Annotated in this window: 49 protein-coding genes and 1 pseudogene (2 of these 50 cut by a window edge); 21 read left to right on the top strand and 29 right to left on the bottom strand. The window is 70.7% G+C overall.

Going from position 1 to position 56,698, the window contains the following annotated elements; translation table 11 throughout:
• The 5 genes from AB0F88_RS26120 to AB0F88_RS26100 form a co-directional block, all read right to left on the bottom strand.
• Positions 1–66: the beginning of a glycoside hydrolase family 78 protein gene (locus tag AB0F88_RS26120; protein ID WP_362689178.1), read on the bottom strand. 2,523 nt of this gene lie to the left of the window's left edge; the window shows 66 of its 2,589 coding nt (coding positions 1–66); it begins with the start codon at positions 64–66; its stop codon lies beyond the left edge, outside the window.
• 1 nt (position 67) lies between these two features.
• The gene (locus AB0F88_RS26115) at positions 68–895 is read right to left on the bottom strand and encodes a carbohydrate ABC transporter permease (protein WP_362689175.1); all 828 of its coding nucleotides are present in this window, start codon (positions 893–895) and stop codon (positions 68–70) included.
• A 5-nt stretch (positions 896–900) separates the two neighbouring features.
• Entirely contained in the window at positions 901–1,836 is a 936-nt protein-coding gene (locus tag AB0F88_RS26110; protein ID WP_362689172.1) for a sugar ABC transporter permease, read from the bottom strand.
• Complete coding sequence (locus AB0F88_RS26105) at positions 1,833–3,134, bottom strand: extracellular solute-binding protein (protein WP_362689169.1); 1,302 nt, start codon at positions 3,132–3,134, stop codon at positions 1,833–1,835. The genes AB0F88_RS26110 and AB0F88_RS26105 overlap by 4 nt, the downstream gene beginning before the upstream one ends.
• A gap of 241 nt (positions 3,135–3,375) precedes the next feature.
• Positions 3,376–3,597, bottom strand: a complete 222-nt coding sequence (locus AB0F88_RS26100) for a DUF1707 domain-containing protein (RefSeq protein WP_362689580.1) — start codon at positions 3,595–3,597, stop codon at positions 3,376–3,378.
• A gap of 133 nt (positions 3,598–3,730) precedes the next feature.
• On the opposite strand from AB0F88_RS26100, the gene AB0F88_RS26095 reads away from it, so the two are divergent.
• Positions 3,731–4,144 (top strand): hypothetical protein, encoded by a 414-nt coding sequence (locus tag AB0F88_RS26095; RefSeq protein WP_362689577.1) that lies wholly within the window; start codon positions 3,731–3,733, stop codon positions 4,142–4,144.
• Here the strand turns inward: AB0F88_RS26095 and AB0F88_RS26090 are convergent.
• The gene (locus AB0F88_RS26090; RefSeq protein ID WP_362689166.1) at positions 4,041–4,724 is read right to left on the bottom strand and encodes a hypothetical protein; all 684 of its coding nucleotides are present in this window, start codon (positions 4,722–4,724) and stop codon (positions 4,041–4,043) included. The genes AB0F88_RS26095 and AB0F88_RS26090 overlap by 104 nt on opposite strands.
• A 276-nt stretch (positions 4,725–5,000) precedes the next feature.
• Between AB0F88_RS26090 and AB0F88_RS26085 the strand changes: the two genes are divergently transcribed.
• The 4 genes from AB0F88_RS26085 to AB0F88_RS26070 all read left to right on the top strand — a co-directional run bounded on the left by AB0F88_RS26085 (position 5,001) and on the right by AB0F88_RS26070 (position 8,435).
• The gene (locus AB0F88_RS26085; RefSeq protein WP_362689163.1) at positions 5,001–5,972 is read left to right on the top strand and encodes an ABC transporter substrate-binding protein; all 972 of its coding nucleotides are present in this window, start codon (positions 5,001–5,003) and stop codon (positions 5,970–5,972) included.
• A gap of 290 nt (positions 5,973–6,262) precedes the next feature.
• Entirely contained in the window at positions 6,263–6,418 is a 156-nt protein-coding gene (locus AB0F88_RS26080) for a hypothetical protein (RefSeq protein ID WP_362689160.1), read from the top strand.
• A gap of 74 nt (positions 6,419–6,492) precedes the next feature.
• Positions 6,493–7,617, top strand: a complete 1,125-nt coding sequence (locus tag AB0F88_RS26075) for an iron chelate uptake ABC transporter family permease subunit (RefSeq protein WP_362689157.1) — start codon at positions 6,493–6,495, stop codon at positions 7,615–7,617.
• The gene (locus AB0F88_RS26070; RefSeq protein ID WP_362689154.1) at positions 7,614–8,435 is read left to right on the top strand and encodes an ABC transporter ATP-binding protein; all 822 of its coding nucleotides are present in this window, start codon (positions 7,614–7,616) and stop codon (positions 8,433–8,435) included. Before AB0F88_RS26075 ends, AB0F88_RS26070 begins: the two co-directional genes overlap by 4 nt.
• Positions 8,436–8,438: 3 nt before the next feature.
• Here the strand turns inward: AB0F88_RS26070 and AB0F88_RS26065 are convergent, their stop codons facing one another.
• The 4 genes from AB0F88_RS26065 to AB0F88_RS26050 form a co-directional block, all read right to left on the bottom strand.
• Complete coding sequence (locus AB0F88_RS26065; protein ID WP_362689151.1) at positions 8,439–8,594, bottom strand: hypothetical protein; 156 nt, start codon at positions 8,592–8,594, stop codon at positions 8,439–8,441.
• 116 nt (positions 8,595–8,710) lie between these two features.
• Entirely contained in the window at positions 8,711–9,769 is a 1,059-nt protein-coding gene (locus AB0F88_RS26060) for a methyltransferase (protein ID WP_362689147.1), read from the bottom strand.
• 263 nt (positions 9,770–10,032) lie between these two features.
• A complete protein-coding gene (locus AB0F88_RS26055; protein ID WP_362689144.1) occupies positions 10,033–10,587 on the bottom strand; it encodes a hypothetical protein in 555 nt (184 codons plus the stop codon).
• 107 nt (positions 10,588–10,694) lie between these two features.
• Positions 10,695–17,543, bottom strand: a complete 6,849-nt coding sequence (locus tag AB0F88_RS26050) for a DNRLRE domain-containing protein (RefSeq protein ID WP_362689142.1) — start codon at positions 17,541–17,543, stop codon at positions 10,695–10,697.
• Between the two features lie 1,287 nt (positions 17,544–18,830).
• On the opposite strand from AB0F88_RS26050, the gene AB0F88_RS26045 reads away from it, so the two are divergent.
• A complete protein-coding gene (locus AB0F88_RS26045; protein WP_362689139.1) occupies positions 18,831–19,703 on the top strand; it encodes a bile acid:sodium symporter family protein in 873 nt (290 codons plus the stop codon).
• 273 nt (positions 19,704–19,976) lie between these two features.
• Positions 19,977–22,043, top strand: coding sequence for a beta-galactosidase (locus AB0F88_RS26040; RefSeq protein ID WP_362689136.1), 2,067 nt, complete (start codon positions 19,977–19,979; stop codon positions 22,041–22,043).
• 84 nt (positions 22,044–22,127) lie between these two features.
• Here the strand turns inward: AB0F88_RS26040 and AB0F88_RS26035 are convergent, their stop codons facing one another.
• From AB0F88_RS26035 to AB0F88_RS26025, 3 genes are read right to left on the bottom strand one after another with little or no spacing between them, the layout of a single operon-like run.
• A complete protein-coding gene (locus AB0F88_RS26035) occupies positions 22,128–23,483 on the bottom strand; it encodes a sugar ABC transporter substrate-binding protein (RefSeq protein WP_362689133.1) in 1,356 nt (451 codons plus the stop codon).
• Between the two features lie 50 nt (positions 23,484–23,533).
• A complete protein-coding gene (locus tag AB0F88_RS26030) occupies positions 23,534–24,481 on the bottom strand; it encodes a carbohydrate ABC transporter permease (protein ID WP_362689130.1) in 948 nt (315 codons plus the stop codon).
• Positions 24,478–25,401, bottom strand: a complete 924-nt coding sequence (locus tag AB0F88_RS26025) for a sugar ABC transporter permease (protein WP_362689127.1) — start codon at positions 25,399–25,401, stop codon at positions 24,478–24,480. Before AB0F88_RS26025 ends, AB0F88_RS26030 begins: the two co-directional genes overlap by 4 nt.
• Before the next feature lie 206 nt (positions 25,402–25,607).
• On the opposite strand from AB0F88_RS26025, the gene AB0F88_RS26020 reads away from it, so the two are divergent.
• Complete coding sequence (locus AB0F88_RS26020; RefSeq protein ID WP_362689124.1) at positions 25,608–26,699, top strand: LacI family DNA-binding transcriptional regulator; 1,092 nt, start codon at positions 25,608–25,610, stop codon at positions 26,697–26,699.
• Between the two features lie 46 nt (positions 26,700–26,745).
• Here the strand turns inward: AB0F88_RS26020 and AB0F88_RS26015 are convergent, their stop codons facing one another.
• On the bottom strand, positions 26,746–28,842 hold the full coding sequence (locus AB0F88_RS26015; protein WP_362689121.1) for a PQQ-dependent sugar dehydrogenase: 2,097 nt from the start codon (positions 28,840–28,842) through the stop codon (positions 26,746–26,748).
• Between the two features lie 229 nt (positions 28,843–29,071).
• Positions 29,072–30,523, bottom strand: a complete 1,452-nt coding sequence (locus AB0F88_RS26010) for a glycoside hydrolase family 43 protein (RefSeq protein ID WP_362689119.1) — start codon at positions 30,521–30,523, stop codon at positions 29,072–29,074.
• Between the two features lie 785 nt (positions 30,524–31,308).
• Between AB0F88_RS26010 and AB0F88_RS26005 the strand changes: the two genes are divergently transcribed.
• Positions 31,309–31,623 (top strand): AbfB domain-containing protein, encoded by a 315-nt coding sequence (locus AB0F88_RS26005; RefSeq protein WP_362689116.1) that lies wholly within the window; start codon positions 31,309–31,311, stop codon positions 31,621–31,623.
• 179 nt (positions 31,624–31,802) lie between these two features.
• Here AB0F88_RS26005 and AB0F88_RS26000 read toward each other — a convergent pair whose 3' ends face one another.
• Entirely contained in the window at positions 31,803–32,834 is a 1,032-nt protein-coding gene (locus tag AB0F88_RS26000; protein WP_362689113.1) for a LacI family DNA-binding transcriptional regulator, read from the bottom strand.
• A gap of 216 nt (positions 32,835–33,050) precedes the next feature.
• Positions 33,051–33,710, bottom strand: coding sequence for an L-threonylcarbamoyladenylate synthase (locus AB0F88_RS25995; RefSeq protein WP_362689110.1), 660 nt, complete (start codon positions 33,708–33,710; stop codon positions 33,051–33,053).
• A 580-nt stretch (positions 33,711–34,290) separates the two neighbouring features.
• Between AB0F88_RS25995 and AB0F88_RS25990 the strand changes: the two genes are divergently transcribed.
• Positions 34,291–34,773: a GNAT family N-acetyltransferase gene (locus AB0F88_RS25990; RefSeq protein ID WP_362689107.1), complete on the top strand. Its 483-nt coding sequence runs from the start codon at positions 34,291–34,293 to the stop codon at positions 34,771–34,773.
• A gap of 85 nt (positions 34,774–34,858) precedes the next feature.
• Here the strand turns inward: AB0F88_RS25990 and AB0F88_RS25985 are convergent, their stop codons facing one another.
• The 4 genes from AB0F88_RS25985 to AB0F88_RS25970 all read right to left on the bottom strand — a co-directional run bounded on the left by AB0F88_RS25985 (position 34,859) and on the right by AB0F88_RS25970 (position 38,102).
• Positions 34,859–35,623 (bottom strand): methyltransferase domain-containing protein, encoded by a 765-nt coding sequence (locus AB0F88_RS25985; protein WP_362689104.1) that lies wholly within the window; start codon positions 35,621–35,623, stop codon positions 34,859–34,861.
• Between the two features lie 96 nt (positions 35,624–35,719).
• Positions 35,720–36,343 (bottom strand): TetR/AcrR family transcriptional regulator, encoded by a 624-nt coding sequence (locus tag AB0F88_RS25980; RefSeq protein WP_362689102.1) that lies wholly within the window; start codon positions 36,341–36,343, stop codon positions 35,720–35,722.
• Between the two features lie 200 nt (positions 36,344–36,543).
• Entirely contained in the window at positions 36,544–37,593 is a 1,050-nt protein-coding gene (locus AB0F88_RS25975; protein WP_362689099.1) for a CU044_5270 family protein, read from the bottom strand.
• A complete protein-coding gene (locus AB0F88_RS25970) occupies positions 37,590–38,102 on the bottom strand; it encodes an RNA polymerase sigma factor (protein WP_362689096.1) in 513 nt (170 codons plus the stop codon). Before AB0F88_RS25970 ends, AB0F88_RS25975 begins: the two co-directional genes overlap by 4 nt.
• A 308-nt stretch (positions 38,103–38,410) precedes the next feature.
• Between AB0F88_RS25970 and AB0F88_RS25965 the strand changes: the two genes are divergently transcribed.
• A complete protein-coding gene (locus tag AB0F88_RS25965) occupies positions 38,411–38,878 on the top strand; it encodes a nuclear transport factor 2 family protein (protein WP_362689093.1) in 468 nt (155 codons plus the stop codon).
• 91 nt (positions 38,879–38,969) lie between these two features.
• Here the strand turns inward: AB0F88_RS25965 and AB0F88_RS25960 are convergent, their stop codons facing one another.
• The 5 genes and pseudogenes from AB0F88_RS25960 to AB0F88_RS25940 all read right to left on the bottom strand — a co-directional run.
• Positions 38,970–39,158 carry a hypothetical protein gene (locus tag AB0F88_RS25960; protein WP_362689090.1) on the bottom strand — a complete coding sequence of 63 codons (189 nt, stop codon included), beginning with the start codon at positions 39,156–39,158 and terminating at the stop codon, positions 38,970–38,972.
• Positions 39,159–39,362: 204 nt separating this feature from the next.
• The gene (locus AB0F88_RS25955) at positions 39,363–39,794 is read right to left on the bottom strand and encodes a GNAT family N-acetyltransferase (protein WP_362689087.1); all 432 of its coding nucleotides are present in this window, start codon (positions 39,792–39,794) and stop codon (positions 39,363–39,365) included.
• Positions 39,795–40,070: 276 nt separating this feature from the next.
• Entirely contained in the window at positions 40,071–40,586 is a 516-nt protein-coding gene (locus AB0F88_RS25950) for a hypothetical protein (protein ID WP_362689084.1), read from the bottom strand.
• On the bottom strand, positions 40,576–40,737 hold the full coding sequence (locus AB0F88_RS25945) for a hypothetical protein (protein ID WP_362689606.1): 162 nt from the start codon (positions 40,735–40,737) through the stop codon (positions 40,576–40,578). Before AB0F88_RS25945 ends, AB0F88_RS25950 begins: the two co-directional genes overlap by 11 nt.
• Before the next feature lie 33 nt (positions 40,738–40,770).
• A pseudogene (locus AB0F88_RS25940) lies at positions 40,771–41,004 on the bottom strand (helix-turn-helix domain-containing protein); the annotation flags it as partial.
• A 342-nt stretch (positions 41,005–41,346) separates the two neighbouring features.
• Here AB0F88_RS25940 and AB0F88_RS25935 point away from each other — a divergent pair.
• Both AB0F88_RS25935 and AB0F88_RS25930 read left to right on the top strand, forming a co-directional pair.
• Positions 41,347–41,499, top strand: a complete 153-nt coding sequence (locus AB0F88_RS25935) for a hypothetical protein (protein WP_362689081.1) — start codon at positions 41,347–41,349, stop codon at positions 41,497–41,499.
• Positions 41,500–41,991: 492 nt separating this feature from the next.
• Complete coding sequence (locus AB0F88_RS25930; protein WP_362689078.1) at positions 41,992–43,011, top strand: LacI family DNA-binding transcriptional regulator; 1,020 nt, start codon at positions 41,992–41,994, stop codon at positions 43,009–43,011.
• A gap of 42 nt (positions 43,012–43,053) precedes the next feature.
• On the opposite strand, the gene AB0F88_RS25925 is transcribed toward AB0F88_RS25930, so the two are convergent.
• Positions 43,054–43,467 (bottom strand): SgcJ/EcaC family oxidoreductase, encoded by a 414-nt coding sequence (locus AB0F88_RS25925; protein WP_362689075.1) that lies wholly within the window; start codon positions 43,465–43,467, stop codon positions 43,054–43,056.
• Positions 43,468–43,683: 216 nt separating this feature from the next.
• Here AB0F88_RS25925 and AB0F88_RS25920 point away from each other — a divergent pair, with 216 nt between their 5' ends.
• From AB0F88_RS25920 to AB0F88_RS25895, 6 genes are all read left to right on the top strand, one after another.
• The gene (locus AB0F88_RS25920) at positions 43,684–43,920 is read left to right on the top strand and encodes a hypothetical protein (protein WP_362689072.1); all 237 of its coding nucleotides are present in this window, start codon (positions 43,684–43,686) and stop codon (positions 43,918–43,920) included.
• Positions 43,917–44,402 (top strand): Clp protease N-terminal domain-containing protein, encoded by a 486-nt coding sequence (locus tag AB0F88_RS25915; protein ID WP_362689069.1) that lies wholly within the window; start codon positions 43,917–43,919, stop codon positions 44,400–44,402. The genes AB0F88_RS25920 and AB0F88_RS25915 overlap by 4 nt, the downstream gene beginning before the upstream one ends.
• A gap of 101 nt (positions 44,403–44,503) precedes the next feature.
• Complete coding sequence (locus AB0F88_RS25910) at positions 44,504–45,622, top strand: serine hydrolase domain-containing protein (protein ID WP_362689066.1); 1,119 nt, start codon at positions 44,504–44,506, stop codon at positions 45,620–45,622.
• A gap of 146 nt (positions 45,623–45,768) precedes the next feature.
• Positions 45,769–46,065 (top strand): hypothetical protein, encoded by a 297-nt coding sequence (locus AB0F88_RS25905; protein WP_362689063.1) that lies wholly within the window; start codon positions 45,769–45,771, stop codon positions 46,063–46,065.
• Between the two features lie 41 nt (positions 46,066–46,106).
• Complete coding sequence (locus AB0F88_RS25900; protein ID WP_362689061.1) at positions 46,107–47,831, top strand: ABC transporter ATP-binding protein; 1,725 nt, start codon at positions 46,107–46,109, stop codon at positions 47,829–47,831.
• Positions 47,828–49,585, top strand: coding sequence for an ABC transporter ATP-binding protein (locus tag AB0F88_RS25895; protein WP_362689058.1), 1,758 nt, complete (start codon positions 47,828–47,830; stop codon positions 49,583–49,585). The genes AB0F88_RS25900 and AB0F88_RS25895 overlap by 4 nt, the downstream gene beginning before the upstream one ends.
• A gap of 220 nt (positions 49,586–49,805) precedes the next feature.
• On the opposite strand, the gene AB0F88_RS25890 is transcribed toward AB0F88_RS25895, so the two are convergent.
• Entirely contained in the window at positions 49,806–52,151 is a 2,346-nt protein-coding gene (locus tag AB0F88_RS25890) for an ATP-binding domain-containing protein (RefSeq protein ID WP_362689055.1), read from the bottom strand.
• A gap of 410 nt (positions 52,152–52,561) precedes the next feature.
• On the opposite strand from AB0F88_RS25890, the gene AB0F88_RS25885 reads away from it, so the two are divergent.
• A complete protein-coding gene (locus tag AB0F88_RS25885; protein WP_362689052.1) occupies positions 52,562–53,185 on the top strand; it encodes a GNAT family protein in 624 nt (207 codons plus the stop codon).
• Between the two features lie 198 nt (positions 53,186–53,383).
• Positions 53,384–54,832 carry an argininosuccinate synthase gene (gene argG / locus AB0F88_RS25880; RefSeq protein WP_362689049.1) on the top strand — a complete coding sequence of 483 codons (1,449 nt, stop codon included), beginning with the start codon at positions 53,384–53,386 and terminating at the stop codon, positions 54,830–54,832.
• 95 nt (positions 54,833–54,927) lie between these two features.
• Here the strand turns inward: argG and AB0F88_RS25875 are convergent, their stop codons facing one another.
• Positions 54,928–56,698, bottom strand: partial view of an RHS repeat-associated core domain-containing protein gene (locus AB0F88_RS25875; RefSeq protein WP_362689046.1) — the 3' end only. The gene runs 5,480 nt beyond the window's last position; 1,771 of the gene's 7,251 nt are visible here — the last part of the coding sequence; its start codon lies off the right edge, out of view — the gene reads right to left on this strand; it ends in the stop codon at positions 54,928–54,930.

Raw genomic sequence — 56,698 nt, 5'->3', positions numbered from 1 at the left:
TTCCCCGACGCCCAGCGGGTCACGGTGGTGTTCGAAGGTGATCGGTTCGACGTTCAGGAAGGTCATGTCATCCCTTGAGGGCGCCGGCGGTCATACCGGCGACGATCTTGCGGTTGAAGAAGACGAAGAGCAGCAGCGGAGGAATGGTGATGAGCACGATGTCCATGAACAGAAGGTTCCACTGGGTGCTGTACTGGCTCTGGAAGTTGTAGAGGGTGACCTGCACGGTGGCGTTCTCGTCGCCGGGCAGGAAGTACAGCGGGTTGACGAAGTCGTTGAAGATCGCCACCGACTGGGTGAGAACGACGGTGATCGTCACCGGCCGCAGCAGCGGGAAGATCACGCGGAAGAAGAGCGTGAAGCCGCCGCAGCCGTCGATCATCGCGGCCTGGTCCAGCTCCCGGGGAATGGCCGCGATGAACGCGCGAAACAGCAGCATGGCGTACGCCATGCCGAAGGCGACCTCGACCAGGATCAGCCCGGGCAGCGTCTTGAACAGGCCGATCGCCTGCAGCAGCCAGATCGTCGGCACGATCGCCGGCGGGATGATCAGCCCGGACAGCACCAGGAAGCCGGCCACCGCGCCGACCCTCCCCGCACGGCGCTGCAGGACGAACGCGGCCATCGCGGCGGCGACCACGATGAGCGCGACCGACACGACGGTGACGATCGTGCTGTTGACGTAGGCGCGCAGCAACACGTAGTCGCGCGCCTCGACGACCTCGACGAGGTTGGCCACGATCGGCCAGCTGGTGGGCCAGGAGAAGTCCAGGTCGGCCGACTGCACCTCGTCCTTGAACGCGGTCAGCAGCATGAACGAGAACGGCACCAGGAAGATCACAGTCGCCAGGACGAGGACGAGGCCCTCGGCCCCCGCCCTTTTGAACGCTCTCATGGGGCTCATAGGGCGACCTGCCTCTTGCCGAGGTAGTAGTTGAGCGGGACGACGACGACGGTGACGACGACGAACAGCAGGACGTTGCCGGCCGTGGACAGGCCGAAGAAACCGGCCTGGTACTGCTTGTAGATGATCGAGGCGATGACGTCGCTGGTGAAGCCGGGCCCGCCGCGCGTCATCGTCCAGATCAGGTCGAACGAGCGCAAGCCCCCGATGAACGACAAGATGATCACCGAGTAGGTGGCCGGCCGGCTCAGCGGCAGCGTGACGTGCCGGAACCGGTGCCAGGCGCTGCCCCCGTCGACGGCGACCGCCTGGTGGTAGTCCTGCGGGATGGACAGGATCCCGGCGATGTAGATGACGGTGGCCAGGCCCACGCCCTTCCACACGTCCACCAGCGCCACCGACAGCAGGGCGGTACCGGCGTCGCCGAGCCAGTCGGGCCCGGAGACGCCGACCACGGCGAGGGCCTTGTCGACCAGGCCGGTGTCGGGCCGCAGCAGCGCGCTGAAGGTGATGCCGACGGCGACCGTGGAGACCAGCACCGGGAAGAACACCACCGAGCGCAGGAAGCCGCGCAGGCGCAGCTTGGAGGTGAGCAGCACGCCGAGCCCCATCCCGAGCACGACCTTCAGGCCGCTGGTGACGACCGCGTAGACGAGCGTGTTCCGGAACCCGACGCGCAGGTTCTGCTCGGCCAGGAAGTCGCGGAAGTTGTCCAGGCCCACGAACTCGCTGTCGAACAGCGTCCAGCGGGTCAGCGCGAAGTAGAAGGCCGTCACCGTCGGGATGAGGAAGATCACGGTGTAGACGACGGCCGCCGGGACGTACAGCGCCAGAGGATAGGCCGCGTGCCGCCTGGTGTGATCGGCACCGGCGTGCCGTTGCCGGGGGGCCGGGCCGGGCCCCTCGCGGGGCCCGGCGTCCCGCGTGGTCACCACCCCTCGAGCCCCAACTGCTTGGCCTGCTTCTCCACGTCCTTGTCGTACTGGGCCGCCCCCTCGGCGGGCGGGGTCAGCCCCGAGCCGACGGCCACGGTGATCTGCTCCAGCGAGGGGCCCTTGATGGGCGAGAGGAACTCCAGGGCCGGAGAGGTGGCGTCCCGGTCGAGGTAGGCCTGCAGGTCCTTGGCCACCTGGAGCGCGTTGCCGGGAAGCTTGGCGCCCTTGACGCGGTAGGGGCCGGCCGGTCGTACGGCCGCGCTCACGGCATCGGCGCCGGCCGGCGAGGCGACGAAGGCCAGGAACCTCTTGGCCGCGTCCAGATGCCCGGTGGTCTTGGCGATGTAGATCGCGGGAGGCTCCCACACCGTCGCGCCGTGCCTGGCGGGATCGTCTCCGGGGACGCCGAAGAAGCCGACGTCGGTGGCTGTCTGCGGGTAGGTGGCCAGCAGGGGCGGCAGCAGGGTGGTGAGCATCGGGTAGTGGGCGCCCTTCCCCTCCACCAGCATCTTCAGGCCCTGGTCCAGGGTCGCCGAGCCGAAGCCCTTGTTGGCGTAGCCCTTGGCGTTGACGTCCGCGAGGTGCTGGAAGCCGCCCAGGGCGGCCGGGGTGCCGGCGAACTTGGCCTTGCCCGCCGTGTAGTCCTGGGCGAAGGCCGGCACCGCCGCCTGGATGTTGTGATAGTCGGCCAGCACGAAGATCTGCGACGTCCAGGTGTCCTTGAACGTGGTGATCACCGGGGTCACGCCGCCCGCCTCGATCTTCTCGTTGTTGGCCATGAACTCGGCCCAGGTCGTGGGCACCTTCAGGCCGAGCCGGTCGTAGACCTTGCGGTTGTACAGGATGCCGCCGCCCGCGAGCGTGGTCGCCGGCACGCCGTACACCTTGCCGCCCTGTGTCACGACGGGCAGGTATTCGGGCTGGACGTCGGCCAGGGCGGGGTCGCCGGTGAGGTCGACGAGGGTCTGGGCCGGGTTGAGCGCCTGCAGCAGCGAACCGGAGTTGTACCAGAACACGTCCGTCATCTCGCCGGTGGACAGCCGGGTCTTGACGACGTTGTCGCCCTCGCCCCCTCCCGGCTGCCGCTCCATATCGATCTTGATGGTGGGGTTGGCCTTCATGAACGCGTCGGCCAGCGCCTTGGAGGTGTCCACGACCGCCTGGTCACTGCCCGTCATGAAGGACAGGGTGACGGTGCCGTCGGCGGCCGGCGCGGAGCCCGAGCCACAGGAGGCGAGGGCCGCCATCGCGAGGACGGCCGCAGCCGTTCCGAGCGTGCGGTGCGAGGTCTTCATAATGCCCCTCTGGGTAATTGAATCGTTTTAAGCGACTCCCCGATGCGGTTAACGTAGGCGTTACACGAATGGGCGTCAAGAGACATTTGGGTAACGGTACCCATGCTAAACAGCAGCTCAGACTAGTAAGAGCGTTAGTTTTTAGACAGCGTTACCTGCATTGACCAGCAAGGGCCCCGGAGAGGGGACAGCCGGGGTACCCACCACGCGCCGCGCCGCCGGATCCGTCCGCAGGCGGCGATCACGAACGTGCCGCCCGCGTCCTCCGGGAACGAGACCAGAGCCGGCCCGAGCTCGCCGTACGTTCCTCCAGGAGCGAGACCAGAGCCGGCCCGAGCTCGCCGTACGTCTCGAAGGTGAGCGCCCGACGGAGGCGTTCGTCCGACTCCCCGTGCGAGATGCGCCCTTCGGCGTACGCCTCCCGCAGTCGCCGGACGGCCGCGTCCCGGTCGTCCTCACCGATCGACGGCGGCCGGCGGTCCGGCCCGCCGCGGCCACGGGAATCGGGCCGCGGGCCGAAACCGGCCTACAGCCGCGCGCAGATCACCGAGGCGGCGGCCAGGATCGCCGACACCGAAGGGCCGAAGGCCGCCACCATGCGACGGATCGCCGCCGAGGCCGGCACGGGCACGATGCCCCTCCACCGCCACGTCCCGAGCCGCGACGACCTCATCGCGCTCATGACCGAACGGCTGATGGGCCAGGCCGGCGTCACGGGACCGCCCTCCGGCGACCGGCACGCGGACCCGACCCGCTACGCCGACGGGCTGCGGGCGATGCGGCTGCGGCACCCCGCGGATCACCACCGCGCGCCGGTCACTCCCCGGCTACGGCCCCAACCTGCCGCTCCCGATCGAACGCGTGCAGGATCCCGGTCGCCGTCGCCGGCACCGGCCCGGAGGAGGGCTACCCGTGAGTGCCCTCAGGAACGCTGTCCGCGGACATGCCCCCTTCTCCCGGAGCGCTCGTCAGGTAGACGTGCTGGTGGCCGTTGCCGGCGTCGACACTGATCTGGTCGAGTTGCGTCGCCGCGACGGACCACGTCGCGACGGCCGCGGACCGCTGGCGGGCCGCCAGCTCGAGGAAGGGCTGCCGCAGGTCCGCGGGAAGCCCCCGGCCGGCCGCGTACGTGTCGACCGCGACCGCCATGGCGTCCACCGCGCCACGGAATCCCGCACGAGCCACGTTGGTCGCGGTCGTTCCCGAGGGAGTCTCCGCGTGCCGCTCGACGGCCTGCCGCAGAACGTTCCGCCACCCGTCGACCTCCGCCGGCTCCGCCGACCGCGCGCCGGGCTCTCCATCGCGGGGAAGCACCTCGGCGAGCTTGGACAGCACCCCGTTCAGCTCTCCGGCGGTCACCCGCGCCGTGGAGGTCAGCTCACCGATCTGCTGAACGTCCCGCTTCTTCTCCGCCTCCCGCATGTCGGCGATGGCGACCTGGGAGGCGTCGGGGCTACCGAGGAGATAGCCCACCGGCCCGGCTATCGCGACGGCGGCGACGACGGCCACGATGACGTGACGTGCCCGGATGGACGGGCGAACGTCCGGCCGGGACGGCACACGGGGTGGCCTGACCGTTTTCGAGGACATCCAGCGGCTCCTGTCACCTGACTACCCGGCCGACGCTACCGCTTTCAATGATCTACGTCCATGGTCCCGCCGAACCCCGGAGGGACCTTGTTCTTTGGAGGCAGTCTTCAGTCCGTCGTGCTTTTAATGATCTTGAAAAGACCCGACGCCTTTACAATGTAGATTCATAACTGGGCATCAATCTCGCCGGACGCCCCGGACGAACCGACCCCCCTGCTCCCGCCGCCTCTCGCTGCGCTACAGTCCTCGGTTATGAAAATCGTTCCCATTTTCGCGATGGGTTCCCTCCTCCTCGCACTGACCGCCTGCGGAGGTACGAGCGACTCCTCCACCGGCGCGGGCAAGGCCGCACCGGCCGTGACGGAGCTGACGAGTTGCGGACGTCCCCTCAGGATCGCCGCCCCGCCGCGCCGGGCGGTCGCCATGGAGCAGAACGCGACAGAGATCATGCTGGCGCTGGGGCTCGCCGGCCGGATGGCGGGCACGGCGTACCGGACGGACCCGGTGCTCCCCGAACTCGAAGCCGACTACGGCAAGGTCCCCGTCCTGGCCGCGCAGTATCCCGGCCGGGAGGCCCTGCTCGCCGCCAGGCCGGACTTCGTCTACTCGATGCGCGCCTCCGCCTACGCGCCGGACGCCGGTGGCGCCCGGGAGGACCTGGCCAGGCTCGCGATACCGGCCTACCTCTCCTCCAACGACTGCGAGGATCCCAAGCTGATCCCCTCCTCCGTCACGTTCGACGCCGTTTTCGGCGAGATCGGCGACATCGCGAAGATCTTCGGCATCCCGGAGCGCGGCGAGAGCGTGGTGGCCGGTCTGCGAAAGCGGCTCGAGGCGGCCAAGGACGTCTCCCGCGCGAGCCCGGGCTCGACGCTGATGTGGTACTACTCCGGGACGAAGACCCCGGCCGTCGCGGGCCGCGGCGGGCTGCCCGACACCATCACCACGTTCCTCGGCGCGGACAACGCCTTCTCCGACATCGCCCGGCAGTGGTCCGAGGGAAGCTGGGAGAAGATCGCCGAGCGCGATCCGGACGTGATCGTGCTGGCCGACCTCACCCGCGGCGGTGACGGCGACAGCGCCGAGGCCAAGATGAGCTTCCTGCGCTCCGACCCCGTCGCCTCCCGGCTCACGGCGGTCAGGAAGAACCGCTTCGTCGTCGTCCCCGGATCGGCCATGGACCCCTCGATCAGAAGCGTCGGCGCCGTGGAGCAGGTCGGCGCGGGCCTGCGGGACCTTCGTCGCTGACAGCACCGGCCTCCCCCGCCACACGACCGCCCTTCCCCTCCCGCGGAGACGACGATGACCGCCCCCACTCCCTCCACCGCCCCGATGACCGCACGGGACCTGCTCTCCCGCTGGGAGGACCAGCAGTCCGCCTACGTGGCCCACCTCGAGAACCGCTTCCAGGCGATGCTCGACGTGCTCGGCCTGCACTGCCCCGGCGACCTCACCGTGCTCGACCCGGCCTGGCGGACGGCGCCGCCACCTGGGAACAGTGGTGGGCGCTGGCGGCCGGCCACCCCGAGCTGGCCCCGTTGCTGCCCGAACGGGAGCGGCGCTTCGCCGACCGGCCGCCGCAGCCTCCGGCACCGCTGGAGTTCCACCTCGCGGCGCTGCGCACCGCGGGCTTCACCGAGGTGGGAACCGTCTGGCAGTACCTGGACGACCACGTCGTCTTCGCCCGGCGATGACCCCCGATGACCCCCGATGACCCACGATGACCCACGACGATCCTCGACGACCCCGACGACCCCCGACACCCACGATGACCTCTGACGACTTCTCGCGTACCTCCGCGACGGCCGTGCCCGCCGTGCCCCCCGCACCCGCCGCACCCGCCGATCCCGGGACGACCGCCACGGCCTCGCGGGCCGGGTGGCGGCGCTCGCTCCCGGCGGTCGGCGCGGGGCTGGTGCTGCTCCCCCTGTCGGTGGCGCTCGCGGTGACCGTCGGAGCCGCGGGCCTGTCGGTGGGCGAGGTGTTCCAGAGCGTCGCCGCGCACCTCGGCCTCCCGGTGGCACCCCCGAGCCCGCTGATGGACGCGATCGTGTGGGAGCTGCGCCTGCCACGGGTGCTGCTGGCGACGCTGGTCGGGGGCGGCCTGGCCGTGTGCGGCGCGGTCCTGCAGGCGCTGACCCGCAACCCGCTGGCCGACCCCTACCTGCTCGGCATCTCCTCCGGGGCGTCCACCGGGGCGGTGGCCGTCCTGATCCTCGGCCTGGGATCGGGAGCCGCGGCCGCCCTGACGGCGGGCGCCTTCGCCGGCAGCCTCGCGGCCTTCTGCTGCGTGCTCGCGCTCATCGGCGCGGCAGCGGGCGGCTCCCTGCGCGTCGTGCTGGCCGGCGTGGCGGTCTCGCAGCTGTTCAGCGCGCTGACCAGCCTGATCGTCATCTGGGCCGGTGACGCGCAGAGCACCCGCGGCGTGACGTTCTGGCTGCTGGGCTCCCTCGCCTCGGCGAGCTGGAGCACCGCCGCCCTGTGCGCGGCGGCGACGGGAGCCGGCCTGGCGCTGTGCTGGGCCGCCTCCCCCGCCCTGGACGCCTTCGCCTTCGGGCGCGAGGCCGCCGCCTCGCTCGGCATCGCCCCGGGCAGGACCCAGCTCGTCCTGCTCGTCACCACCGCGCTGAGCACCGCGGTCCTCGTCGCCGCGAGCGGCGCCATCGGGTTCGTGGGCCTGGTCGTCCCGCACGCCGTCCGCTTCCTGGCCGGCGGCCGCCACCGCGTGCTGCTGCCGGCCTGCGCGCTGTACGGGGCGATCTTCCTGCTGTGGGCCGACACCGCCGCGCGCACGCTGTTCTCCCCGCGCGAGGTACCCGTCGGGGTCCTCACCGCCCTGATCGGCGTCCCCGCCTTCGCGGTCGTCATGCGCGGAAGGAGCGCCGGATCATGAGCCTGGACACCCATGACGTCACCTGGGGCGCCGACGGCGTCCCCATCGTCGACGGGGTCACGATCAGCGTGCCGGAAGGGCGCTTCACGGGCCTGATCGGCCCCAACGGCTCCGGCAAGTCGACGCTGCTGCGGCTGCTGGCCGGCCTGCTGCGCCCGCGGTCCGGGACGGTCCTGCTGGACGGGCGCCGGCTGGACGAGCTGCCCCGGCGCGAGGTCGCCCGCCGCCTGGCCGTGGTCGCCCAGGAGGTCTCCACCGACATCGACATGACCGTCGCCGACGTCGTGGCACTCGGCCGGATCCCGCACAGGTCACCGCTCACCCTCATGGGCCGCGACGACCTTCGCGACGCGCGGGAAACCGAGGAGGCCCTGGAACGGTGCGGTCTGGCGGGCTGGGGAGAGCGCCGCTGGTCGACGCTGTCGGGCGGGGAGCGCCGGCGCGTCGGCATCGCCCGCGCGCTGGCCCAGCGGCCCACCGAGCTCCTGCTGGACGAGCCGACCAACCACCTCGACATCCACCACCAGCTCGACCTGCTGCGGATGCTGTCCCGCACGCCCGCCACGGTCGTCGCCGCCCTGCACGACCTGAACCTCGCGGCCCGCTACTGCGATCACCTCCTCCTGCTGGAGGCCGGACGCGTGGTCGCCTCGGGTCCCCCCGCCGAGGTCCTGACCGAACGGTGGATCGAGCGCGTCTACCGGGTGCGGGTGACGGTGAGCCCGTCTCCCGACGGCCGCCCCCTGCTGTGGTACTCCCCGCTGGACGAGACGGCCTCCCCGCCTCCCGGCACCGACCGCCGGGAGGCGGGACGATGAGGATCACCCCGCGGGGAGGCCGACGACCGCGTCGGCCCAGCGGTCCAGCACGATCTTGTCACCGGGTGTCCAGGAGACGAACCGGTAGGGGCCGCTGCCGACCGGTGCGGTCTTCTCCAGCGTGCCCCTGGGCACGATGCCGAGCGTGGTGCGCTGCACGAGCGGCGGTCTTCCCGTCCTCGGAGACACGGCGGGCCGGCCGGCGGCGAGCGCGGCGGGCATACGCTCGCCGTTTCCCGCCGGGGTACGCGCCGCGGCCCGGCGGGAAAGGACCGTCAGGTGCCGACGGCGGCCGGGACGCACTCGACGACGGTGTGCCGCGCCGTGAGGTCGCGCACGGCGGCTACCCGCAGTCCGGCGGCCGCGGCCAGCGCCCGGTAGTCGTCGACGGTCCGTTCCCGGCCACCGGCCAGGACCAGCATCCGCAGGTTCATCTCCGCGAACATGGCCGGATCGCCCCCCGAGACGATCGGCGACTCGAGGATCAGTACCCGGCCGCGCCGGCCCGCCGCGTCGGCGCAGCGGCGCAGGATGGCGGCCGCCTCGGCGTCGGCCCAGTCGTGCAGCACGCGGTTGAGCACGTACACGTCGGCGCCGCCGGGCAACTCGTCGAAGAAACTCCGCCCGACCGTCTCGCACCGGTCCGCCAGCCCGCGTCCGGCCAGGTACCGCTGCGCGCGTGACGCGGTGTCCGGCAGGTCGATCAGCACACCGCGCAGGCCCTCGTGGCGCGACAGCAGCTCGGCCAGCAGCACCCCGGTACCGCCGCCGACGTCGGCCACCCGGGTCAGCGCCGGCCAGTCGTAGCCCTCCGCCAGCTCGCCGAACCCGGTGCCGGCCGCCATCGTCGCGTCGAAGGAGGCGCTCAGCTCGGGGTTCGCGTCGAGATAGCGCCAGAACGGTGCGCCGAACACCGCCGCCCAGGCCGGCCGGCCAGTGCGCACCGTGTCCGCCAGGCCGGTGAAGGCCAGGTCCATCCGGCCGCCGAACCCGTCCAGGTCCAGCCACCGCCACATCGCGGACGGGTGGTCCCGGCGCAGCAGGACGGCCGTCCCGTTCGCCGCGAACGTGCCCGGCCGGGGCTCGGCGAACACATCGCGGCAGACCAGATGGCGCAGCAGCCGGCCCAGCGCGTCCGGGTCCGCGCCGGCCCGGGCGGCCAGGTCCTCGATGTCCGAACCGTCCTCGTCCACCAGATCGGGCAGCCGCAGGGTCACGGCCACCCGGAGCGCCATCGGGGTCACCAGATCCATCAGCGGCGTCAGGGCCCGCCACGCGGCGAGCCCGTCCAGCGCGGCGCCGGTCGTCGCGGTCGCCTCGTCGTTGCTCGTCATACGCACCTCCTGTCCCCATGGTGCGCGCCGAGGCCGGCCACGGCTTGGACGAATCGGCACCCGTCCTTCCCCGGACCTGGTTCGGTGCACGTCCCCAGGCGCTCCGCTCGACGGCTGACAGCAACCCGACTGCAACCCGGAATGCGATCCCGGGCAGACCTCCCGATCGTGAAACAGGGAGTCTTCCCAGGTCGTTTGGGTAGGGCGCCTGGGACTCGAACCCAGAACCTACGGATTAAGAGCGGCAATTCGCTGAGATCACCTCAATCAGTCGAGGGAAGCTGAATCAGCAGTCCTTGAGAGGAGAACAGTTCATGATCGAGGAACCGCCCGGCGACTCTTCCCAAGATGCATAGATACTCCTCCAGCTGTCCTTCTGTCGTTGTGATGTCGTATGGCAAACCCTCCCAGTAAGCCTGGTATTCCTCCTCATAGTAGATGCTTCCAGTGCATGTCCCGTCGTGGGTGTAGAACAGTTCGTCGATTTCTTCCACACCAGGGATGTACGAGACATCGAAAGCGCGCTGACCGCCGAGACTGAGCGGGTCGGAAGACAGCATCAGGCCGTTGAGATAAATAACTATCGACCAGCCAGGAGCAAGGCGGGCGATCCAAGCCTGATGCGGCGCCTGGGACTTGGAACCGTATGATTCCATGGCGGTCTGAAAGTCGCATGCGAATGTCGTCTCCGTTGCGACTCGCAGCCGTCGGGCTACCTCGTCGATGTCTTCGATGCTGACCCATTGGGCCATGAAGAAGTCATGGAATCCATGTTCGATCAGGAGGCGATGTTGATTTTCGGCGGGGAGGGCATGCATGGAGGGTATCCGGATTTCATATGATGAGCGTCGACAGGGAAAGGGGGTAAGGAGTGGTATCATACCACTCCTTACCCCCTCCTTAGAATGGGTTCAGCCGGTCGGCCTTAAGGTGCGATGAGCACCCAGAAGGGGTTTTCTTGCCCGACCCGGAAGTCCGCGTAGAACTTTTTGAGCTCCGTCCCCTGGAGGTTGTTTTGCCTGCCGTTCAGGGCCCTTACGGAGAAATGCCCTTGAGCATATCCTGCCCCTTGCAGGGTTGAGGCGAACGGGTATTCGTCGCAGGTGTTTTCTTTCCCCATGGGCAGCTTGTCGTCCCTATATGGCTGGGGATACTTTTCCGGCATGTAATATTTGCAGTAGTTGATACTCCAGGAGTGACGTTCACGGGCTTTCTCGCGATTAGCGACTTCCTGCTGAGAGAACGGCGGGGACGTCAGAGGCGGCGGGAGTAGCCAGTGCATTTCCTTCGGCGTTTCCACGCTTCCCACGTCCATGTGCATTTCAATCCGAGAGAAAAACTTCCTGTTGTAGTTGGCGGTTTCGCTCTTCTCTGCTATCCCCCTGGTCAGCGGCTTCCCTGCGGCATCGTCGCCATCCTCGTCGTATCGGGGCGCAGCCCAGTTGCCGTATATGAACTTATTTTGCTCGTTGCCCAGAATCTTTCGCGTGGGCGGGTATGACGGCTTCGACCAATCATGGCCTGGCCGGAGGTATGGGAAGGTCCGAGAGTTGTTTGGACTCAGGGCGTCCTCGATATGCTCGATCACCTCTATGAAGGCTTTGTCATCGCTCTTGGACATGACGAACACGCGCTTCGCCCTGGTGTTGATACAACCACCGACCCGGTCTGCGACAGCCTCGTCATCGGCGCCGAACGTCATGCTGTCGCAGCGGAAATTCGGCACCCAGCTCAGGAGATGCGGCTCGCCCTTACCATGCCGCCGAATTCCGACGACCTTCCCGTCGTCATCCAGGGCTTTATCGCTCCAGAGACGAAGGGCCGGGTCCGCCAACCCCTCCACATCGAATCGGACATGAGGGGCGATCGTGCAGACGAACGTGCTCTTCGCATCGACGGTCGCATGGATTTTGAATGTCTCGTCGGACTTGGCGACCCATGCCGAGACGTCCTTGGTCTTGCTGTCGTCGTCCGGCTCACAGTCGCCGTCGCTGAAGGGTTTCGTATCGGCGTAAAGTTCGATCGATATGGGTAGATTACGGAGCTCCGACGCCGGGATGATGACATTCCCATTTTTATCGAGGATTGCGAATTCATCCAGCTGAACGAACATCTTCATGTCGGTCGGTTTGATCCCGGTTCCGGCGCCGTTCACCACGCTATTCCCGGTTGAGTCGCCCAAATAGCTATGGATAACCCAGGTGGCACGGAAGCGGAATGCGAAGTCGTCATCGAATGGCTCTTCGAGTTGGCTGCACACCCACTTGATGATCCACTTGGCGCGATTGCAGGTCGCTTTCTTCATCTTCCCGGTCGAGTCGTCCTCCTCGTAGTCCTTTACGTAGAGGTATGCCGACCAGCACGAACTGTATGGCTGCTCACCGATCCGCGCGTCGTACTCCGCGTAACCGGTTTCTTTCCCGCTGACCGTGCAGTCATGCAGCTTGGGATGTTCGTACTCGAATCCACCATTTTGCGCCATGGCGGCGCTCACGGCTGGAGCCGAGAGAGCGCCCTCTTCGAGAGTTCTCGATGTCCGGGTCACCGGGCTCGTCAGCAGAGCAGTGATCTCGCTGGCGTCGAGCGACCGCTGGTAGATCTGGACCTCATCAAGGTCACCCTTCATCTCGCTGCCCAGGGCCATGGCGGTGTCCGCGTTCCACGCTGTGAAGCTGACCGGTGCGGTCTTGATGAGGGTTCCGTTGAAGTACAGCGATGCGGTGTTGGCCGCCGCGTCGTACACGCCGGACAGGTGGAACCACTCGTTGACCGGTGGTTCGACGTCGGACAGCACGCCCTCGATCGTCGCATCGGCGGTGTCGGCGCTGGTGAAGGTGAACACCAGGCCGTGGTCGGCGGTGTTGCCCAGCCGGAAGGGCGCCTGGTGGGTGCCCTTCTGCTCAAGGACGGTGTGGTCGCCGTCCTTGTCGCTCCACTTCAGCCAGGCGGCGGCGGTGAAGCTCTCATCGGTGCGGATCACCGGTCCGGTGGTCTGGGCCAGGGGTTCCTCACCGGGCCGGGTGACGTCGACGGTGACCTGCTGCCAGTCCGACCAGGCCGAGGCGGCCTGCCCGGCGACCGCGCGGGCCCGCCAGCGCACCTGCCACCCATCCGTCAGCTCCCCGGCCGGAACCGCCAGGCTGGCCTGGGTGCCGGAGGCGACGTTGTCGGCGCCACCGGCCCAGATCTGGCCGCTGCCCTGCCCTTCCGGTGCGGCCGGGTCGTGCTCGACCTCGACCTCGGCGCGCAGTGCCTGGCCGGTCGGGTGGGTGACGGTGGCCTTCAGCGCCGGGGTGAGCGTGGTGGTCACCGTGACGTTGTCCACCACCTTGGACGGGGTGATCGTGAGGCCCTGCACGGTGGGTCTGGGCAGGCTGACGGTGAGGGTCTGCCAGTCCGACCAGGCGGAGGCGGCGGTGGGTGAGACCGCGCGGGCCCGCCAGCGCACCTGCCATCCGTCGGTCAGCGTGTTCGCCGGGACGGCGATGTTGGCCTGGGTTCCGGCTGGGACGTTGTCGGCGCCACCGGTCCAGATCTGGCCGGTGCCCTGCCCGGCGGGGGCGGCCGGGTCGTGCTCGATCTCGGCCTCGGCGCGCAGGGCACCGCCGGCCGGGTCGCTCACTTGGGCCAGCAGCGCCGGGGTGAGGCTGGAGGTGACGGTGATGCCGTTCACCTGCTGGGAGGGGTTGACCTGCAGCGTGCCCACGGTCGGTTCGGAGACCGGGTCCGGCAGGTCCACGGTCAAGGCCTGCCAGGGCGACCAGGGCGAGCCGATGGTGGTGGCGGTGTTGACGGCGCGGGCGCGCCAGCGCACCTTCCACCCGTCGGTCAGCTTGGCGGCCGGGACGGTCAGGGTGGCCTGGGTGCCGGAGGCGACGTTGTCGGCGCTCCCGGTCCAGATCTGGCCGGTGCCCTGGCCGGTGGCGGCGGGGTCGTGTTCGACCTCGACTTCGGCGCGCAGCGGCTGGGCGGCCGGGTCGGTGACCGTGGCCAGCAGGTCGGGGGTCAGGCTGGTGGTCACGGTGGTGCCGTTGACCTGCTGGGACGGGGTGACCTGCAGCGCGCTGATCGTGGGGTTGGGTACATCCACGGTCGCGTTCTGCCAGGCCGACCACGCCGAGGTGGTGGCGGCGGTGGTGTTGGCCGCGCGGGCCCGCCAGCGGATCTTCCAGCCGTCGGTCAGCTTCCCGGCGGGGACGCTGACGGTGGCCTGCCCGCCGGACGTGGCCGCCTGCGAGGCGCCGGTCCAGATCTGGCCGGTGCCCTGGCCGGTGGCGGCGGGGTCGTGCTCGACCTCGAACTGCCCGGTCAGGGAGCCGGTCGCGGTGTCGGTGACGGTGGCGGCGAGCTGCGGGGTGAGCGAGGTGACCGTGGTGGTGCCGCCGCCGGCCTGTGCCGGGGTGATGGCCAGGTCGGTGACGACAGGCGCGGACGCGGGGCCGCTGGTGGTGACGGTCAGCTTCGGCGGGATGTTGAAGTCGGTGTCCTCAACGGAGGTGAACGTCCGGTAGTTGTTGATGTTCGTCTCGCCGGGTGACTTGAGCACCAGGCCGTGGCTGGCGGCGCCGGCGGCCCAGTCCTGGGCGATGCCGGTGACGTTCCAGTCCATGCTGTCCGGCCAGGGCTCACAGTCCGGGTTGACGCCCTTGAAGTTGGTGGAGGCGTCCTCGGTGGTGTGGGCGGGCTTGTTGGCCCAGTACAGGTTGTCCGGGTCCCAGGCGCCGGTCAGGCGGGCGACCTGGATGCCGTTGGTGAGCGCGGGGCCGCAGTTGTGGGCGTCGATGGTGTTCATCGACAATGTGGCGGCGGTCACCGTGCTGCCCTGCAGGCTCGTGGTGTCGAACCGCAGGTGCGTCCGCGACTTTAACCCGCCTGTCATGGTGCCGGCGGCGAGGTACTGGTTGTCAGGGAACGCGGGCAAGTCGACCGTGTCGTAGGTGGTGACCTCGACGTCGGCGCCGAGCGGCAGCGTGACCGCCGCGGCCACGCGCACCGGGTAGGTGGTGCCGGCGTCCTCGAGGAACGCCTGGCCCGGCTTGATCACCAGCTCCGTACGGCCGTCCTTGGTGACCACGTCCGTGGCGGCCTTGCCGCGCTTGGCCGGCGCGGCCTGGCCCTTGCCACCGGCGTCCCGCATGACCGGCCGCGCCGCCGCGGCGACCAGCTTCTTGTCCTTGCCCTTCAGCAGCAGTCGGCCGCCCTTGCCCTCGGTCAGGGTCAGGCCCTCGTCGTCGACGCCGATCCGCAGTTGCAACGGCTTGGCGGGCCGCTGGCGCAGCACCACCTCATGCCGGAATCCGGTCGGCAGCGCCGTCACCACCAGATCCGCCCCCGTACCGGCGGCGTCGGTGTAGGTGGCGACATTGCCCTTGACGGCCGGCTTGGGCAGCGGCGTCGGCCAGCGCAGCGCGTACGACTTCCCGTCCGCCGTCATCTTCACGAACGGATCCGTGCCACCGGCGGAGATCTCCACGACCGCACCCTCGGCGAGGGCCTTGGGCCGCAGCTTGCCGTTCTGCTCGACCAGGATGGTGTCGATCGGCACCCACTTACCGGCTTGCTGGGTCCGCACCGGACCCGCGGCGATCTCGGTGGTGAACGTCTTTCCGTCAGGCTGGGCATAGGTGACGCCGGTCGCGGTGGTCTGATCGGCCACCTCGACGGCCTTACCCTGACGAACCGCCTCACGAGACGCCACGGCCTGCGCCTGCGTCGGGGTGTTCGACACCGCGTTTCCACTCTTGCCGGGAATCCACGCCGCCGTATCGTTCAGGCTCGCGCGATGATCATTCCCTGACGAGTCGGCGGCCGTACGGCCGTCTCCCTCATCGAACGTCCAGAGACCCGCGGCCTGCATCAGAGTAGTGAAGGACCAGGTGTAGGGGTCCATCATGTTTTCTGACGAGTCGATCGCTCCCGAGACCTCGACCGTGTAAGTGGTTCCTGGCTTCAGCGGATGCGCGGGGGTGAAGATTGCGGTCCGTCCAGTACTGTCGAACTCGGTACTGCCCTGAATTTCGGCACCCTGTGCGTTCTTCGCCGCGATCGTGGGTTCGTCGACTTCTTCGGTGAACGTCACCTTGATCTGAGAGTTCAGAGGGACCTCGGTGGCATCGCTGACCGGTTCGGTCGCCAGCACCCGCGGGGCCGCGGTGTCCTCCCCATTGGGATTACTGGTGTCGCCATCGTATTCGGAAGGATCGCTAGGGGAGAGTTTGCTGGTCCTGATGAGAGACCCCTCACCGTCCCGTCGCTGTTGGTTGGCGGCTACCAGCGCGTCGCTCATCACCAGCGAGTCGATCTCCACCTCCGTTTCCGGCACGTAGACCGACCTGGTGAGGGCTTCCTCGTATTCAGGGATCGAGGTGAGCGGCTCGCCTGAGGTGATGACGACCGTCTCGCGACGGGGCGGTGGGGGTGGTGTCGGCAGTTCGACGTCGACGGTGAGGATGGGCGGGTGGAGCTGGAACTTGCAGTCTTCCAGTGGCTTGGTCCTGCAGCCGCCGGCGTCCTCGGAGGCGTAGCGCCGCCAGTTTCGCAACTCGGACTCGTTACCCGCGGTGAGCTGGATGCCGTGGTTGGTGTCACCGTTGATCCATGCCTGGACGACACCGTTGAGTGAGTGGGTCAGGTTCCAGGCGTAGTTGCAGTCTTCGCTGTAGGCGCCGTACTCGGTGTTCGCGCCCGTACCGACGACAGACGGCTGGCTGTTCCAACGCAGCAGCATGTCATCCCATGAGGAGGTGATCCGCCGCGCTGTGATGCCGGAACCGACCGACGTACCGCAGGTGTTGGACAGGTGGTTCCACAGGTGCAGGTCGGCGTTTTGCACCGTGCTGCCCGCGAACTCGGCGGGCATGTTGGGGAACTTGAGGTACCCGCGCCAGCGCTTGGCGGTGCTGCTGGCGTAGGACTTGCCGACCACGATCTCGGAGTCGGCGAAGGTGTCCCAGCTGTCGGTGAGGTCGACATCGTTGATGTAGGCGTCCATGCCACCGCCGGTGTGGCCTTCGTACCAGTCAGAGGCCGCGGCGGCCATCGTCACCGGGTACGTCGTCGCCGCATCGGCCAGGAACGCGGCGTCCGGCGTGAAGACCAGGGTCTTGCCGTCCTCGGCGAGGGTGACGGCGGCCTTGCCGATTTTGCCCGCATCGAGCGGGGCGCCCGCGTCGGCGGCCTTGGCGTCCCGCAGCAGGGTCGGCCGTACCTCGGTCAGCGTCTTGCCGTCCTTGCCCACGATGGTGGGCCGGCCCGCGGCGTTCTTTGTGAAGGACATGTCTTTGGGCAGGTCGAACGGGACCCGGAAGGAGACCGGGCCGGTGGGCCGTTCGGCGATGGTGATCTGCTGCCGGAACCCGGTCGCGCTCGCGGTCACCACCAGGTCGCGGCCCTTGCCGTATGCGCCGGAGTAGGTGGCGGTGTTGCCCTTCAGCTTGGGTGCGGGCAGGGCCGATGGCGCGGTGATCTTCGCTGTGGCGTCGGCCGCCTGGCTCTTGAGCAGGGTCTTGTCCCGGCCGGCGGACAGGACGATGTCTCCCGTCGCGGCCTTGGGCTTGATGACGCCGTCCGCCTCGACGAGGGTGGTGTCGATCGGTGTGAAGCCCTTGCCGTCGGCCTTCTTGACGCGTACGGGCTCGGTGGACAGCTCAACCCGCAGCGTCTTGCCATCGGGGTTGGCGAACAGCGTCGTGCTCTCGGTGTTGCGCTCGGGGATCTCGACTCGCTTACCGGTTTCGCGGGCCTTCTTCTTGGCGGCCTCCAGCGTCTCGTCCACGGCGGGCTGTCCGCCGCTCTTCGGGGCGGGAGGGGCGGAGGTCCGGGCCGGGGCCGGATCGGGTTCCTGCTCGGCCCAGGACGGAACCGCGGTCAGGCTGACGACCATGGTCGCGGCCAGGGCGGTGGCGGTGGCGCTCGCCAGGCGGCGTCTGCGCCTTCGAGGACTGGAGGCGAGCGGTAAGGGCTCTCCGCTCCCTGTCGTTAAGTTCACTCAGGTCTCCTGCGTGCATGCAAGTGGCCTACGCCAAAGGCGCAGGCCACTCGAACGTGTGTTCGTTCCACAGAAGCTATCAATAAGGTTTACATAAAGAAAGATCTGTGATCAAGCTGACTTTTGTGATCGAATTACCTAATGACCTGCGGCAGCACCGAGGTGTAGGTGCCGCAGACCCATCACCAGGCGGCCGCGGCGACGGCCCGGCTGGTGATGGACACGGCCCGCAGGACTGTGCGAAAGATCCATAACGGACGGCGGGCGCGTATGGCCCGCCTGTGACCCAGGCACGTCCCAGGTCGTGATCGCGGGCTCTTCCGGACGGCTTCTGGACCTATGACCGGCAGGTGGTGAAGTTCGACGCGGCCCGGGTGAGGGCGGCCGACCTCGGCATCATCGCGGCGTCGAAGCGGCTGAACACCGCCCCGCCCCCGCCCGGCCGGTCGGCGCCCCCGGGAACAAGTGCGTGGACGTGGCCGCCGACGACACCGGCGGCAACGGCGCCGCGAGACTGCGGCGGTGGGACTGCAACGGCAGCCTGGCGCAGACGTTCAGGAGGCAGTAGACCGGCGGGGGGCGGAAGTCTCGGCTCCCGCACCCACCCCGGTTCACCTGCGGGAGGACCCGCCCCGGTTCACCCGCGGGAGGGAGCGCCGGCATGTCATGAACGGGTCTTCGTGAATCCCCTTCCGATGCGTGAACCGGCCGATCGGCCGGATCCCGGGCGCCGCGTCCTCCGGATGGAGCGGATGCCGCGGCGATCCCGGGAAAGCGGAGAAGGCCGGAGTTCCTACCTGGCGTGATCGCGAAATGTACGTGATCATTGGACCCACCATGCAGCGCCGTGCTCTCGTCCGTACCACCGCCGCGGGATCGGGTGCCGTCGCCTTCTCCGCCTCCCGGCGCCGTCACGGACGCCGCGCGGACGTCGTCCGTGACGACCGGGCACCGCGCCCCTGACCCGCCCCGCCCGCCGGGCACCGCCGCAGTCGACCCCGCCCCCGCCCGCCCACCGCCACACCGACCCGCTCCCGCTCCCGCTCCCGTCCGAGGAAAGAGGACACACCCCCCATGGCCCTTGCCGGTGTCTTCCTGCCCATCGCCCTCGCGATCATCATGTTCGGCCTCGGCCTGAGCCTGACGATCGCCGACTTCCGCCGCGTCGTCGCCTATCCCAAGGCCACCTTGGTCGCGCTCGTCTGCCAGGTTCTGGTGCTGCCCGCGATCTGCTTCGGCCTGGTGCTCGCCTTCGGGCTGCCGCCCGCGCTCGCCGTGGGCATGATGCTCCTGGCCGCCTCCCCCGGCGGGACCACGGCCAATCTCTACAGCCACCTGTTCGGCGGCGACGTCGCGCTCAACGTGACGCTCACCGCGATCAACTCCGTGCTGGCCGTCGTCACGCTGCCGCTGGTCACCAACCTGTCGCTGAGCTACTTCGCCGCCGACTCGGCCGCGCTGGGCCTGCAGTTCGACAAGACCGTCCAGGTGGTCGCGATCGTGCTCGTCCCCGTCGCGATCGGCATGGCGGTCCGGGCGGGGCTGCCGCGCTTCGCCGATTGGATGAACGCGCCCGTGAAGATCGCCTCCGCCGTCATCCTGGTCCTGGTCATCCTCGGCGCCCTGCTGCAGGAGCTGGACAACCTCGGCGGCTACATCCGCTCGGTCGGCGCGATCACGCTGGTGTTCAGCGTGATCAGCCTGGCCATCGGTTACTGGGTGCCGCGCCTGGCCGGGATCGAGCGCGGCCAGGCCGTCGCCTCCTGCATGGAGATCGGCATCCACAACGCCACGCTGTCCATCGCGGTCGCGCTCACGCTGCTGAACAACAACCAGATGGCCGTCCCCGCCGCCACCTACGGCGTGCTGATGTTCTTCACCGCCGCCGCGGCCGGATTCCTCCTCAGGTCCCGTGCGGCGAAGCTCGCCCCCGACGCGGCCCGGTGAAAGGAGTGCCCGGTTCCGTTTCCCGGACTCCCGGGTGAACGCGGGAGGTCGCGGGCGCCTGCTCGCGACCTCCCGCGCCGGTCGGTAAGGTCGCCGGGATGGGCGGGCTACGGGTGGTGCTGTCGGCCGTCGGCGCGCGGGACGCGGTGGGGCGGTCGTCCGCGGAACGGTGACCCGCCCCGGTTTCCGGACCGGCGGGACGGCTCTGGGATACCCTATGTTTACGTAAACATAGGCCAGACGATCTCCCTGTGACGACAGGCAGGAGTGGTAGTGACAGTTGAACACGGGCCGCGCTGGCTTCGCTGGCCCTCGGAGCCCTCGCGGCGCCGGCTGGCCTTCGGCGCGGACTACAACCCGGAACAGTGGTCGCGGGAGGTGTGGCGGGACGACGTCCGGGCGATGCGCCAGGCCGGGGTGAACATCGTCTCACTGGCGATCTTCTCCTGGGCGCGGCTCCAGCCGCGTGCCGGCAGGTGGACCTTCGACTGGCTGGACGAGGTGATGGACCTCCTGCACGCGCACGGCATCGCCGTGGACCTGGCGACCGCCACCGCGTCCCCGCCGCCGTGGCTGACCGCCGAACACCCGGAGATCCTTCCCGTCGACCACGAAGGCCGCACGCTGTGGCCGGGCGCGCGCCAGCACTGGCGCCCGACGTCGCCGATCTTCCGCGAGCACGCCCTGCGCCTGGTGCGGGCCATGGCGGAGCGGTACGGGAGCCATCCGGCGCTGGCCGCGTGGCACGTCTCCAACGAGCTCGGCTGCCACAACGTCTACGACTTCTCCGAAGACGCCGCCGCGGCGTTCCGCACCTGGCTGCGCGACCGGTACGGCACGGTGGAGGAGCTGAACCGGGCGTGGGCGACGGCGTTCTGGTCCCAGGCCTATGACGACTGGGAGGAGATCCTGCCGCCGCGCCTGGCCGCCTCCTACCCCAACCCCACCCAGCAGCTCGACTTCAAGCGGTTCTCCTCCGACGCCCTGAAGGACTACCTGCGGGCGGAACGCGACGTGCTGGCCGAGCTGGCGCCCGGGATCCCGGTCACCACCAACTTCATGGTCATGGGCGAGAGCAAGGGCATGGACTACGCCGACTGGGCGCGCGAGGTCGACTTCGTCTCCAACGACCACTACCTGCTGACCGGCCCGCAGGCGCAGGACGAGCTGTCGTTCTCGGCCAACCTGACCGGCCGGATCGCCGGGGGCGAGCCCTGGTTCCTGATGGAACACTCCACGAGCGCGGTGAACTGGCAGCCGGTCAACCTGGCCAAGAAGCCCGGCGCCATGGCCCGCGACTCGCTGACCCACGTGGCGTACGGGGCGGACGCCGTGTGCTTCTTCCAGTGGCGGCAGTCGGCGGGAGGAGCCGAGAAGTACCACTCGGCGATGATCCCGCACGCCGGCACGGACAGCGAGGTCTTCCGCTCGGTCGTGGACCTCGGCGCGACCCTGGAGAGGCTCGCGCCGATCGCGGGGACGCGCCGCCGTCGCGCCGCGGCCGCGATCGTGTTCGACTGGGACTCCTGGTGGGCCGGCGAGCTCGACTCCCACCCCACGTCACGACTGCGGTACCGGCAGGAGGCGCTGGACTGGTACTCGGCGTTCGCGGCGGCCGGAGTGCGGGTCGACGTCATCACCTCCGCCGACGCGTTCTCGCACTACGACCTGCTCGTCGCCCCGATCCTGTACGTCGTCCCGCGAGGGCTCGCCGACCGCCTGAGCGAGTACGCGACCGGCGGCGGCCATCTCGTCACCACCTATTTCTCCGGCATCGTGGACGAGAACGACCACGTGTGGCTCGGCGGCTACCCCGGCGCGCTGCGCGAGCTGCTCGGCATCCGGATCGAGGAGTTCGGGCCGCTGCCGGACGGCGACCGGGTGGACCTCGACCTCGGCGTCTCCGGCACGCTGTGGAGCGACCGGATCGACGTCATCGGGCCGGACGTCGAGATCGTCGCCCGCTACACCTCCGGCGAGTACGCGGGCCGGCCCGCCGTCACCACCCGCACGGTCGGGACCGGCTCGGCGTCCTACGTCTCGACCAGGCTCGGCCCCGAGGGCTTGGGCCCGGTGCTCTCGCGGCTCCTGGCGACCGGCGGGGTGCGCGGCGAGCTTCCGGCCGCCGTCGCCGGAGCGGTGGAGCTGGCGGTCCGCACCGGTGACGACGCCGACTACTGGTTCCTCATCAACCGCACCGACGAGAGCGTCGCCGTGGGCGACGCCGGCGAGGTCGCGGGCGAGGTCGTCCAGGCGCCGTGCCTGGCCAAGGACCTCACCCTGGCCCCCCGCCAGGTGTGCGTCCTGCGCCGCCCGCACGGGACCCCGCCCGTCTCCTGACCGCCGGACCCTCGTGCAGGTGAAGGGCGAGTCCTGCCGCCGGCGAGCTCGGCGGCAGGACGGGGGGACGGGGGGACAGCGAGGTCACCGGACGGTGAAGCCCTGTTCCCTGCCGTAGGCGATGGAGGCGTCCTGCCAGGCCTTCAGGCCGTCCTGCAGGGTGACCCCGCTGATGTATGCCTTGCCCGCGGTGTCGTTGAAGATCCTGTTGGCGTAGACCTGGTAGGGCAGGTAGGACCAGCCCCCGACGACCTGACCCGCCGACTCGGCGAGGATCCGGTTGACCTGCTGGTCGCCGAAGTAGGGGAACTTCTTGTCCTGGAAGGCCGGGGAGGCCAGCTCGGCGGTGGTCGCGGGGAACGCGCCCTCGTCCAGCCGGGTCCGCACCCCCTCGTCGACGCCGGCGTACTTCAGGAAGGCGTAGGCGAGCGCCTTGTTCGCGCTCGCCTCGGGAACGGCCAGCGAGCTGCCGCCGCTCTCGGAGGTGGCCTTGCCCCCGCTCTCCCACTGCGGCATGGGAGCGACCCGCCACTTGCCGAACCCCGCCTTGACGCCGGTCTCGAGGTTGGCGGGCATCCAGGCGCCGATCACGAGCGAGGCGATGGTGCCGTCGCCCAGGCCCTTGTACCAGGCGTCGGTCCACCCGTTGACCGGCGCGAGAAGCTTGTCGCCGACGAGCTGCTGCCAGGCCGAGGTGAACTTCCGCGTACCGGCGTCACCGAAGTCCACGCTCACCGTGGTGCCCTCGACCTTGTACGGCCTGCCGCCCGCCTGCCAGATCATGCTGGTGACGAACCCGGGGTCGCCGGTGTCGCTGGTGATGTACGCCTTGGGGTCGGCGGCGTGCAGTTTCCTGGCCGCCGCGATGTACTCCTCCCAGGTGGCCGGGACCTCGATGTCGTGCTTGTCGAAGACCTCCTTGTTGTAGAACAGGGCCATCGGCCCGGAGTCCATGGGCATGCCGTAGATCCCGCCGCCGGAGCGGACGGCGTTCCAGGGGCCGGGGGTGAAGGTGCCCTCGAGCTTGTCCGCGCCGAAACCCGTCAGGTCGGCGACCGACTTGGCGAGCACGAACTGCGGCAGGGCGAAGTACTCGATCTGCGCGATGTCGGGGACGCCCGAACCGGCCTTGATCACGTTCTGCAGGGCGGCGTAGTGGTCGTTGCCGGTGCCGGCGTTGACCAGGTTGACCTTCACCTTCGGATACTTGGCCTGGAAGCCGGTGACCACCTGCTTCAGGGTCGGTTCCCAGGCCCAGATCGTGATGCTGCCACCGGCGTCCAGCGCGGCCTGGAGGTCGGTGGCTGACGCGCTCCGGGCGGGCGGGGCGGCCCCGGAGCCGCCGTCACCGGAGGGGGCGCAGGCGGCGGTCATCAGCGACGCCGACAGTACGGCCAGTGCGGCGCCCAGCAGGAGGGCGTGGCGGCGGGTTGTCGTCATGGATGTCCCTTTCATGGTCGTACCTGGGGACGGTTCGGGCGCGGCCTCGGTCACCCCTTGACGCTTCCGGCGGCCAGACCCGACTGCCAGTACCGCTGGAGCAGCAGGAACGCCGCGATCAGCGGGACGATGGTGAGCAGCGAACCGGTGATCACGAGGTTGAAGACCGTCTCGCCCCCGATGGTGGACGCCTGCGCGTTCCACTCCTTGAGGCCGAGGGTGAGCGGGTACCAGCCCGGATCCTTCAGCATGATCAACGGCAGGAAGTAGTTGTTCCACGTCGCGACGACCGTGAACAGCAGGACCGTGACGATCCCGGGCGCCAGCAGCGGCAGGCCGATGCGCAGGAACGCCTGGAACTCCCGCGCCCCGTCCACCCGCGCCGACTCGAGGAGCTCGTCCGGGACGGCGTCGGCGGCGTAGGTCCACATGAGGTAGAGGCCGAACGGCGAGACCAGCGACGGGATGATGATCGCCCACGGGGTGTTGGTCAGGCCCATGCCGGAGAACATCAGGAACGTCGGGACGGCCAGCGCGGTGCCCGGCACCGCCACCGCGCCGATGACGACGGCGAAGACGGCCCTCTTGCCGGGGAAGTCGAACTTCGCCAGCCCGTACCCGCCGACCGTGGCCAGCAGCGTCGCGCCGCCCGCGCCCGCGACCACGTAGAGCAGGGTGTTGAGCAGCCAGCGGGTGAAGATGCCGTCGTTGTAGGTGAAGGTGTCGGCGATGTTGCGGAACAGCGCGAAGTCGGAGTGGAACCACAGGCCGAACGAGCCGAACAGCCCCTCCTGGGTCTTGGACGCGTTGATCAGCAGCCAGGCCAGCGGGAGCAGCGCGTAGACCAGCATGATCGCGGTCAGGGCGGTCAGGGTGGCGCTGCGCCGGCCCCGCCGTCCGGGATCCCGTACGGGGCGCCGGCGGCCGCGCCGGATCACCAGCGGGCCGGACGAGGCCCGCGCGCGGGGCTTGCCGGTGGTCGCGGGGGTGGCGGTCATCGTCGGTCCCCCTTCCTCATGCCGCGGAGCTGGACGACGTAGGCGATGATCATCGTGATCACGCCCATGACGATGGCGACGGTCGCCGAGTAGTTGAACCGCTGGCCGTCGAAGGACAGCGAGTACGCGTAGAGGTTCGGCGTCAGGTAGGTCGTGATCACGTTCGGCGCCAGGGTCTTGAGGATGCTGGGCTCGTTGAAAAGCTGGAAGCTGCCGATGATCGAGAAGATCGTCGCGATCAGCAGCGCCCCGCGCAGCGCGGGGAGCTTGATCGCGTAGACGATCCGGAGCTGGCTCGCCCCGTCGATCTCCGCGGCCTCGTACAGGGACGGGTCGACCACCCGGAGGGCGGAGTACAGGATCAGCATGTTGTAGCCGACGAACTCCCACGTCACGATGTTGCCGATCGAGGCGAGGATCAGCTCGGACGACAGCGGGTCCGGCAGCGACACCCCGAACGTCTCGTTCAGGTTGCCGACGAGGCCGAACCGGGTTCCGTACATGAAGCCCCACATCAGCGTCGCGACCACCGCGGGTACGGCATACGGCAGGAACACCGCGATGCGGAAGAAGCTCGTCCCGTACAGCCGTCCGCTGTCGATCGCGAGAGCCACCAGGAGCGAAAGGAACAGCATGATCGGGACCTGCACGACCAGGAAGAGCGTCACGTTGCCGAAGGCGGACCAGAAGCGCGGGTCGCCCAGCGCCGCGAGGTAGTTGTCGGCCCCGACGAACGCGGTCCCGCCGATCAACCGGGTGCGGAACAGGCTCAGATAGATCGAGTACACGACCGGCGCCAGGAAGACGAGCGCGAACACCGCGAGGAACGGCCCGACGAACCGCCATCCCGCCCACGACAGCCTCTCGCGGGGCGCCGCTCCCCGGCCGGCCGTCGTGCTCACCCGCGGTGCTGCGACCACCGGTTTCCTCCTGCCTTCCTGTGATGTTTACGTAAACATCACCCCCGGAAGGAAGTGTCGGTTAAAACCGACACAGGGTGATGAGTGGTAATCCGTCAGTAATGATTACGTAAACGTTCGTGCGGTATCGTGACACCGGCCACACAGGTCGTCAAGGTTTCCCCGGCGCCGAAGGCCGTCCGGAACACACCCGAAGGGCGAGAACGATGAACGGCGGTGGCCGGCAGCAGCCGGGAACGACCCCCGGCGGCGCGCAGCGCGGCGGGTCGGGCGTCCCCGGCGGACGCCGCAAGCAGCGCGTCTCCATGGCCGACGTCGCCACGCTGGCGGGCGTCTCGTCCCAGACCGTGTCCCGGGTCTCGAACGGCCATCCGGGAGTGGTCGACTCGACCCGCGAGCACGTGCTCGCGGCGATGCGCGAGCTCGGCTACCGGCCCAACAGCGCGGCCCGCGCGCTGCGGTACGGCCAGTTCAACACCATCGGCGTCATCCTCTTCAGCCTCGCCTCCACCGGCAACAGCCGCACGGTCGAGGCGATCGCCACCCACGCCGCCGCCGAGGGGTACGCCATCACGCTGATCCCCGTCGACGTGCCGACCCAGGACAACGTGCTGGGCGCGTTCACCCGGATGGGCGAGCTCGCCGTGGACGCGGTCATCGTCATCATCGAGATCCACCTGCTCGACGCGGGCACCGTGACCCTGCCCCCCGGGGTCCACGTCGTCATCGTCGTCGACTCCGACGCCGGCGACCGCTACAGCGTCGTCGACACCGACCAGGCCGACGGTGCCCGGCGGGCCGTCCACCACCTGCTCGACCTGGGACACCGGACCGTCTGGCACGTGACGGGACCGCGGACCTCCTACGCCGGCCAGCGCCGCACCCAGGCCTGGCGCACCGCGCTCGAGGAGGCCGGACGGCCGGTGCCGGCGCCCCTGCACGGCGACTGGTCGGCCGAATCCGGCTACGCCGCCGGTCTCGTGCTCGCCGACGAGCCCGGCTGCACGGCGGTGTTCGTCTCCAACGACCAGATGGCACTCGGGCTGCTGCGCGCCCTGCACGAACGCGGCCGGGTGGTCCCGGACGAGATCAGCGTGGTCGGCTTCGACGACATCCCCGAAGCGGCCTTCTTCATCCCGCCCCTGACGACCGTCCACCAGGACTTCGCGGAGGTGGGCCGGAGATGCGTGCAGCGGGTCCTGGTCCAGATTCGCGAGAACCAGACCTCCCCGCCGGGCACCGACCTCGTCCCGACCCGCCTGGTGGTGCGCAACAGCACGGCCGCCCCCGGAAGGTGACCTGGCCCGGCCGCCCTCGCACGGAGCGCCGGCGAGAAACGCCCGGCTAGCCGCCGAGCGTGACGTGCAGGATCCTCTCGTTGCTGTTGTTCGGCGTGCTGTCCTTGTCACCGGTGTTGGAGGTGGTCAGCCACAGGCCGCCGCCCGGGGCCGGCTCCACGGTGCGCAGCCGGCCGTAGGTGCCGTTGAAGTACTCCTGCACGCTGGGCAGGCCGGTGCCGCTGATCGGCGAGCGGTACATCCTGGTGCCGCGCAGGCAGGCCACGTAGACCACGTCACGCACGATGGCGATGCCCGAGCAGGAGCCGGCGGCGGTGGAGTAGGTGCGCTTGGGGGCGATGAACCCGGCGGTGCCGCAGGCGCCGCCGGTGCCCTCGCACGCCGGCCAGCCGTAGTTGCCGCCCCTGGTGATGAGGTTGGTCTCGTCCATCACACTGTTGCCGAACTCCTGCTCCCACAGCCGGCCCTGGGAGTCGAACGCCAGCCCCTGCGGGTTGCGGTGCCCGTAGCTCCACACGGGGTTGCCGAACGGGTTGTCCGACGGCACGCTGCCGTCCGGGTTGATCCGCAGGATCTTGCCGCTCAGGTTGGAGGTGTTCTGGGCGTGGTCACCGTTCTGCGCGTCACCGGTGGCGACGTACAGCTTGCCGTCCGGGCCGAACCGCAGGCGGCCGCCGTCGTGGTACTTGTTGCGCAGGATCCCGCTGAGCAGGACCTGAGCGCCGGAGGTGTTGAGCCTGTCGTTCTCCAGTTTGATCCGCACGACCCGGTTGTCGGTCGGCGAGGTGTGCATGACGTACACCCAGCGGTCGCTGTTGAAGGTGGGCGAGATCTCCAGGCCCATGAGGCCGCCCTCGCCGTCGGTGCCGGCCACGTTCGGCACGGTGCCCACGTTCGTCTTCGCCCCGGTGGCGGGGTCGAGGCGGATGATGTCGTCGGCGTCGCGGCGGCTGTAGAGGATCGTGCCGTCCGGAAGCGTGACCAGGCCCCACGGGATGTCGGTGTCGGTCGCGACCTGCCTCACCGTGCACACCGGGTTGGCGCACGCCGCGCCGGTGGTCGCCGTCGCGGTGTTGCTGCGCGCCGAGACGTTGGCCTGCGCGTCACGGGCCACCACGTGGTACTGGTAGCTCGTGTTGCCCGCCAGCCCGCTGTCGACGAAGGTGGTGACCGGCGGGGTGCCGTTGACCGTCCCGACCCTGGCTCCGCCGCGGTGGACGTCGTAGGCCCGGACCCCGATGTTGTCGGTCGAGGCGGCCCACCTCAGCGTCACCGTGGTGCCGGAGGCGGAGGCGGTGAGCTGCGTCGGCGCGCTCGGCGCCTGGGTGTCGGCCTGGCACTGCGGCGGCGTGATCGTCACCGTGGTGCTCGCCTGCGAGACGTTGCCCGCGGCGTCGCGCGCGTTGACGTAGAGGCCCCACGTCGCCCCGGGGACCACGGTGAGGGCGGTGGACAGCGTGGTGCCGCTCACCGTCTTCATCTGCTGGCCGTCGTGGTAGACGTCGTAGAAGGCCACCGCCACGTTGTCGGTGGAGGCGTTCCACGCGAACGTCACCGAGTCACACGTCAGGTTGCTCACCCTCGGGCCACCCGGCACCGTCGGAGGCTGGGCGTCGGCGCTCCCGGTGGACGTCGTCCACTTCTGGTTGCCCCGCCCGGTGCAGGTCCACAGTCCCACCGGGGTGCTGTTCGCCGTGCTCTCACCGGTCACGTCCAGGCACAGGCCCGACTGCACGCCGGTGACGGTGCCGTCGGCGTTGATCCTCCAGCGCTGGTTGGCGCCGCCGGTGCAGGTGTGGATCTGCAGCGCGGCCGGGGCGGTGGTGTCCTGGCCGACCACGTCCAGGCACATCGTGTCGCCGTACACCCGGAGCTCACCGGCCGCGGTGAGGTTCCAGGACTGGTTGGCCTGCCCGTTGCAGTCGTAGATGTTGACGCCGGTTCCGGAGGCCGCGCTGTTGCCGACCACGTCGAGGCAGCGGCCGGAGGCCACGCCGACCACGGTCGCCGGCGCCGCCGAGGCGGGCGCCGCGACCGCCACCGTCATGGTGGCCGCGAGGGCCGGCACGGCCAGCACGGCCAGCACGGCCGTCAGCGCACGCGGCCACGGCCTTCGGCGGTTGATCGAGGGGGGTGTTCGCACCTGTTCTCCAAGTGGGGATCGTCCGCGGGGTTCCCAAGGTGAGATGATCGTCGGCTTCTATGACGATGCCGACCGTTTTGGGAGCGTTGTGCTGACTCCCTCTGTCCGAAAAGATCAGCGGGAAACCGGCCGAGGTTCCCGGGACGTCCACCCGGTGCGATGCGGGCGAAGGAGATCCCGTCTCCGGCGAGCCGCACGGCGGCTCGCCGGAGATCACGTCGTCACGTCGTCACGTCGTCACGCGGAAGGTCGCGTCGCCACGGCCCTGCGCGTCGGTGATCGGGTCGAGCCGGAGCAGGTAGTCGTAGTGCCGGATGTACCGGTCGGGGTAGTTGTACGACTGAAAGGACGTCCACGACGAGTTGGCGAGTCCGGCGACCTGGCGGAACGTGGCGTCCCCCGCGAAGGTGGCGGTGCCGTCGTCGGGCGCGAGGACGAAGTCGTACCCGTAGTGCCGCAGGTAGTACCCGGGGTAGTTCACCGACGCGAAGGACACGTAGCCGCTGCCGTTCGCCAGGCCCGGCACCAGCCGGAACTGCGCGTCCTGGGCGGGGCTGACGTTCGCGTCGATGCGCACGTCGAGGTTCGCGTGCCGCACGTAGCGGGTCTGGAAGTTGTACGACTGGATGCGGTTGACCGGCGCGGCGGCGCCCCAGCGGCCGAGGACGCGGTTCTCCTCCGCGGCGGTCAGGTTGAGGATGGAGCCGTGGCGCTTGCGGTTGGCGCCCATGCCGTAGTCGGAGCGCGTCTGGAAGTTCCGCGTGCTGCCCAGGTTGGTGGAGGTGATGGGCATGTAGCCGCGGCCGGTGGCGTACTGGTCCAGCCACAGGGCCCACTCGTTGCGGCCGTTGAACTGCGCCCACATCGGGCCCTCCACGACGTTGCCGCCGCCCGTGCCGTTGGAGATCCCCATGTGCGACAGGTTCCCGAGGGTCGTCCAGGATCCCAGGATCGAGTTGCTCGCCTCGATCGTGATGTGGCCGTCCGCCGAGGCCCGGTAGTACCGGTAGCCGCCGACGCTGCCGGGCACGTCGACGATCTGCGTGTCGATGATGCCCTGGCCGGTCCCGCGGTCGATGTACAGCTGCGGTGCGGAGAAGCTGCGGAAGTCAGCGGTGCGCGTGTACCAGATGCGGTGCTTGGTCACGCCGTTGCGGAGCGAGTTCGTCGCCCAGTACAGGACGTAGTCGCCGGTCTCGGGGTTGTAGATGGCCTCGGGTGCCCAGGCGTTTCCGGCGCCGGGGATGCCGCCCGCGACGTTGATCAGCCACGGAGCCGACCAGTTCACCAGGTCGCTCGACTCCCACACGACGAGCGAGGTGCTCCCCCGGTTCGCGGCGTCGTTCCACGAGGTGCCGCCGGCGATGCGCAGGTCCGTCGCGACGATCCAGTACCGGTCGCCGGCGGGAGACCGGACGAGGGCGGGGTCGCGGACCCCTCGGGTGCCGACCGTGGAGCGCAGGACCACCGCGCCGTTGTTCAGGTCGGTCCAGCGCAGCCCGTCGTCGCTGTGGGCGAGGTAGATCTGCTCGCCGTTCGCCGACTCCCCGGTGAAGTGCGCCATCAGGTACCCGGTGAAAGGTTCGAGGGCGGCCGCCTCCTTCGGGACGGCCAGCGACCACGAGGTGAACATCAGGCAGGCGGCGAGCACCGCGCCCACCCGGGACAAGGCTTTCAACATGCGTTTCTCCTTCGGAAGCGGGCACGATGGGGCGGACGGCGGCGTCCGCGGCGACCTCCATCCGGTCGGCGGTGGTCTCCCTGCCTCCTCGTCGTCGGCGGTGCGGGCGCGGCGCCGATGGGAGCTGGACGGGTACGGGGCTCGCCTGCCGCGCGGGCCGGGGCGGGCCCGCTCCCGTGGCCGGGCGCGGGCCGGTGGCGTCGCGTACGGCCGCGTCCGGGGGACACGGGCGCGTCGTACTTCGCCCCATCTGCCGAGTCACGGATGTTAGCGCTAACAATTCGTATCGCGAAGATTTATCTTTTACGGCACTGCATGACCGCCGACATGCCGAAACGCAAACAGTAACCACAACCGGACAGAGGTTACATCGGCGTCACATCAGTGTGATCGCCAACATCCGGCCGGTCAATACCTTCGTGACACCCGGCCGGCGAGCGACCGCCGCCGACCGGCCGGCGAGTGACGACACGCCTATCGAAAGAGCAGGTCAGAGGCACATTATCGGCTCGCCGGCAGCGCGCGGTCCGCCCCCGCCCTGCGATCCGGGTATTGACAACCCCGCTGTGAGCGTTAACACTCTGCGAAACGCGCCGGAAACACGGGCCGCGGCCCGATCCTCACCACCCCATTGGCAATACAGGGATCCGGTCATCACTCCAGGGATTACCGAGATCTCGGAAAGAAAAATGTTAGCGCTAACACACCTCCGCTCCGCCGGCACCTCGGTCTGACCACGGGTTCTTCCGGCCGACCCCGGAGGAGCCCGATGTGAGGAGAGGCTCATGGTCCACCGTCATCTCTCTCGCAGGACGCTGCTCAAGGCCGGGCTGGCCGTGCCGGTGGGGGGCCTCGCCGCGCCCGGGCACGCGAACTACGCCCTCAGGCTCGATCCGAGCGACAACACCCCGGCGTTCCGTGCCGACGCCACGTTCCACCGGACCGCGGGCCTGGCCGACGGCGCGTGGGCCTCGTTCCGGTCGCACAACTTCCCGGACCGCTACATCCGGCACTCCGGCTACGTGCTGCGCATCGACCAGCTCGGCACCGGCTCAGCCCTGGCCGCCAGGCAGGACGCCACCTTCCAGGTCACGTGCTAAAACAGCCGACGCCTGCCCGCCACCCGCTCCGGCGGGGTCGTCGGCGGATGGCAGCCGGACACCGGAGACGGCGCCAGGGCCGGCCGGCGGGCGTGCAACGGCGACGCGTGGCGGAAGCGGCGGTTCACCGGCGCCGGCGGCGGCCACCGCCGGATCCAGAGCCCGCGCGGCGGGCGGCGTCAGCTCGGCGCGGCTCCGGTGCTCTCCCGCACGACGAGCTCGGGCTCCACCAGCCGCCGGGGCTGGCTCGGCCTGCCGGCCATCTGGTCGAGCAGCACGTGGAAGGCGTGGCTGCCGACCTCCTCGAAATCCTGCCGGACCGTCGTGAGCGGGGGCCAGAAGTAGGCGGACTCCGGCACGTCGTCGAAGCCCACCACGCTGACGTCCTCGGGAACGCGCCGCCCTGCCTCGCGCAGCGCTCTCAGCACGCCCAGGGCCATCTGGTCGTTGCCCACGAAGATGGCCGTGACCTCGGGGTCCTGTGCCAGGCGGCGGCCGAGCTGGTAGCCCGAGCGCGAGCTCCAGTCCCCGCGCAGCACCTCGGGAACCCGGTGCCCTCCGGCCTCCAGCACCTCGCGCCAGCCCTCGACCCGGCCGTTGGCGTCGATCCAGCTGGCCGGGCCCGCCACGTGCCACACCGTCTCGTGGCCGAGGCCGAGCAGGTGCCCGGTCGCCCGTGTCGCTCCCGCCCGCTGGTCGACCATGACGACGGGAACGGAGAGGCCGGCCCCGGCGTCGACCGCGACCACGGGGATCTCCGGCGACAGATGGCGCAGACCGTCGGCCGCCGACTCGTGCGGCGCGACGATGATGACGCCGTCCACCGACTGGGACCGCAGCTGGCGGAGGCTCTCCTCGATCGAGCGGCGGTCGAGCGTGCTCAGGCTGGCGATGCTCACGGCGTAGTCGTTGAGCCTCGCGGCACGCTCGATGCTGTAGAGGGTCGAGGCCGGACCGTACAGGGTGGTGTCGATGCTGACCACGCCCAGCACCCCGGACCGTCCCGTGGCGAGCTGGCGGGCGGCGGCGTTGGGCCGGTAGTCCAGCTCCCGCACCGCGGCCAGCACGCGCGCCCGGGTTTCGCTGTGCACCCTCTCGGGCGCGTTGAGCGCCCGGGAGACGGTCATCGCCGACACTCCGGCCAGCGCGGCGACGTCCTCCAGCACAGCAGGTCTGGAGCGCGGCGGGCCGTCGTTCGATTTCGCCTTCAAAGCAGCTCACCCCCCTATGCGACAACGCTAACAGGAGTTCCGGTCCGGCTCCGCTACGACGGACGGTCCGTGCCGGGATCGGGTCACGGGAACGACCTCGGCGGCGACACCGCGATGTCCGATGCCGCCGTGGGGAGAGGTGCCGGCCGCGTCCACGACGAGCGACTCCTGCGGCGACGAGGTGCCCGGGCCTGAGAGGGCGGGCACCGCCGCCCGCTACTCGAAGGGGGACGGGTCTCCGGTGCCCCGGCGGAGGATCTCGGGCTCGCCCTGCGAGAAGTCGACGACCGTTGTCGGGACGGCGCCGCACTCGCCGGAGTCGATGACGGCGTCCACCACGTGGTCGAGCCTCTCCTTGATCTCCCAGCCCTGCGTCAGGGGCTCGGTCTCGTCGGGCAGCAGCAGGGTGCTCGACACCAGCGGTTCGCCGAGTTCGGCCAGCAGCGCCTGCGTGACGACGTGGTCGGGGATCCGGACGCCGACCGTCTTCTTCCGGGGATGCAGCAACCGCCGCGGCACCTCCTTGGTCGCGGGCAGGATGAAGGTGTAGCCGCCGGGGGTCGCCGCCTTGACCGAACGGAACAGCGCATTGCTTACATGAACGAACTGGCCGAATTGGGCGAAATCTCTGCAGACCAGGGTGAAGTGGTGGTCGCTGCCGAGGTCGCGGATCTCCCTGATCCGGTCGATCCCCTCCTTGTTGCCCAGCCTGCACCCCAGCGCGTAGCCGGAGTCCGTCGGGTACGCGATCAGCCCGTCCGCGCGCAGAAGCTCGACCACCTGACTGATCAGCCGGGGCTGGGGACTGTTCGGATGCACATCAAGGTATTTCGCCACACCCCCGAGCTTAGAAGCGAACACCACCCCGCGTGACATGTGACCCCTCAAAGCTCATCAACGCCCCTCAAGGCCCCTCAAGGCTCGGCGCGACACGCGGCTCGCGAGGACGGCCGGCGGGCGCCGGACTCATGCGTCGTGCGGTGATCGAGAGGGAAACGATCACCACACGGCCGGGGTTCCCGACACTCCGTACCGGATCGGCGGGTGAAAAGCGGGTCCCCCCTGGTGCTCCCGTCTGGCGCGGAGCCCAGGTGCGCCTTCCGCTGCGCCTTCCGCTGGGCTTTCCACGGTGCCTTCCGCTGCGCTTTCCATGGCGCTTTCCATGGCGCTTTCCACGGCGAGCGACGGTCGACGAGCCGCCCGAGCGTGTCGTCCGGGTGGTCCCCGCCGAGGCGTCCGGGAGCGGGCTGCGCCGAGGTGTTCCGGGTGACGCCGTTGTCCGGCGGGACGCTATCGTGATGTGCCATGGAGTGCTTCGCCGCTTGGCGTACCCGTCACTGAGGGTCTGCTCGCCGCCGGAACCAGGCCGCGAGCGGGCCGGCCGACGCCCTTTTCCCGTCCGGGTGTCAAGTCTCCCGTTCGGGTGTCAAGCCCTCAGCCTGAAAGGCGCACTTCCATGCTCATCCGCCCGTTCGTTCGGCACGACCTGGCTCGGCTCACCGCGTTGACCATCGAGACGTTCCGGCCGTTCTACGAGGACCACTTCCGCCCCCTGGTGGGTGAGGTCGTCTTCGCCAACCAGCACGGCGACTGGCGCGGCGACTATCGCGAGCAGGTCGCCGAACTTCACGCCCCGGACCTGCACAGGTACGTCGCGGTCGCCGAGACCGAGGACGTCGTCCTCGGCTACGTGGCCTGGAGCGTCGACCCGGCCCGCAGGAACGGAACCATCACGCATCTCGCCGTCTCGGCCGAGCACCGCCGCCACCGCGCGGGCACCGCGCTGTGCGAGCACGCCTTCGGTGAGATGCGGGCCCTCGGGGCCGAGGTGGTCGAGATCGGTACCGGGGGCGACCCCTTCCACGCGCCCGCCAGAGCTCTCTACGAGAAGCTCGGAGCCGTCCCGCTTCCGGTCGCCGTCTACTACCGGAGGCTCTGACCGAACCCCCCTCCGGGACGGCGTCCTCGCCGCCTGTCCCGGAGGGGGCCGTCACCCCTCGCGGGCGGTCACCTCTTGCGGGCGGTCACCTCTTGCGGGCGGTCACCAGGGTGAAGCCGAGGAGCTCGCCGCCGTCCGCGACGAGCATGTCGATCACGGGCTGGTGCGCGACACGCTCTTCCGGCCGGTGGTCGGCGCAGGCTCTGGCCCAGAGCAGCCAGTTGTGCCAGCCGTCCTCCTGCAACCGGGCGGAGGTGACCTCCACCATCTCGGTGATCTCCCACTGGAAACGCCACCACTGTGGCGTGTGCCAGGCGATGGCCTCCCAGCCGACCACTTCCTTGATGTGCGCGGGGATCGCCCCGAGCTCGCGGACCTCGCGCGTCATCCCGGGGGTGGCCATCCCGAGCCGGCCTCCAGGGCGGAGGAACCCCACCAGGTAGGGCAGGTAGCTGTCGGCCGTGCCGAAGTACTCGAAGGCGTCGATGCTCACGACGGCGTCGAAACTCTCCTTCTCGAACGGCAGGACGTGGGCCTCGGCGCGCACCGCCTCCACCTGGTCACCGACGCCGGCCTCGGCGAAGACCTCCGCCGCCTCGTCTGCGCCGATCCACCAGTCGGTCGCGACGACCTGGACACCGTACTCGCGGGCCAGGAACACCGACGTCGCGCCCTTGCCCGAACCGAGGTCCAGCACTCGCATGCCGGGTTTCAGGTCGAGGTCGCGGGCAAGGTCCTCCAGCATCCACAGCGGATGGGGCCCCATGTCGAGTTCGAGCAGCCAGGCCGGATCGTAGGCGGACGAGAGCGGGTAACGGTCGGGACGCACGAGTGCGTCGAACGCGGTCACGGATCCGACCCAACATCATCCCGTTTCCCGCGCGCAATCGAATTTTCCGGCCGGTTGACCTGCGCCCGCGCCGGCCGGGCGGAACGTGCGGCGGGGCTATCCGGCGGGCGTGCTCGGCTGCTTCCAGCCGTTCTCGACCGACAGCCGGCACCTGCCGGGGTCGTCTCCCACGCTGACGAACAGCGCGGTCAGCAGGGGGACGCCGTGAGCGAGCGTTTCGCGCGGCAGGGGGCCGTTGGCGACCAGGGAGGCCAGCCCGTGGACGACGGCCCAGCTCTGGATCGCCAGTTCCAGCGGGTCGGTGTCCGCGCGGAAGCGGCCGGCCCTCCTGCCTCGTTCGACGGCCTGGACGAGGTGTTCCAGGGTCGCGTCCGCGGCCTTGAGGTCCTCGAGCTCGAAGTTCGCGTCGAACATGACCCGGTACAGGTCGGGGTGGTCCAGGGCGTTGCGGAGGTAGGCGGCGACCATGGCGGTCAGGTCCCGCACCGGGTCCGTGGACGTCGTCACCGTCGTGAACCTGGCCGCCAGGCGGGTGAAGCCCTCCTGGCGCAGGGCCTTCCACATGCCGTCCATGTTTCCGAAATAGGTGTAGACGGCCATCGTCGAGACCCCGGTCCCGGCCACCAGTGATCTCAGGGTGATGGGCTCGCGGGTGCGAAGCATGTGCGCGGCCCGCTCGATGAGCAGGGTGCGGACCGCCGGATCCTTCGTCCTCACCATGGCACCAGAATATATAGCATTGCATTGCTATACATTCGGGACGCCCGTTCCGCTCGAGATCGCCGACGACCGGCCCGCCCGCCCCGGAACGGGAACGGGAGGTCCGATCCGGCCCGACGGGCCCGTCGGAGCCGGTCGGCCCTGGGGCACGGAAGCCGGTCAGTCGTGGGGCCGGGCCCCGGCGGCCCGCCCCGTGGCCCTCACCCGGCCGGGGGCGGGGCCGGCCTGGTGTCGGTCCAGCCGGATTCCAGCACCACCTCGACCATGTCGCCCTTCTCCGGTATGCCGGTGACCTCGAAGGTCAGCACCTTGGAGGTGCCGGGGTCGATGATCAGCCTGCCTGTAGCGGGCCGGCCCTCCTGGATCGGGAAGGTCACGGCGACGCCCGGCCGCCCCCGCGGGTCGGTGGCCGGGCCTTCGACCCGCACCGCGGGCAGCGTCGCCAGCGCCTGATAGGCGGCGCCGCGCACCTGCGGGGAGGCGGGCAGTTCGTACAGGAGCGAGGCCAGGGTACGCGGCAGGCCGCCCTCCACGGAACCGGCGAAGTCCCGGTCCCTGCGGATCGCCTCGGCGGCCCGCCCCTTCAGCGCTTCGGGGTCGGCGGGCAGCGCCGCGATCTCCTTCAGGGTCAGCGGCATGGCACTCCAGTAGAGTCGCGGCCTCCCCTTGAGCCGGGTGAGCGTGCCCTCGCCGGGCGAGGTGGAGTAGACGCCGCCGTCCTCCCCCATCGGCCATTCGGTCGGAGAGCCGTCCCGGCGCCACGCCTCCATGTCCAGGGGGCGGGCGGCCAGCTGCCTGCGGCCGATCCAGCCCCGGCCGTCCCCGGCCATCCACGTCTCCGCGAGGTTGGAGGTCTCCAGACGGTAGGTGCTGCCGTTCTTGCCGAACGGCCGGGGCCACCGCGTCGTGTACAGCTGGCTGAGGCGCCAGTACGCCCCCTCGGGGGCGGCTTCGGCCTTGGCGGCGGCGGCCAGCAGGATCGACCTGCCCGGCAGGGAGGTGACGCCGATCGTGGCCACGGGAGGGAGCGGTGAGGTGGGGGCGACCTGGCCGAGGAGGACGGCCGTCACCGTCGCGGCCGCGACCAGCCCGACGGCACCGGCCCACCACGGCAGGCGCCGCCAGGCCGTCCGGGGCGAGCCCGCCCGGGTCGCCATGATCGCCTCACGCAGGTCGCGCGCGCCGGGCCCCTGATCCGGCGCGTGCGGTGCCGGGTCGATGGCCTTCACCAGGTCGTCGATGTCACTCATGCCTCTCCCCTCGCGATCGTCAAGGACGCCTGCCGCTCCAGCGCCGCCGCCAGCCGCCTGCGCGCCCGATGCAGCCGGGTCCGGGCGGCGATGGCCGTACATCCCACGACTCTGGCGATCCGCTCGCTGGTCAGGCCCTCCCAGCAGGCCAGCGCCAGGACCTCGCGGTCGCGTTCGGGCAACCCGTCGAAGGCGACGCGAACATGGTCCAGGTCGACCGGCCCGACCGGCCGGTCGGCGGCCAGTTCCGCACGCAGCCGTTCGGCGAGCACGGCCCTGCGGGAGGCGCCGCGCCGCTGGTTGGCCAGCACGCGGCGGGCCACCCCGTACAGCCACAGCAACGCCTCCTCCCCCTCGGGCACGTCGCCGATGCGCCGCCAGGCGGTGAGGAACGTCTCGGAGATGACGTCGGTCGTGTCGTCGGGCGAACCGGTGCGGCGGGCGGCGTACTGATGTATCGCCGGGTAGTACGCGTCATAGACCGCCTCGAAGCGATCTCGGTGGGTCACAGGGTCTCCTTGCCGAAAGGTGCCGGACACCTGGTACATGTCCGGCACCTTTTGGAATGTTGCAGATCGCTGTGAGCACTTCGCACTCCTTGCCCCGATCGAGCCCGCGCCCGGGCCGGAGGGCGATGGCGGCATGCCGGGCGCGGTTCTCGGCCACCTCGCTTGACAAGCTTTCCGTACGCTGTACGGTATATCGTACGGTTCGGAGCGCGCCGCCGGACGGCGCCCTGTGCCGTCCGGCGACGGGCGAGGGACCTGCGGGACGCGTCATCGACGAAAAGGCGCGTCATCGACGAAGGAGCGGAACAGTGTCAGAGATCCAGGAATCCCCTTTCGGCAGCGGTGCCTTCACGCCGACGGCCGAGGACCGGGAGGGCGTCGAGGCGTGGTTCGCCGAATATGACGCCCACAGCGCGAAGGTCGATGTCGAGCGCATGGCGGACATGGCGATGTTCCCGCTCAACGTGGTGACCGACGGCCCCGACGGCGACGGCCTGGCCGATCGATGGACGAGGGAGCGGTTCACACGCACGATGGCCGAGGTGATGGGAGGCGGGGAGGCGGGCGACCTCACGATGGAGTCGGTCCGCACCCCCCACTTCCTGACCGCGAACCTGGTCGTCGTGGTCACCGACGCGACGATGACGGTCAACGGTGAGGCGTACGCCATGCGTTACGCGGATCTGCTGGTGAGGTCGGGGGGCCGGTGGGTCTTCCAGACCATGGTGCAGGGAGGGTGGGCGGATGCCTGGAAGGAGGGCGCGCCGGGCGCCTGATCGGTGAGGGGCGGCCGGGTGGCGGGGGTGCCGGGCGAGCCGCCCCGTCCTCGCCGCCCGGGTGGCGAGGACGGCCTTCCGCGTGGGGACCTCAGTTCTTGATGCCGGTGAGGGTGACGCCCTCGATGAAGTGGCGCTGCAGGAAGAAGAAGAGCGCGATGATCGGGGCGATGACGACGGTGTTGAGGAGGTAGCGGCCGAAGGGCTGGGCGGTGAGCGCGCCGCCGAAGTTGCCCCACTCGAAGGGGTCGGGGATCCACTCGGGCGGCGCGACGAACATCTGGCCGTCCCGCATGAGGGCGCTGCGGACCAGCCAGACGAACGGCAGCAGGGTGGGGACGGCGCCGGCTCACCGCCGCCCGGCGGGGTGCAGACGGTCCCGTGCGAGGTGGTCCTGCGCGAGTCGACCGGGGTCACCCCCGGCTGAGCGGCACTCGCGCCCGGGTCCCGGCACCGCCGGGCGCCGCGGAGTGCGGGAGTGCGGCTACCGCGGCTGCCAGCGGCCGATCTTCTTGGAGACGAGAGCGGCGCCGATGCGCGCGTAGAAGCGTTGCGCGGCCACGTTGGCCTCGGCCACCTCCCAGCGGATCACCTTGCCGTCGGCGGCCTCGGCGGCGGCCCGCATCAGCAGCTCTCCCACGCCGTTGCCGCGTTCGGCGCCGGTCACGTACAGGTCGTCCAGGGCGAGGTAGTCCTCGCCGGACCAGAAGCCGACGCGCCGCAGCCAGGAGACGTAGCCGACGGCCGCGCCGTCCCGCTCGGCGATCAGGTAGGTGATCTCCGGGCGGGCGAGCAGCCGCTTCAGGTCGTCGACGCTCACCGTGACGCTCCGGGCCTGGTTCTGGTGCTCGGCGAGTCCGCGGATGAGGCCGTGCACGGTGGTGGCGTCATCGGGCGTGGCGCGGCGTATGTCCATCACGGTGGTCCTTCCAGGTGGGGGTTCGAGGAGTGGGCGGGGCAGTGTGCTTTTCAGGCCGGTCGCCGTCGGCCGCCGGGCGGGACGGGGCCCGGCCGCGCGGCGCCGGGCCGGGCGCGTTCGCCGCGCCCGGCGGCCGGCCGGCCGGGGCGGCCCTCCCGGCCGGGAGGGAACGCTACCGGGGTCCGGTATCCACACGGGCGAAATAAACCCTACCCCGGATAGGTATGAGCGAGGTAGGCGGATCCGGTGGCGAAAAAGCGTCCAAAGGTGAGGTCAGCCGTGTTCCGCGTGCCGGCCGTGGTCGGCGACCTGGGCGTCGAACCACGCGTGCAACGCTGTGACCAGGGGCGCGTCAGAGGTGGTGTAGGTGATCCGGGCGCCTGCGGGCAGTTCCGCGTAGCGGATGCCGATGCGGTCGTGGCCTTGCTCGAGGTCGCGCAGGCCCGGCATCTCACCGCCGTGGATGGAGGCGGGGTCGCCGTAGTCGCCCCTGCCGAAGCTCGCGGCCTCGGCGGTCAGGTGCTCGCGGATCAGCGTGACCTGCTCGGCGTCGGCGGGGTCGTCGGAGACGACCGTCTGCACGCCGCCGGTGGCGGACTTGGCGAAGCGGTGCGTGGTGCGCTCCAGGTCGAACGGCATCACCTGCCGGCTCCTGGCCGCGATGTCGGCCTGCCGGGCGGCCGGCGCCCGCTGCTCGTTCCGGCCGGTGAGCACGTACGCCGTCGCGGCGACGACGACGAGCGCGAGCGCCGCGACGAGCGCCTGAACGCGCCGATCCTCAAGTTTCATCCATGGCCTCCGTGAGAATGGTCAGGGCGCGCAACACGTCGGCGCGTTCGCCCTCGGGGACACGCTCCAGAACGGCGGAGAACCGCGCGGCCCTGGCCTCGGCCAGCCGGGCCGCGGCCTTCACCCCGTCCGGGGTGAGCCGGACCAGCACGCCGCGCCCGTCGTCGGGCGCCGGGGTGCGCTCGGCCCAGCCGCGGTTGATGAGCTGCGTGACCAGCCGGCTGGTGGTGCTCTTCTCCAGCCGGAGCCGGTGCGCCAGGTCGCTCTGCCGCAACACGCCGTCCCTGGCCAGCTCACCCAGCGCGTGAGCCTCCGACACCGGGACGGGCTGCCCGCAGGGAGTCCGGTCCGGCTGGTGAAGCCCGAAGGCCCGCACGAAGCGGGCCACGGCCTCCTGGAGTTCGCGATCATCCGCCATGGTTCGACCATACAACCAGATAGTTGCATGAGGCAACCAGATGGCGGGCGCCTCCCAATCTGCTCGTGCTGCGGGACATCATGTTCGGCGACCGGCGCTACTTCAGGGAGCTGCTCGCCGGCTCGGAGGAGGGGGTCGCCTCCAACATCCTGGCCGACCGGCTGAGGCGGCTGGTCAACGCCGGCCTGCTGACCCGCGAGGACGCGGGGCCGGGACGGCGGGCCGGGCAGCTGCTGGCCGTTCCTGGCGTGGTACTTGCCGTTGGCGGCCGGGTAGCCGGTGGAGTAGGGGGTCTGGATGCCCCGGAAGTACACCCACATGCCGTTGTAGGCCGCGTTGTTCGTGACGGAGACGGTGTTCTGCCAGTCGTTGCCCGGCAGGTGGTTGTTCTCGGCCCCGGCGGCCACCGTGTCGAAGGGCTGCAGGTCGAAGAACCTGAACCAGTCCTTCACCGCCTCCTCCGCCGCCGGCCTGAAGGGCTGGCCGGAGAAGTAGCCGGTGATCGTGTCGTAGCGGTAGTCGAAGTTGATCGGGATCGTCGGTTCCAGCTGGGTCTTCTGGTCCTGCTGGACCCGGATGGGCATGGTCTGCTGGTAGGTCGCGTTGTCCGCCGCCCGGGTGGTGAGCCTCAGCGTGTGCTGCTCGTCGGCGCCCGGGCCCCGCTTGGAGTGGATCGCCGGCTTGAAGGTCTTCTGCTCGGAGGCGTCGGCGAACGTCAGGCTCCTGGTCGCGCCGGTGGCGGTGAGCCGGCTGGGCAGGTCCATCATCAGCCGGGAGGTGCCCTCGGCCTTGAGGTCGACAGTGACCGGGAACGGCACGTCCTGCGGGGGGCGCCGCGCGCTCCCCCGTGCCACCTGAAGGAAACAAAAGGAATAGGTTTTCCTTCTGGAGGACAGATCTAATATGAGCGGAGAGTCAATAGTCAGGGGCCGACCAAGAAAGCGCTTGCCCGAGGCTCTGCCCGCCGTACCGGTGAAAGGAAAAGGCTTGTCCGAACAGGTGGCAGCCGTCACGATCCGCGAGGTGGCCGCGGCCGCGGGCGTGTCGATCGGCACGGCTTCCAAGGCGCTCAACGGGCGCGGCAAGCTGCGCGAGGAGACACGGGCCCGGGTGGCGGCGGTGGCGGAGGAGCTCGGCTTCCGGCCCAACACGATGGCGCGGGGCCTCCTGTCCGGGCGCACCTACACGGTGGGCCTGGTCTCGTGCGACAGCTTCGGCAGGTTCAGCATCCCGGTCATGCTCGGTGTGGAGGACGCGCTGGGCGCGGGCCAGATCTCCGTCTTCATGTGCGACACGCGCGACGACCCGATCCGCGAGCAGCACTACGTCGAGCGGCTGCTCGCCCGCCGCGTCGAGGGCATCATCGTCACCGGCCGCCGCACCGAACCCCGTCCCAGCATCGGCACCGACCTGCCGGTGCCCGTCGTGTACGCCATGACCCGCTCGACCAGCGACTCCGACTTCTCCGTCATCTCCGACGACCTCGGCGGCGGGGCGCTGGTCGCGCGACATCTCCTCGCCACGGGACGCTCGCGCGTCGGTCACGTGACCGGTCCGCAGCGGTTCGAGGCGGCCAGGCGGCGGGCGGAGGGCATGACGAGCGCGCTGGCGCAGGCCGGGCTGCGGTCCGCGGGCGAGCCGCTGTTCGGCGAGTGGAGCGAGGAGTGGGGCCGCCAGGGCGCCGACATCCTGCTGAGAGCGCACCCCGAGGTCGACGCGATCTTCTGCGGCAGCGACCAGATCGCCCGCGGGGTCTGCGAGACCCTCAGGGAACGCGGGCGGCGCGTCCCCGACGACGTGGCGCTGGTGGGGTTCGACAACTGGGAGCCGATGGCGATGGGCTGCAGGCCGCCGCTGACCACGGTCGACATGAATCTGGGCGAGATCGGGCGGGTCGCCGCCGAGCACCTGCTCGGCGCCATCGGCGGCGCCCCCCGGCCGAGCGGCGTGCTGACCGTGCCGTGCGGCCTCGTGCTGCGCGAATCCTCCCGGGCCACTCCCACGTGACCGGCCGGCGGGAACGGTCCCGCCGTCACGAACGGGGACGGATCAGGTGAGGATCGGCGTGGTCTGGGCGGAGGCGATCCTCCAAGCGCCGTCCTCCTTGACCATCACGTAGGTGAGCCGCCCCGAGGTGGCGGGCAGCGCGTCCACCGGAGCGCCGCCGGCCTCCCGCCGCCGGTCGTGAACGTGTTTGACGCTCGCCACGATCGCCACGTCCTCGCGGAGGAAGCGGATGTCCTCGATCTCGGCCGTGGTGGTCACGTCGGCCAGCGGCGACGCCAGGGCCTGGCGCATCGCCTCGGCCAGCACGTCGCGCCCCACCACCCGGCGCCCGCCGAAATTGACGATGGCCACCTCGGCGGTGTGCAGGGGGATGAACCCGTCCACGTCGCTCTGGAACTCCACGGCGTCCGCGACCACCCGGCGGATGGCGGCGTCCTCGGACAGATCGGCGCTCATGTCGGTTCTCCCTGCTCGGGTGCTCGGTGGGGCGGGGCCTGATCGCCCCCGAGGAGAACCATGCATCCTCAACCTGACATGAGGTCAAGCGTGATCCGCCCCGCCGGCCCTGACTGGTTCCGGGACCGAGGAACCCGGGCAGACCGGGTGCCGCCCGCACTCCCTACAAGCAACTCATGTTGACTAACGTCGGATTAGTCAATTAATGTTGCTTCCATGCCCGCGAGTGACATCCCCATCCCCCAGGACCCCGCCGACGCGCTGGCGGCCGTGGTGGCGCTGCGGCGCCTGGCCGACCAGCTGGAGGACGCCGCCGTCGAGCGGGCGATGCGCGAGGGCTGGAGCTGGCCGCAGGTCGCCGAGGCGCTCGGCGTGACCCGCCAGGCGGTCCACCGGAAGCACGCCAAACGGCTCGTCGCCGCGGGCGTCACGCTGAGGAGACGTTCACCATGAACACGTCCGACAGATACCTCCACATGGTCCTCACGGAGGGGGCGGTCGAGGCGCAGCGGCACGGATCGGCCACGGTCGAGGCGCACCACATCCTGCTCGCCGTCGCGGCCCAGACAGGCACCGCCCCCCAGCGCGTCCTGGCCTCCGTCGGCCTCGACCACCAAGCGGTCCTGGCCGCTCTCGACCGGGAGTTCGAGCACAGCCTGAGCACGGTCGGGGTCTCCCCCGCCTCCTTCGGCCTCCCGGCGCCGAGCACCGTCCTCAAGCGCCCGCCCACCATGGGCGCGACGGGCAGGCTCGCCCTCGAGCGAAGCTTCGCCTCGGTCTCCCGCAAGAAGGACCTGCGACCGGCGCACGTGCTACTCGGGATCCTGCGGGCCGAGGTCGGCACGGTGCCACGCGCGCTGGCCCTGGCCGGCGTCGACCGCACCGACCTGCTGGCCCGCGTCCACAGCGCCGCCGCGGACGGCGACCTCGGGTAACGACCACGGCGGTCCCCTTCCGGCATGCCATGCCGTGCCGTGCCGTGCCGCGCCCTTTCCTTTCGACCCCCCGGTTCTTCTTCCATGCCCCAGGAGGCAAGATGTCGATGTTCCATGCCCGCGCGAGCCTGCTCGCCGCCGCCCTGGCGGTGGGAGGGGCCGCCATGATGACGACCCCCGCCTCCGCGACCGGCCGCGACCGGGGTCACGCCGGGCTCCGGCGTGCGCTCGACCGGGTCGTGGCCGACGGCGGCGGGCCCGGCGTCGTCGCCGAGTTCAGGGACGCCCGCTCGGCGCCGTGGTTCGGCACGGCGGGGGTGGCCGACATGACGACCGGCCGCGAGCGCCGGCCGGGTGAGCACTTCCGCATCGGAAGCCTCACCAAGGCGTTCACCGGCACGGTGGTCCTGCAACTGGCGGCCGAGGGAAAGCTGACCCTGGACGACACGGTGGCGAAGTGGCTGCCCGGCGTGGTGGAGGAGCACCTCGGCGCGGACGGCACCGGGATCACCGTCAGGCGGCTGCTCAACCACACCAGCGGGCTCCCCGACGCCATCCCCGGCCAGGAGACCCCGCGCCCGGAGGAGCCCGGGAAGCGCTTCATCTACTCCAAGGTGAACTACAGTCTCGCGGGCATGATCGTCGAGCTCGCGACGGGCACGACCCTCGCGGAGGAGATCGAGCACCGCCTCGCCCGCCCGCTCCACCTGACGGGAACCTACCTCCCCGGCACCGAGGAGACGGCGGTCCGCGCCCCGCACGCCCGCCACTACTCCAAGCCGGGCGAGGGCGGCCCCGACGCGGAGATCCACGACGTGACCGAGATGGACGTGAGCTGGGCCGGGGCCGCAGGCGGCATGATCTCGACGACCTCGGATCTGCACCGGTTCCTGAACGCCCTGCTGTGCGGCCGTCTCCTGCCGCCCGCCCAGCAGGAGGAGATGTTCACCACCGTCTCGACGGAGGGCTCGGGCTGGGTCCCGGACACCGGGTACGGCCTCGGCGTCTACTCCCAGAGGCTCCCGTGCGGGGTCACGCTCTGGGGCGGCGGCGGCTTCATCCAGGGCTCGATGTCGTACGCGATGGGCGACCGCCAGGGCACGCGCGTGCTGGTGAGCAATCTGAACGGCGACTGGAACGACTTCCAGGAGACCTTCACCACGCTCTTCGAGACGTCCTTCGGCCCGGCCGTCCCGCCACCGGGCGGCGCGGGCGGGTGACCGGGGGCCGGGGGCCCGGCAGCGCGCGACATCCGGTTTGTCGAAATTCACCGGACCCGGCTAGTCTCCCGTTGATTAGGAAAGGCTAACCTACTTCAGGCGAGCTCTCCGCCCAGCCCGTCCAGAGCCGCCCGAAAGAGTACTCCATGCCCCCCGCGCAGTCCCTCGCCCGCCGTACGGGCCGGCTCCGGGTCTGCCCGGCTCTGCCGGCCCCGCGGCGCGGGGTACCGGGCCCGCGCCTGACCGTCGCGGGGATCGGGGTGAGCGCGATCCTCCGCTCGCCGACCCAGGGGTTCGTCATCAAGGCGGACCCGCGCGCGGCCCGCGCGGCGGCGCTGTGGGGCCGGGGCAGCCTGAACGATCCGCGCCGGCGACAGGTCCCGCCGGTGGCGCGCGCCGCCGACGCGCGCCGCCTGCTGCCGGCCGGCCAGGCGCGCGCATGACAAGGGCGGGTATGACGGGGACGCGTACGACAGAGGCGGGCATGACCGGAACGCGCACGACAGAGGCGGGCATGACCGGCGCGAACGTTCTGCGCAGGACCCTGAGACGCAACGCCGCACGCCTGGGCGCGGGCACCCTGCTGCTCAGCCTGCACCAGGTGTGCGAGGCGAGCGTGCCGATCCTCATCGGTGTGATCGTCGACCGTGCGATCGGCCCGGGCGACGGCGGGGCACTGCTGTGGTGGCTCGCCGCGCTGGCCGCGCTGTTCACCGTGCTGAGCCTGGCCTACCGGTACGGCGCGCGGACCCTCATGCGCGCCATCGCCCACGAGGCCCACCTGCTGCGCCTGGAACTCGCCGCGAAGATCATCGACCGGCGCGGCCTGGACACCGGTCTGCGCGCGGGCGAGTTGCTGACGATCTCCTCCAACGACGCCGACAACACCTCCGAACTCCTGGACTACCTGCCGCGCGCGGTCGGGGCGCTGGTCGCGGCGGCGATGTGCGCCGTGACGTTGCTGCTCATCGACCTGCCCCTCGGTGTGGCCGTCCTGGTGGCCACGCCGTTGACGCTGCTGGCGCTGCACGTCGGCACGCCGTACATCACCCGGCACGTCGCCGCCCAGCAGGAGCTGGCCGGTCAGGCCGCGTCGCTCGCGACCGACCTGGTCAGCGGCGTGCGGCCGCTGCGGGGCATCGGCGCCGAGGCGGCGGCCTCCCGGCGGTACGAGCGGGTCAGCAGGCTCTCGCTGGCGGCCGCGCTGCGGGCCGGCCGTACCCAGGGAATCTACGCGGCCGTCTCCGGCGCGGGCGGCGCGCTGCTGGCGAGCGGGGTGGCGGTGCTCGCCGGGTGGTTCGCGCTGCGCGGCCAGATCTCCGCCGGCGAGTTCCTGACGGTGATCGGTCTGGCGCAGTTCCTGATGGAACCCGTGGGCACGCTGACGCTGGTGCCCGGCTGGGTGGCCGAGGCGCGCGCCTCGGCCGACCGGGTGGCGCGCGTGGCCGGCGCGCCGGTGCTGCTGCCCGGCGGACCTCCGTCCGGCGGGCCCGGCGACGCCGGCGCGGCAGGCCCCTCGGACGGAGGCCCTCCCGGGCTGGAGGTCTCCGGGCTGAGCTACGACGCGCTCGCGGGGGTGGACCTGGTGGCCGGGCCCGGCGAATTCGTCGGGGTGATGGCCCACCGCCCCGCCGACGCCGACGCGCTGGTGCGGGTGCTGTCCGGGCGGGTGAGCCCCGCCGAGTACGGCGGAAGCGTGCGGATCGGCGGCCGGATCCTCGTCGAACCCCACCACACCGACCTGTTCGAGGGCACCCTCGCCACCAACCTGACCGTGGGCGGCGAGCCGGGGAGCCCGGAGGAGCTCGCGGCGGTCCTGACCGCCTCGGCGGCCGACGACGTGGTCGCCGCCCATGCCGACGGCCTGGAACACCAGGTGGTGGAACGGGGCGCGAGCCTGTCGGGCGGCCAGCGCCAGCGGGTGGCACTGGCCAGGGCGCTGCTGGCCCGCCCGCCGATCCTGGTGCTGCACGATCCGACCACGGCCGTGGACGCGGTCACCGAACAAGGCATCGCCCGGGGCCTGCGCTCCCTGCGCCACCCCGGGGGCGGCGACACCTTCACCACCCTGGTCGTGACCAGCAGCCCCGCCCTCCTCGCCGCCGCCGACCGGGTGTTCGTGCTGGACGGCGGCAAGGTGGTCGCCGAGGGATCGCACGCCGAGCTGGGGGCCACCGACGACGACTACAGGCAGGCGGTGCAGCGATGAGCACGCGGGGGGAACAGGACCTGCTGCCGGTCGCGAGCGGCGGTGAGACCTGGCGCTGGCTGCGCGCCCGGCTGCGCGAGCGCCGCGGCACGGTGGTCGTGACGCTGCTCGTCGGCCTGCTCGGCGCGACGGCGTCGGTCGTCCCCGCGTACGTGATGGGCATCCTCGTCGACCGGGTGCGCGGGCAGTCGGGCACCGCGGTGATCGTCGCGGTCGCCGTGGTCATCACGCTGTCGGCCCTCGCCGGCGGTGCCGCCACCGGGCTGACGTCCTACCTGGTGGCCAGGCTGGGCGGGCAGATCCTGGCCGTCCTTCGCGAGCGTACGGTCGCCCGCGCCCTCACGCTCCCGCTCACCACGCTGGAACGCGCGGGCAAGGGCGACCTGCTGTCGCGCGTCAGCGCGGACGCCGCCGAGGTCACCAAGGCCGTCTCCGACGTCGTCCCCGGCGTGATCGCCTCGGTCCTGCTCGGCACGCTGAGCCTGACCGCGATGGTCGGCCTCGACTGGCGGCTCGGCCTGGCCGGCGCCGTCTCGGTGCCGCTGTACGCGCTGGCGCTGCGCTGGTATCTCCCCCGGGCCGCCCCTTACTACGCGAAGCAGCGCGTCGCGGTCGCGCGCTCGTCGCAACGGCTGGTCGAGAGCATGCAGGGCGTGCGCACGGTGCACGCCTACCGCGTGGAGGAAGGTCACCTGCGCGCCATCGACACCGCCTCGCGCGACTCGCGGGAGGTGTCGGTGGGGGTGCTGGACCTGTTCACCCGTCTCGTGGGACGGGTCAACCGGGCCGAGTTCCTCGGCCTGACCACCATCCTGGTCGCCGGCTTCCTGCTGGTCCGCGCGGACGCCGTCACCGTCGGCGAGGCCGCCGCCGCGGCCGTGCTGTTCCACCGGCTGTTCAACCCGATCGGCATGTTGCTGTTCGTCTTCGACGAGGTGCAGGCGGCCGGGGCGAGCCTGGCCAGGCTGGTCGGCGTCGCCCGCCTGGAGTCCGCCCCCGAACCCGAGGGGGGATCGGCGCCGGCCGACGCCTCACTCGACCTGGTCGACGTGCGCTTCAGCTACGACGGCTCCGCCGAGGTCCTGCACGGCGTCACCCTTCGCGTGCCCGCCGGGGCCCGGGTGGCCCTGGTCGGCTCGACGGGCGCGGGCAAGTCGACCCTCGCCGCCGTCGCGGCCGGGTCGCTGCGCCCGACCGGCGGCAGCGTCCTGATCGGCGGGGTGCCGCCCTCCTCGCTGGACACGGCGAGGCTGCGCGGACACGTGGCGATCATCACGCAGGAGACCCACGTCTTCGCCGGCCCCCTCGTCGAGGACCTGCGCCTGGCCCGCCCCGGCGCGACGGCCGAGCAGGCCGCCGCGGCCCTGGAGGTGGTCGGGGCGCTGCCGTGGGCGCTGGCGTTGCCCGAGGGCCTCGGCACCGTGGTCGGGGAGGGTGGCCACGAGCTCTCGCCCGCCCAGGCGCAGCAGCTCGCCCTGGCCCGCCTGGTGCTGGCCGACCCGGCCGTCGCCGTACTGGACGAGGCCACCGCGGAGGCGGGCAGCATGGGCGCGCGCGTGCTGGAGGACTCGGCCGCCGCGGCCACGCGCGGCAGGACCACCCTGGTCGTGGCGCACCGGCTGACCCAGGCCGTCTCCGCCGATCGTGTCGTCGTCCTGGAACACGGGCGGATCGTCGAGGAGGGGCCCCACGAACGGCTGGTCGCCGCCGGGGGCCGCTACGCCCGTCTCTGGGAGGCCTGGGAGTCGCGCTAGGTCCGGGGCCGGGCCCCGCCCGGGGCCGAAACCGACCGCCGTGGTCTTCCCCGCGAACCCGGGGCGGGCCTTCCTCGCCTCCTCGATCCTCGCGTCGACCTTGTCGACCGGCGCCCGGGCCTCGGTGCTCCCGCCCAAAACCCTGCCGACGGTCGAGGCGGCTCCGTCACCCTCACCGTCACCGTCACCGTCACCGTCACCGTCACCGTCACCGTCACCGTCACCGGGCGAGTTTGGCGAGCATGTCGGGTAGTTCCGCCTCGTGCACCACGGCGAGGCGCCTGGTGGCTCGGGTGATCGCCACGTAGAGATCGTGACCCCCCTTGGGCGACTGGGCGAGGATCTCGTCAGGGGCCACGACCACGACGGCGTCGAACTCCAGCCCCTTGGACTGGGTCACGGTGAGCACCACCACCGGCGTCTCGAGGTCGACCTCGGCGAAGCCGGTATGCCGCGCGTCGGGAACGATGACGGCCAACCGCCCTTCGCCGATCGCGGCGAGCTCGGACTCCACCACGTCCGCGAACCCGGGTGACGTCCGGCGGATGGCGCGAGGCGGAGCCCCGCCGGTACGGACCGACCGCGGGGGGACCTGGCCGGGAGCCACGGCGCGCAGGACGTCGGCGGCCACGTCCATGATCTCGGCCGGGGTCCGATAATTGATCATCAGTCGCTCCTCGCGCCAGCGGCCCTCGGCATAGGGAGCCAGCACCTCTTCCCAGGTGCGGGCGCCCGCCGCCGACCCCGTCTGGGCGATGTCGCCGACGACGGTCAGCGAGCGGGTCGGGATGCGCCGCATGACCGAACGCCAGGCCATCGCCGACAGCTCCTGGGCCTCGTCGATGATCACGTGACCGTAGACCCACGTCCGGTCGGCGGCCGCGCGCTGGGCGGTGGTCAGCGCCGGGCCGCGGTCGTGATGACGGTCGGCCAGGGTGCCGACGTCCAGCAGGTCACCGAGCCTCGCCCCGGCCTCGTCCAGGATCTCGAAGTTCTCGTTGTAGGTCAGCACGTCCTGGGCGTAGGCCCGCTCGTCGCGCCGCTCGGCGGCGTCGGCCCGGTCCCGTTCCGGATCGGCGGTCAGGTCGGAGCCGAGCAGCTCGGCGGCCTCGTCGAGCAGCGGCACGTCACCCACCGTCCACGGCGCGTCCGGCGCGCGTAGCAGCTCCCCCGCCTCACCGGCGTCCAGCCCCGCCGAGAGCATCGCCTCCCAGTCGGACAGCAGCTCGCCGACCAGTCGCTCCGGGGTGAGGACCGGCCACAGCTCGTCCACCGCCTGCCGTACCGCCGGCTGCTCCCACAGCACCCGGCACGCCTCCCGCAGCGTCTCCTCCTCCTCGACCCGCATCTCCTCCTCGTCCGGCGGCAGATCCAGCCACGGGTCGCCGTCGTCGGGCAGTATCACCCCCAGCTCCTCCTCGTCCGTCAGCCACTCGTACTGCGCGGCCTCGGCGGTGGCCAGCGCCCGCAGCATGTCGAGGACGAACACGTGCCGGGACTCGTTGTGCAGGCTGCGCAGCCCACGGGCGCGGTCGCGGGCGACGACGCAGGTGTCGTGATCCACGCGGAGCGTCGTCCAGTCGATCACGACCTCCTCGCCGCCGCGCACCGACGTCCGAGCGGGGATCCTGACCTCGAGGTCCCCTTCGGGAACCCGCTGCCGATCCTGTACGGCTTTCGCCATCACCTCGACCATCCGCAGGTCACCCTTGATCACGGCCTGGGACGGGCCGTCCTCCGCCGTCGCCGTGATGCCCGGATAGAGCCGCCCGAGCGTGGCCATCACCACGTCGCTCTCGCCGAGGGAGGGCAGCACCTGCTCGATGTAGCGGGAGAACAGGTCGTTGGGACCGATGACCAGGACACCCCTGCGCTCCAGGACGTCCCTGTGCGTGTAGAGCAGGTAGGCGGCCCGGTGCAGCGCGGCGACCGTCTTACCGGTGCCGGGACCGCCCTGGACCACGAGGATCCCGTGCAGACCCGAGCGGATCACGCGGTCCTGCTCGGTCTGGATGGTGGCCACCACCTCGCTCATCTTGCCGGTCCTCGCCCGCCGCAGCGTCGCCAGGAGCGCGGCCTCCCCGACCAGCGACCGGCGGTCGGCGTCGCTCATCCGATCGAGGTCGAACACCTCGTCGTCGACGCCGACCACGGTCCGGTCGCGAGTGTGCAGGTGGCGGCGCCGTACCAGTGAACCCGGGTCGCCGGGCGTGGCGGTGTAGAACGGGCGGGCGGCGGGCGCCCGCCAGTCGATCAGGACCGGCTCGCCGTCGCCGTCGCGCAGCCCGATCCTGCCGACGTAGAGGGTCTCACCGCCGGAGTCGTCGATCCTGCCGAAGCACAGGCCATGCTCCACTCCGTTGAGCCTGGCGAGGCGCCTGGCGTACTCGCCGGAGAACACCTCCCGCTCGACCATGCCCCGGGCGGTGCCGACCCCGGGACTGCGGTGGGCCTCCTTCAGAGAGATCTCGGCCCGCTCACGCGCCTCGTCGAGGTGGCCGTACAGCATGGTGACGTAGGACTGCTCGGTTTCGATCTGAGGGCTTGACACTTGACGGCTCGGCATTTCCTTGGTACGCTCCTCTTAGTTGGGGGCGTGTTCTCTTTTTTACGTGAGAGCGCTAAGAAGACGAGTATAGACCGCCCCGCGCGCCGATGCATCGGCCCAGCGCCGTCAGCCGCCGACCTCGGGTCGCGGAGACCCGGGCCGCAGAAACGCGGCGATCGAGGCGCGGATCCGCGAGCTGATGGACGCCGGCGCGGCCCCGTCGGGCGAGGCGGCGATGGACGTGGCCGAGGCGCAGCGGCGGCCAACGCCGCGCGCGCTGCCGGCGCGCCGCCCGCGGCCGGGCGACCGGCCCGTTCGACGCGTGAGGCATGCGGCGGTTCGCCTCCCCCGCCCGAGGCCGCGCGGCGGTCTTTCCGGGGAACCCGGGGTGGGCCGGCCGGGCCGGGAGCCGCGATAGCGTTCCCTCCGTGATTCAGAACGACGGAGCCGAAGGAACCGAACGGGCAGCGGCGATCGAGGAGTCTCCCGGCCGGCCGGGAGACTCCTTCCGCGTGACCTTGCGTCCGATCACCGGCGACGACCGGGAGGAGTTCCTCGGCCTGGTCCGCGCCAGCGCCGGCCTGCACCATCCGTGGATCTCCCTGCCCGGCACGGCCGACGGGTTCCAGGCTCTCCTCACCCGCTACGCCCAGCCCGACGAGGAGTGCCTGCTGGTCCGCCTGCGCGACACCGGGGCCATCGTCGGCGTGATCAACATCAACAACATCATCCGCGGACGCTTCCAGTGCGGGGCCATCGCCTACGCGGCCTTCGCCCCCACCGCCGGGCAGGGCTACATGTCCGAAGGTCTCCAACTGCTGCTGAGACACGCCTTCGAGGACCTGCGGCTCCACCGCCTGGAAGCCCAGGTCCAGCCCGGCAACAGGGCGTCCCTCAAGCTCCTCGAACGGCACGGCTTCAGGAAGGAGGGCTACTCGCCCGATCTCCTGTTCATCGACGGCGCCTGGCGAGACCACGAACGGTGGGCCATCACCGCGCGGATGACCGGCACCCGGCCGACGCCTCCGCACCACACCCTGCCGGACCGCTGAACCGCCGCGGCCCCCGCCGTCCCGGCACGCCCGCCGGACCGGCACCACCCGGCCACGACCCGCCGAACATCCGTCACTCTCCGTGAGAGTGCCATGGCCCGCGGGCCCGGTGACGACGATCGTCACCGGACCCCGCCGCGGCACGCGCCACCCCCCCCGCTTTGCATGACCATGCGCCGTAATGCATAATCTTGTTTCATGTCCAAGGTTCTCACCTCCCTGCCCACCGGCGAGCGGGTCGGCATCGCCTTCTCAGGCGGCCTCGACACCTCGGTCGCCGTCGCGTGGATGCGCGACAAGGGTGCCGTTCCGTGCACCTACACCGCCGACATCGGCCAGTACGACGAGCCCGACATCGCCTCGGTGCCCGGCCGCGCGCTGGCGTACGGCGCCGAGATCGCGCGACTGGTCGACTGCCGCGCGGCGCTGGTCGAGGAGGGCCTGGCCGCGCTCACCTGCGGCGCGTTCCACATCCGCTCGGCAGGGCGCCCCTACTTCAACACCACGCCGCTCGGCCGTGCCGTCACAGGGACCCTGCTGGTCCGGACGATGATCGAGGACGACGTGCAGATCTGGGGCGACGGCTCGACGTTCAAGGGCAACGACATCGAACGGTTCTACCGGTACGGCCTGCTCGCCAATCCCCACCTGCGCATCTACAAGCCCTGGCTGGACGCGGACTTCGTGTCCGAGCTCGGCGGCCGCAAGGAGATGTCGGAGTGGCTGCTCGCCCACGGCCTGCCCTACCGCGACAGCACCGAGAAGGCCTACTCGACCGACGCCAACATCTGGGGCGCCACCCACGAGGCCAAGACCCTGGAGCACCTCGACACCGGCATCGAGACCGTGGACCCGATCATGGGCGTGCGGTTCTGGGATCCCGAGGTCGAGATCGCCGCCGAGATCGTGACCATCGGCTTCGAGCAGGGCCGCCCGGTGACGATCAACGGCAAGGAGTTCGCCACCCCGGTCGACCTGGTGATGGAGGCGAACACGATCGGCGGACGGCACGGCATGGGCATGTCTGACCAGATCGAGAACCGGGTGATCGAGGCCAAGAGCCGCGGCATCTACGAGGCGCCCGGGATGGCGTTGCTGCACGCGGCGTACGAACGGCTGGTCAACGCGATCCACAACGAGGACACCCTGGCGAGCTACCACAACGAGGGACGGCGGCTCGGCCGGCTGATGTACGAGGGCCGCTGGCTCGACCCGCAGGCGCTGATGCTGCGGGAGTCGCTGCAGCGCTGGGTCGGCACGGCGATCACCGGCGAGGTGACGCTGCGGCTGCGGCGCGGTGAGGACTACTCGATCCTGGACACCTCCGGCCCGGCCTTCAGCTACCACCCGGACAAGCTGTCGATGGAGCGCACCGAGGACTCGGCGTTCGGCCCGGTGGACCGGATCGGCCAGCTCACCATGCGCAACCTCGACATCGCCGACTCGCGCGCCAAGCTCGAGCAGTACGCCGGCCTCGGCATGGTCGGCACCACCCATCCCGCGCTCATCGGCGCCGCCCAGGCGGCCTCGACCGGGCTGATCGGCGCGATGCCGCGGGGCGGCGCCGAGGCCATCGCCTCACGCGGCGAGGTCTCCGGCGACGACGAGATGCTCGACCGCGCCGCGATGGAGTTCGGCACCGACTGACCGGCTCGCCCGGTCAGTCGTCCCGGTCCACCAGGGCGGGGGAGATCGGCCTCCGGCGGAAGCCGGTCTCCCCCGCCCTCACCGGCCGTCCCGGATCACTTCGGGTCCTTCCACCCGGAGAGGATGTCGGTGGGCTCCCCCTTCCCCGAGCCGCCGTCCCGGTTCGCGGCGTCGATCAGGCGGCCGAAGTCCTTGCGCGACATGAGCTCGTCCGGAGTGGTGGTCACCCGCTTCTCGGTCTCCGGATGGGACGGGCCGGCGCACTCGGCGTGCTCCGGGGTGCACGTGCCATACGCGCCCATCTGGTCCAGGGGCCCGTCCCAGGCCTTGCGCCTGGCGTCCTCCGCCCTGGCCCGCAGCATCATCCCGTAGGCGATCAGTCCTCTCGCCGCGTCCCTCGCGCCCTCGTCGTCGTGGTCCATCGCGTTGGCCGTCACCATCCCGGGGGCCTCGTAGGTGAGGCCGTCCGCGCTGGTGTAGGTGGTGACGTCGGCGCCGGTCAGGAACCCCCCGGTGCCGAAGATGCCGACCTCGGCCTTGACCTGCCAGGTGCCGCCGCTCTCCGCGTCCGGGAGGGCGGGTCCGTACACGGTCACCAGCATGGCCTCGGCGGAGTTCCCGTCGGCGACGGAGGTCTCCAGGTGGCCGACGTCCAGTTGCGCGGAGGTGCCCCAGGTCCGGCGGCCCGCGGAGATCTCGGCGTTGGTGGCGTTGACCTCGACGTGCATGAGGGTGCCGACTCCACCGCCGTTGTAGTGGGTCTGCCGGGCGAAGGTGGAACCGTTCGCCGGCCGGTCCTCCAGGCCGTCCGGGTCGACCAGGCCGACCGGGTTGTTGCGGGTGTAGGTGTAGAGGTTCGCCCGCCGCGGGTCCGCGGTGTCCGGTGTGAAGCGGTACTTCGGGTCGGCGGAGGTCCACTGCAGGGCCAGCGGGTCGTAGTAGCGGTATCCGTAGTAGTGCAGCCCCGCGGTGGCGTCGCGGTCCTTTCCGTTGAACTCCCGGGAGTACTTCCCCGCCGGGGTGCCTTCGGCGAGCGTCTCGGTGAGCAGCTCGCCGAAGGCGCCGTAGGAGGCGGTCCGCAGCGCCGGGGCCTGGCCGGTGGCGTCGGGCGCCGCGCCGAGGGTGAGGACCTGGTGGCCCTGCACCGAGCCGACGTGATGCTCGACGGTGCCGGTGGCGTGGTCGCCGTCGACGCGGGCCACGGCGTCGCCGCCGATCCGCACGAGGTTGCGGTACTCGGCGGCCGCGCCGGGCCGGTAGCGGGCCTCCAGGTCGCCGAACCAGCGGCGGACCTCGGCGAGGGTGCCGCCGGCGTCGTACCGGATCGCGGCGATCCGGGTGTTGCCGTCGTAGAGGAAGGTCTCCTTCTCCCCTCCCGGCCGGGTCACCCTGCGCAGCCGGTAGCCGTCCCAGCGCTGGCCGACCACGGTGCCGTCGGGCAGCGCGCGGGTGAGCGTGTTGCCCGCCTCGTCGTAGGCGTAGACGGCCAGGTCGGTCCCGTCGGCCCGGCGCAGCGCGACCAGCCGCTGCGGGTCGCCGCCCGCCCGCGGGTCCTGGTAGACGTGGGTGACGTCACGGGTCACCGGCCGGGCCGCGCCGGTCGCGGAGACGCCGGCCGCCGCCATCCGGCCGCCCGGGGTGTACCGGAAGGTGCCCCGGTAGCCGGTGCCGCCGGACTGCGCGGCGCCGGTGAGCTGGTGGCGGTGGTCGTAGCCGTAGGTGGTGGTGCGGACCGGCTCGCCGGTGCCGCCGAGCTGCTCGGCGATCTCCTTCACCTCGCCGTTGTCGTGGTAGCTCAGCGTCTGCCGGTACCGCTGGGTGCCGCCGGCCTTGCCCATGGCCTGCAGTGAGGTGGCGCGGCCGAAC

Source organism: Streptosporangium sp. NPDC023963 (assembly GCF_040639135.1).
In the GTDB taxonomy this organism is placed as follows: Bacteria; Actinomycetota; Actinomycetes; order Streptosporangiales; family Streptosporangiaceae; genus Streptosporangium.
The sequence above is the reverse complement of the archived record's forward strand: the minus strand, read 5'-3'. Positions and strand labels throughout refer to the sequence as shown.

Excerpts from the sequence above, each read along its gene's own strand:
- AB0F88_RS26115 (WP_362689175.1), bottom strand. The coding sequence starts at position 895 with ATGAGAGCGTTCAAAAGGGCGGGGGCCGAGGGCCTCGTCCTCGTCCTG.
- AB0F88_RS26105 (WP_362689169.1), bottom strand. The coding sequence starts at position 3,134 with ATGAAGACCTCGCACCGCACGCTCGGAACGGCTGCGGCCGTCCTCGCG.
- AB0F88_RS26095 (WP_362689577.1), top strand. The coding sequence starts at position 3,731 with ATGCGACGGATCGCCGCCGAGGCCGGCACGGGCACGATGCCCCTCCAC.
- AB0F88_RS26090 (WP_362689166.1), bottom strand. The coding sequence starts at position 4,724 with ATGTCCTCGAAAACGGTCAGGCCACCCCGTGTGCCGTCCCGGCCGGAC.
- AB0F88_RS26085 (WP_362689163.1), top strand. The coding sequence starts at position 5,001 with ATGGGTTCCCTCCTCCTCGCACTGACCGCCTGCGGAGGTACGAGCGAC.
- AB0F88_RS26075 (WP_362689157.1), top strand. The coding sequence starts at position 6,493 with ATGACCTCTGACGACTTCTCGCGTACCTCCGCGACGGCCGTGCCCGCC.
- AB0F88_RS26070 (WP_362689154.1), top strand. The coding sequence starts at position 7,614 with ATGAGCCTGGACACCCATGACGTCACCTGGGGCGCCGACGGCGTCCCC.
- AB0F88_RS26060 (WP_362689147.1), bottom strand. The coding sequence starts at position 9,769 with ATGACGAGCAACGACGAGGCGACCGCGACGACCGGCGCCGCGCTGGAC.
- AB0F88_RS26055 (WP_362689144.1), bottom strand. The coding sequence starts at position 10,587 with ATGCATGCCCTCCCCGCCGAAAATCAACATCGCCTCCTGATCGAACAT.
- AB0F88_RS26045 (WP_362689139.1), top strand. The coding sequence starts at position 18,831 with ATGGCCCTTGCCGGTGTCTTCCTGCCCATCGCCCTCGCGATCATCATG.
- AB0F88_RS26035 (WP_362689133.1), bottom strand. The coding sequence starts at position 23,483 with ATGACGACAACCCGCCGCCACGCCCTCCTGCTGGGCGCCGCACTGGCC.
- AB0F88_RS26030 (WP_362689130.1), bottom strand. The coding sequence starts at position 24,481 with ATGACCGCCACCCCCGCGACCACCGGCAAGCCCCGCGCGCGGGCCTCG.
- AB0F88_RS26020 (WP_362689124.1), top strand. The coding sequence starts at position 25,608 with ATGAACGGCGGTGGCCGGCAGCAGCCGGGAACGACCCCCGGCGGCGCG.
- AB0F88_RS26010 (WP_362689119.1), bottom strand. The coding sequence starts at position 30,523 with ATGTTGAAAGCCTTGTCCCGGGTGGGCGCGGTGCTCGCCGCCTGCCTG.
- AB0F88_RS26005 (WP_362689116.1), top strand. The coding sequence starts at position 31,309 with ATGGTCCACCGTCATCTCTCTCGCAGGACGCTGCTCAAGGCCGGGCTG.
- AB0F88_RS25995 (WP_362689110.1), bottom strand. The coding sequence starts at position 33,710 with ATGTCACGCGGGGTGGTGTTCGCTTCTAAGCTCGGGGGTGTGGCGAAA.
- AB0F88_RS25990 (WP_362689107.1), top strand. The coding sequence starts at position 34,291 with ATGCTCATCCGCCCGTTCGTTCGGCACGACCTGGCTCGGCTCACCGCG.
- AB0F88_RS25980 (WP_362689102.1), bottom strand. The coding sequence starts at position 36,343 with ATGGTGAGGACGAAGGATCCGGCGGTCCGCACCCTGCTCATCGAGCGG.
- AB0F88_RS25975 (WP_362689099.1), bottom strand. The coding sequence starts at position 37,593 with ATGAGTGACATCGACGACCTGGTGAAGGCCATCGACCCGGCACCGCAC.
- AB0F88_RS25960 (WP_362689090.1), bottom strand. The coding sequence starts at position 39,158 with ATGTTCGTCGCGCCGCCCGAGTGGATCCCCGACCCCTTCGAGTGGGGC.
- AB0F88_RS25955 (WP_362689087.1), bottom strand. The coding sequence starts at position 39,794 with ATGGACATACGCCGCGCCACGCCCGATGACGCCACCACCGTGCACGGC.
- AB0F88_RS25950 (WP_362689084.1), bottom strand. The coding sequence starts at position 40,586 with ATGAAACTTGAGGATCGGCGCGTTCAGGCGCTCGTCGCGGCGCTCGCG.
- AB0F88_RS25925 (WP_362689075.1), bottom strand. The coding sequence starts at position 43,467 with ATGAGCGCCGATCTGTCCGAGGACGCCGCCATCCGCCGGGTGGTCGCG.
- AB0F88_RS25920 (WP_362689072.1), top strand. The coding sequence starts at position 43,684 with ATGCCCGCGAGTGACATCCCCATCCCCCAGGACCCCGCCGACGCGCTG.
- AB0F88_RS25915 (WP_362689069.1), top strand. The coding sequence starts at position 43,917 with ATGAACACGTCCGACAGATACCTCCACATGGTCCTCACGGAGGGGGCG.
- AB0F88_RS25910 (WP_362689066.1), top strand. The coding sequence starts at position 44,504 with ATGTCGATGTTCCATGCCCGCGCGAGCCTGCTCGCCGCCGCCCTGGCG.
- AB0F88_RS25905 (WP_362689063.1), top strand. The coding sequence starts at position 45,769 with ATGCCCCCCGCGCAGTCCCTCGCCCGCCGTACGGGCCGGCTCCGGGTC.
- AB0F88_RS25900 (WP_362689061.1), top strand. The coding sequence starts at position 46,107 with ATGACCGGAACGCGCACGACAGAGGCGGGCATGACCGGCGCGAACGTT.
- AB0F88_RS25895 (WP_362689058.1), top strand. The coding sequence starts at position 47,828 with ATGAGCACGCGGGGGGAACAGGACCTGCTGCCGGTCGCGAGCGGCGGT.
- AB0F88_RS25890 (WP_362689055.1), bottom strand. The coding sequence starts at position 52,151 with ATGCCGAGCCGTCAAGTGTCAAGCCCTCAGATCGAAACCGAGCAGTCC.
- argG (WP_362689049.1), top strand. The coding sequence starts at position 53,384 with ATGTCCAAGGTTCTCACCTCCCTGCCCACCGGCGAGCGGGTCGGCATC.